The 56,207-nt window shown below is 69.6% G+C and carries 55 protein-coding genes and 1 pseudogene (2 of these 56 cut by a window edge); 21 read left to right on the top strand and 35 right to left on the bottom strand.

The features are described 5' to 3' along the window. The 3 genes in view from G554_RS0111420 to G554_RS0111410 are tightly spaced (at most 40 nt apart) and all read left to right on the top strand, a layout consistent with a single transcriptional unit that may run on beyond the window. Nucleotides 1–92 carry the end of an AAA family ATPase gene (locus tag G554_RS0111420; protein ID WP_245570042.1) on the top strand. It extends 829 nt beyond the left edge of the window, so the window shows 92 of its 921 coding nt (coding positions 830–921); its start codon lies off the left edge, out of view; the stop codon is at nt 90–92. A 40-nt stretch (nt 93–132) separates the two neighbouring features. After that, a complete protein-coding gene (locus tag G554_RS16085) occupies nt 133–1,356 on the top strand; it encodes a DUF58 domain-containing protein (RefSeq protein WP_161626495.1) in 1,224 nt (407 codons plus the stop codon). Continuing rightward, nucleotides 1,353–3,581 carry a transglutaminase TgpA family protein gene (locus tag G554_RS0111410; protein ID WP_051232962.1) on the top strand — a complete coding sequence of 743 codons (2,229 nt, stop codon included), beginning with the start codon at nt 1,353–1,355 and terminating at the stop codon, nt 3,579–3,581. Before G554_RS16085 ends, G554_RS0111410 begins: the two co-directional genes overlap by 4 nt. Before the next feature lie 4 nt (nt 3,582–3,585). On the opposite strand, the gene G554_RS0111405 is transcribed toward G554_RS0111410, so the two are convergent. Continuing rightward, nucleotides 3,586–3,906, bottom strand: a complete 321-nt coding sequence (locus tag G554_RS0111405; protein WP_211220468.1) for an excalibur calcium-binding domain-containing protein — start codon at nt 3,904–3,906, stop codon at nt 3,586–3,588. A gap of 41 nt (nt 3,907–3,947) precedes the next feature. Next, the gene (locus tag G554_RS0111400) at nt 3,948–4,364 is read right to left on the bottom strand and encodes a DUF3040 domain-containing protein (protein WP_027587989.1); all 417 of its coding nucleotides are present in this window, start codon (nt 4,362–4,364) and stop codon (nt 3,948–3,950) included. Between the two features lie 256 nt (nt 4,365–4,620). On the opposite strand from G554_RS0111400, the gene gcvT reads away from it, so the two are divergent. From gcvT to gcvP, 3 genes are read left to right on the top strand one after another with little or no spacing between them, the layout of a single operon-like run. Next, a complete protein-coding gene (gcvT, locus tag G554_RS0111395) occupies nt 4,621–5,739 on the top strand; it encodes a glycine cleavage system aminomethyltransferase GcvT (protein WP_027587988.1) in 1,119 nt (372 codons plus the stop codon). Between the two features lie 47 nt (nt 5,740–5,786). After that, nucleotides 5,787–6,161, top strand: a complete 375-nt coding sequence (gcvH, locus tag G554_RS0111390; protein WP_027587987.1) for a glycine cleavage system protein GcvH — start codon at nt 5,787–5,789, stop codon at nt 6,159–6,161. A gap of 44 nt (nt 6,162–6,205) precedes the next feature. Continuing rightward, the gene (gene gcvP / locus G554_RS0111385; RefSeq protein ID WP_051232961.1) at nt 6,206–9,166 is read left to right on the top strand and encodes an aminomethyl-transferring glycine dehydrogenase; all 2,961 of its coding nucleotides are present in this window, start codon (nt 6,206–6,208) and stop codon (nt 9,164–9,166) included. On the opposite strand, the gene G554_RS16080 is transcribed toward gcvP, so the two are convergent. From G554_RS16080 to clpS, 11 genes are all read right to left on the bottom strand, one after another. Further along, nucleotides 9,118–10,569, bottom strand: coding sequence for a DNA polymerase IV (locus G554_RS16080; protein WP_051232960.1), 1,452 nt, complete (start codon nt 10,567–10,569; stop codon nt 9,118–9,120). The genes gcvP and G554_RS16080 overlap by 49 nt on opposite strands. A 3-nt stretch (nt 10,570–10,572) precedes the next feature. Continuing rightward, nucleotides 10,573–11,070 (bottom strand): dihydrofolate reductase, encoded by a 498-nt coding sequence (locus tag G554_RS16075; RefSeq protein ID WP_036925409.1) that lies wholly within the window; start codon nt 11,068–11,070, stop codon nt 10,573–10,575. Between the two features lie 17 nt (nt 11,071–11,087). Beyond that, nucleotides 11,088–11,900 carry a thymidylate synthase gene (locus G554_RS0111370; protein WP_027587985.1) on the bottom strand — a complete coding sequence of 271 codons (813 nt, stop codon included), beginning with the start codon at nt 11,898–11,900 and terminating at the stop codon, nt 11,088–11,090. A gap of 1 nt (nt 11,901) precedes the next feature. Next, on the bottom strand, nt 11,902–12,528 hold the full coding sequence (gene rdgB, locus G554_RS0111365) for an RdgB/HAM1 family non-canonical purine NTP pyrophosphatase (protein ID WP_027587984.1): 627 nt from the start codon (nt 12,526–12,528) through the stop codon (nt 11,902–11,904). 23 nt (nt 12,529–12,551) lie between these two features. Next, entirely contained in the window at nt 12,552–13,325 is a 774-nt protein-coding gene (gene rph / locus G554_RS0111360; protein WP_027587983.1) for a ribonuclease PH, read from the bottom strand. Beyond that, on the bottom strand, nt 13,306–14,199 hold the full coding sequence (gene murI / locus G554_RS16070) for a glutamate racemase (RefSeq protein WP_051233016.1): 894 nt from the start codon (nt 14,197–14,199) through the stop codon (nt 13,306–13,308). Before murI ends, rph begins: the two co-directional genes overlap by 20 nt. Nucleotides 14,200–14,245: 46 nt before the next feature. Continuing rightward, nucleotides 14,246–14,569, bottom strand: coding sequence for a FeoC-like transcriptional regulator (locus tag G554_RS16065; RefSeq protein WP_161626494.1), 324 nt, complete (start codon nt 14,567–14,569; stop codon nt 14,246–14,248). Continuing rightward, nucleotides 14,566–16,656 carry a ferrous iron transport protein B gene (gene feoB / locus G554_RS0111345; protein ID WP_245570034.1) on the bottom strand — a complete coding sequence of 697 codons (2,091 nt, stop codon included), beginning with the start codon at nt 16,654–16,656 and terminating at the stop codon, nt 14,566–14,568. The genes G554_RS16065 and feoB overlap by 4 nt, the downstream gene beginning before the upstream one ends. Further along, nucleotides 16,653–17,027, bottom strand: a complete 375-nt coding sequence (locus tag G554_RS16060) for a FeoA family protein (RefSeq protein WP_036925406.1) — start codon at nt 17,025–17,027, stop codon at nt 16,653–16,655. Before G554_RS16060 ends, feoB begins: the two co-directional genes overlap by 4 nt. A 76-nt stretch (nt 17,028–17,103) precedes the next feature. Continuing rightward, nucleotides 17,104–17,688, bottom strand: a complete 585-nt coding sequence (locus G554_RS16845) for a DUF2017 family protein (RefSeq protein WP_051232958.1) — start codon at nt 17,686–17,688, stop codon at nt 17,104–17,106. A gap of 2 nt (nt 17,689–17,690) precedes the next feature. Next, on the bottom strand, nt 17,691–17,999 hold the full coding sequence (clpS, locus tag G554_RS0111330; RefSeq protein WP_051232957.1) for an ATP-dependent Clp protease adapter ClpS: 309 nt from the start codon (nt 17,997–17,999) through the stop codon (nt 17,691–17,693). Between the two features lie 80 nt (nt 18,000–18,079). Here clpS and G554_RS0111325 point away from each other — a divergent pair, with 80 nt between their 5' ends. Together G554_RS0111325 and G554_RS0111320 are read left to right on the top strand one after the other, a co-directional pair. Then, a complete protein-coding gene (locus G554_RS0111325) occupies nt 18,080–19,417 on the top strand; it encodes a nicotinate phosphoribosyltransferase (RefSeq protein WP_027587980.1) in 1,338 nt (445 codons plus the stop codon). Between the two features lie 261 nt (nt 19,418–19,678). Next, entirely contained in the window at nt 19,679–19,954 is a 276-nt protein-coding gene (locus G554_RS0111320; protein ID WP_027587979.1) for an HU family DNA-binding protein, read from the top strand. 84 nt (nt 19,955–20,038) lie between these two features. Here G554_RS0111320 and malQ read toward each other — a convergent pair whose 3' ends face one another. Together malQ and G554_RS17890 are read right to left on the bottom strand one after the other, a co-directional pair. Continuing rightward, nucleotides 20,039–22,153 carry a 4-alpha-glucanotransferase gene (gene malQ, locus G554_RS0111315; RefSeq protein WP_027587978.1) on the bottom strand — a complete coding sequence of 705 codons (2,115 nt, stop codon included), beginning with the start codon at nt 22,151–22,153 and terminating at the stop codon, nt 20,039–20,041. 25 nt (nt 22,154–22,178) lie between these two features. Then, complete coding sequence (locus G554_RS17890) at nt 22,179–23,108, bottom strand: RDD family protein (protein ID WP_036925626.1); 930 nt, start codon at nt 23,106–23,108, stop codon at nt 22,179–22,181. A 212-nt stretch (nt 23,109–23,320) separates the two neighbouring features. On the opposite strand from G554_RS17890, the gene G554_RS0111305 reads away from it, so the two are divergent. Then, complete coding sequence (locus tag G554_RS0111305; protein ID WP_027587976.1) at nt 23,321–23,578, top strand: DUF3039 domain-containing protein; 258 nt, start codon at nt 23,321–23,323, stop codon at nt 23,576–23,578. 94 nt (nt 23,579–23,672) lie between these two features. Here the strand turns inward: G554_RS0111305 and aroQ are convergent. The 5 genes and pseudogenes from aroQ to G554_RS0111280 all read right to left on the bottom strand — a co-directional run. Then, nucleotides 23,673–24,101: pseudogene (gene aroQ, locus G554_RS16050) on the bottom strand (type II 3-dehydroquinate dehydratase); the annotation flags it as partial. A 2-nt stretch (nt 24,102–24,103) separates the two neighbouring features. Continuing rightward, nucleotides 24,104–25,060 (bottom strand): cation diffusion facilitator family transporter, encoded by a 957-nt coding sequence (locus G554_RS16045; protein WP_036925403.1) that lies wholly within the window; start codon nt 25,058–25,060, stop codon nt 24,104–24,106. Beyond that, on the bottom strand, nt 25,057–26,124 hold the full coding sequence (locus tag G554_RS0111290; RefSeq protein ID WP_027587975.1) for an SIS domain-containing protein: 1,068 nt from the start codon (nt 26,122–26,124) through the stop codon (nt 25,057–25,059). Before G554_RS0111290 ends, G554_RS16045 begins: the two co-directional genes overlap by 4 nt. After that, on the bottom strand, nt 26,121–26,378 hold the full coding sequence (locus G554_RS16040; RefSeq protein ID WP_051232955.1) for a Trm112 family protein: 258 nt from the start codon (nt 26,376–26,378) through the stop codon (nt 26,121–26,123). Before G554_RS16040 ends, G554_RS0111290 begins: the two co-directional genes overlap by 4 nt. A gap of 131 nt (nt 26,379–26,509) precedes the next feature. Further along, nucleotides 26,510–26,923 carry a DUF3499 domain-containing protein gene (locus tag G554_RS0111280; RefSeq protein ID WP_084648494.1) on the bottom strand — a complete coding sequence of 138 codons (414 nt, stop codon included), beginning with the start codon at nt 26,921–26,923 and terminating at the stop codon, nt 26,510–26,512. 49 nt (nt 26,924–26,972) lie between these two features. Here G554_RS0111280 and G554_RS0111275 point away from each other — a divergent pair, with 49 nt between their 5' ends. After that, the gene (locus G554_RS0111275) at nt 26,973–27,398 is read left to right on the top strand and encodes a metallopeptidase family protein (RefSeq protein ID WP_027587973.1); all 426 of its coding nucleotides are present in this window, start codon (nt 26,973–26,975) and stop codon (nt 27,396–27,398) included. A 38-nt stretch (nt 27,399–27,436) separates the two neighbouring features. On the opposite strand, the gene G554_RS0111270 is transcribed toward G554_RS0111275, so the two are convergent. The 4 genes from G554_RS0111270 to G554_RS0111255 all read right to left on the bottom strand — a co-directional run bounded on the left by G554_RS0111270 (nt 27,437) and on the right by G554_RS0111255 (nt 33,848). Next, the gene (locus tag G554_RS0111270; RefSeq protein WP_027587972.1) at nt 27,437–28,909 is read right to left on the bottom strand and encodes a DUF5719 family protein; all 1,473 of its coding nucleotides are present in this window, start codon (nt 28,907–28,909) and stop codon (nt 27,437–27,439) included. Beyond that, nucleotides 28,906–32,166, bottom strand: coding sequence for a glycosyltransferase family 2 protein (locus G554_RS0111265; protein ID WP_154654273.1), 3,261 nt, complete (start codon nt 32,164–32,166; stop codon nt 28,906–28,908). Before G554_RS0111265 ends, G554_RS0111270 begins: the two co-directional genes overlap by 4 nt. A gap of 203 nt (nt 32,167–32,369) precedes the next feature. Further along, nucleotides 32,370–32,630 carry a WhiB family transcriptional regulator gene (locus tag G554_RS0111260; protein ID WP_027587970.1) on the bottom strand — a complete coding sequence of 87 codons (261 nt, stop codon included), beginning with the start codon at nt 32,628–32,630 and terminating at the stop codon, nt 32,370–32,372. Nucleotides 32,631–32,762: 132 nt separating this feature from the next. Continuing rightward, a complete protein-coding gene (locus G554_RS0111255; RefSeq protein ID WP_027587969.1) occupies nt 32,763–33,848 on the bottom strand; it encodes a mannose-1-phosphate guanylyltransferase in 1,086 nt (361 codons plus the stop codon). A 47-nt stretch (nt 33,849–33,895) separates the two neighbouring features. On the opposite strand from G554_RS0111255, the gene G554_RS0111250 reads away from it, so the two are divergent. Next, nucleotides 33,896–34,684, top strand: a complete 789-nt coding sequence (locus G554_RS0111250) for a TIGR03089 family protein (RefSeq protein ID WP_154654265.1) — start codon at nt 33,896–33,898, stop codon at nt 34,682–34,684. Nucleotides 34,685–34,709: 25 nt separating this feature from the next. Here the strand turns inward: G554_RS0111250 and G554_RS16035 are convergent, their stop codons facing one another. Continuing rightward, nucleotides 34,710–35,762 carry a glycosyltransferase family 2 protein gene (locus G554_RS16035; RefSeq protein ID WP_036925612.1) on the bottom strand — a complete coding sequence of 351 codons (1,053 nt, stop codon included), beginning with the start codon at nt 35,760–35,762 and terminating at the stop codon, nt 34,710–34,712. Between the two features lie 69 nt (nt 35,763–35,831). Between G554_RS16035 and G554_RS0111240 the strand changes: the two genes are divergently transcribed. Further along, nucleotides 35,832–37,088, top strand: a complete 1,257-nt coding sequence (locus G554_RS0111240; RefSeq protein WP_084648493.1) for an LCP family protein — start codon at nt 35,832–35,834, stop codon at nt 37,086–37,088. A 10-nt stretch (nt 37,089–37,098) separates the two neighbouring features. Here the strand turns inward: G554_RS0111240 and purE are convergent, their stop codons facing one another. From purE to G554_RS0111215, 5 genes are all read right to left on the bottom strand, one after another. After that, a complete protein-coding gene (purE, locus tag G554_RS0111235) occupies nt 37,099–37,677 on the bottom strand; it encodes a 5-(carboxyamino)imidazole ribonucleotide mutase (protein WP_027587966.1) in 579 nt (192 codons plus the stop codon). Further along, nucleotides 37,670–38,875: a 5-(carboxyamino)imidazole ribonucleotide synthase gene (locus tag G554_RS0111230; RefSeq protein WP_154654272.1), complete on the bottom strand. Its 1,206-nt coding sequence runs from the start codon at nt 38,873–38,875 to the stop codon at nt 37,670–37,672. The genes purE and G554_RS0111230 overlap by 8 nt, the downstream gene beginning before the upstream one ends. Nucleotides 38,876–38,973: 98 nt before the next feature. Then, the gene (locus G554_RS0111225) at nt 38,974–40,155 is read right to left on the bottom strand and encodes a multidrug effflux MFS transporter (protein ID WP_245570033.1); all 1,182 of its coding nucleotides are present in this window, start codon (nt 40,153–40,155) and stop codon (nt 38,974–38,976) included. Nucleotides 40,156–40,178: 23 nt separating this feature from the next. After that, nucleotides 40,179–40,895: a Type 1 glutamine amidotransferase-like domain-containing protein gene (locus tag G554_RS0111220; protein WP_027587963.1), complete on the bottom strand. Its 717-nt coding sequence runs from the start codon at nt 40,893–40,895 to the stop codon at nt 40,179–40,181. 37 nt (nt 40,896–40,932) lie between these two features. Then, nucleotides 40,933–41,706: a biotin--[acetyl-CoA-carboxylase] ligase gene (locus G554_RS0111215; protein WP_281167968.1), complete on the bottom strand. Its 774-nt coding sequence runs from the start codon at nt 41,704–41,706 to the stop codon at nt 40,933–40,935. A 215-nt stretch (nt 41,707–41,921) separates the two neighbouring features. Between G554_RS0111215 and G554_RS0111210 the strand changes: the two genes are divergently transcribed. From G554_RS0111210 to G554_RS0111200, 3 genes are read left to right on the top strand one after another with little or no spacing between them, the layout of a single operon-like run. Continuing rightward, entirely contained in the window at nt 41,922–43,496 is a 1,575-nt protein-coding gene (locus tag G554_RS0111210) for an acyl-CoA carboxylase subunit beta (RefSeq protein ID WP_027587961.1), read from the top strand. A gap of 41 nt (nt 43,497–43,537) precedes the next feature. Beyond that, entirely contained in the window at nt 43,538–43,741 is a 204-nt protein-coding gene (locus G554_RS0111205; protein ID WP_027587960.1) for an acyl-CoA carboxylase subunit epsilon, read from the top strand. A gap of 28 nt (nt 43,742–43,769) precedes the next feature. Continuing rightward, nucleotides 43,770–44,396 carry a Maf family protein gene (locus G554_RS0111200; protein WP_084648492.1) on the top strand — a complete coding sequence of 209 codons (627 nt, stop codon included), beginning with the start codon at nt 43,770–43,772 and terminating at the stop codon, nt 44,394–44,396. A 26-nt stretch (nt 44,397–44,422) separates the two neighbouring features. On the opposite strand, the gene G554_RS0111195 is transcribed toward G554_RS0111200, so the two are convergent. Both G554_RS0111195 and G554_RS0111190 read right to left on the bottom strand, forming a co-directional pair. Beyond that, entirely contained in the window at nt 44,423–44,878 is a 456-nt protein-coding gene (locus G554_RS0111195) for a hypothetical protein (RefSeq protein ID WP_036925399.1), read from the bottom strand. Continuing rightward, nucleotides 44,875–46,092, bottom strand: coding sequence for an arginine deiminase (locus G554_RS0111190; RefSeq protein WP_027587957.1), 1,218 nt, complete (start codon nt 46,090–46,092; stop codon nt 44,875–44,877). The genes G554_RS0111195 and G554_RS0111190 overlap by 4 nt, the downstream gene beginning before the upstream one ends. Before the next feature lie 66 nt (nt 46,093–46,158). Here G554_RS0111190 and G554_RS0111185 point away from each other — a divergent pair, with 66 nt between their 5' ends. Both G554_RS0111185 and G554_RS16030 read left to right on the top strand, forming a co-directional pair. Further along, nucleotides 46,159–46,863: an SDR family oxidoreductase gene (locus G554_RS0111185; RefSeq protein ID WP_027587956.1), complete on the top strand. Its 705-nt coding sequence runs from the start codon at nt 46,159–46,161 to the stop codon at nt 46,861–46,863. A 20-nt stretch (nt 46,864–46,883) separates the two neighbouring features. Beyond that, nucleotides 46,884–47,990 (top strand): winged helix DNA-binding domain-containing protein, encoded by a 1,107-nt coding sequence (locus G554_RS16030; protein ID WP_051232953.1) that lies wholly within the window; start codon nt 46,884–46,886, stop codon nt 47,988–47,990. On the opposite strand, the gene G554_RS0111175 is transcribed toward G554_RS16030, so the two are convergent. Beyond that, entirely contained in the window at nt 47,978–48,781 is an 804-nt protein-coding gene (locus G554_RS0111175) for a hydroxymethylpyrimidine/phosphomethylpyrimidine kinase (RefSeq protein ID WP_027587955.1), read from the bottom strand. The two genes, G554_RS16030 and G554_RS0111175, sit on opposite strands and share 13 nt — an antisense overlap. A gap of 93 nt (nt 48,782–48,874) precedes the next feature. Further along, complete coding sequence (locus G554_RS0111170) at nt 48,875–49,366, bottom strand: NUDIX hydrolase (RefSeq protein WP_027587954.1); 492 nt, start codon at nt 49,364–49,366, stop codon at nt 48,875–48,877. Nucleotides 49,367–49,478: 112 nt separating this feature from the next. Between G554_RS0111170 and G554_RS0111165 the strand changes: the two genes are divergently transcribed. From G554_RS0111165 to G554_RS0111150, 4 genes are all read left to right on the top strand, one after another. After that, nucleotides 49,479–51,254: an acetyl/propionyl/methylcrotonyl-CoA carboxylase subunit alpha gene (locus tag G554_RS0111165; protein WP_027587953.1), complete on the top strand. Its 1,776-nt coding sequence runs from the start codon at nt 49,479–49,481 to the stop codon at nt 51,252–51,254. 92 nt (nt 51,255–51,346) lie between these two features. Next, on the top strand, nt 51,347–52,090 hold the full coding sequence (locus tag G554_RS0111160; RefSeq protein WP_027587952.1) for a hypothetical protein: 744 nt from the start codon (nt 51,347–51,349) through the stop codon (nt 52,088–52,090). 37 nt (nt 52,091–52,127) lie between these two features. Continuing rightward, nucleotides 52,128–52,940, top strand: a complete 813-nt coding sequence (locus G554_RS0111155) for a purine-nucleoside phosphorylase (protein ID WP_027587951.1) — start codon at nt 52,128–52,130, stop codon at nt 52,938–52,940. A gap of 80 nt (nt 52,941–53,020) precedes the next feature. Further along, entirely contained in the window at nt 53,021–54,694 is a 1,674-nt protein-coding gene (locus G554_RS0111150; protein WP_169337794.1) for a phospho-sugar mutase, read from the top strand. 22 nt (nt 54,695–54,716) lie between these two features. Here G554_RS0111150 and G554_RS16025 read toward each other — a convergent pair whose 3' ends face one another. Then, a protein-coding gene (locus tag G554_RS16025; protein WP_036925395.1) for a class I adenylate-forming enzyme family protein crosses the window boundary here: on the bottom strand, nt 54,717–56,207 show its 3' portion. The gene runs 195 nt beyond the window's last position; only the last 1,491 of its 1,686 coding nucleotides appear in the window; its start codon lies off the right edge, out of view; its stop codon occupies nt 54,717–54,719.

Genomic DNA, 56,207 nt, shown 5'->3' with positions numbered 1-56,207 from the left:
TGCCCTCGGCGCACGCCCAGCTGGACGGCAGGGCGATGGCCGATGTCGTCACCGAGATCGTCGACGCCGCTCCACTGCCGGAGCGGGGCTGACCGGGTGCGGCTCTGGCGACACCTCACACTGCGCGGACGGGTGCTGCTCGTCTGCGGGGTGGTGCTCACCGTCGTGGCGCTGGGCTTCGGCGAGCATGACATGGCCTGGGTCGGACTGCTGCTGGTCCTCATTCCGGTGCTCGCGCTGGTGCTGGTCACCGCCACCGGGCTGCGAATGAGCTGCACCCGCACGGTGCGGCCCTCGCGCTGCACGCTGGGCGACCGGATGCAGGTCTCGACCAGCCTCGAGCGCACCGGTGGGCTCCCGATCGGAATCCTGCGTTTCGAGGAGACGGTGCCCAGGGCCCTGGGCCCGCGGCCGAGGTTCGCGGTGCACAGCCTGTCGGGTCGGTGGCGCCGCACCATCGGCTACACCCTGGAAGGCCGGGCCCGCGGCCGTTACCGGATCGGACCGATGCTGGTGCGGGCCTGCGACCCCTTCGGCACCGCGGTCTCCGACCACCAGTTCAGCACCACCACCGATGTCATGGTGACCCCGCACAGCTGGCCGCTGGCCGGCTTCAACCGGGCTTCCGGCGCGGGCCAGAGCGGTGAGACGACGCCCCAGCAGATCGGCTCCCAGGGCCAGGACGACATTCTCATCCGGGAGTACCGCCACGGCGACGACCTGAGTCGGGTGCACTGGCGCTCCACCGCCCACCAGGGCGACCTGATGGTCCGCCGCGAGGAGCAGGCCAGCGACCCTGCGATCACGGTGCTGCTGGACTCACGCGCCGGACGGCATGCCGGGCTGGGCCCCGCCAGCTCCTTCGAGTGGGCCGTCTCGGCAGCCGCCTCGGTGTGCGCCCACATGCTCCACAGTGGCTACCGGGTGCGGATGGCCGATGCCACCGGAATGACCATGAGTTCGCTGGATGTCGACACCACGGTGGCCCTGGAGAGGTCGATCCAGATCCTCACCGACCAGCGGATGGGTGATCAGCAGGATCTGGCCGACGCCGCCCGGGCCTGCTCCAGCGCCCAGGGTGCTGAGACCGTGGTGGCCATCCTCGGTCGCCTCACCGATGCCGATGTGCTGGCTCTGGATGCCACCCGGATCGGCCGCCCGGAGTCCCTGGCCCTGGTGCTGGACACCGACTCCTTCACAGCCCGCCGGTTCCGCGGCACTCCCGAGCAGGCCGACCAGCACGACCGGGCCGTGGAACACCTGCACGCCCACGGCTGGCGCGTCGTCACGGTGCGCGGTGGCGACTCGGTGCCATCGGCCTGGCAGCGTTTCAACCGGATCGGAGCGAGGCGATGAGCACCACCACCCGAGCTCCTCTGGCCATGGGTGTCGCGGTGGCCGTTGCGGTGATCCTGGCCACCCTGAGCCTCAGCCCGCTGACCGCCGACCGCAGTTACTGGCTGATCACCACTTTGGTCATTCTCGTCATCGAGGGCCTGTCGGTGGGTGGGCGACGGTTGCGGCTGGCGCCCTGGGTGATCCATCTCGTCCAGCTGCTGGTGATGCTGGCCGTCGGTCTGGGAGTGGGCCTGTCGGCGGCGCGCAGCCTCGGCCTGGACGGCTCGTGGGCCTCTCAGTTGTGGCAGCTCATCCTGGACTCCTCGGTGGTGGTGCAGACCCAGCCGGCTCCGCTGCCGGTGCACGCCGGAGTGCGCTGGCTCACCGTGATGCTGATCGGTGTGGTGACCATCCTGGCCGACATCCTGGCACTGAGCCTGGAGAGTCCGGTGTGGGTGATCGCCCCATTGCTGACCATCTATGTCATCCCGGCACTGGCCGCCGAGCGCAGCACCCCGTGGTGGAGTTTCGCGCTGATCGGCGTCGGTTACCTGGTGGTGCTGGTCACCGAGCAGTGGGTCAACAGTCGGCGTTGGACCCGCAATCTGGCCGCCGACACCGGCAGCAGTCGCGGCCCCGGCGACGCCTCGGGGGCGCTGGCCGGGCTGGGTGCGGCGCTGGCGGTGCCGATCGTGGTACTGGCCCTGCTGCTGGGCAGTGCCCTGCCGGGGTTCGGCAGCCTGTCCATCGACTCGGCACGCCCCCGCGGCTCCGGGCCGATGCAGCTCACCGATCCGACCATCGATCTGCAGCAGAGCCTGGCCGACCAGTCGGACGCCGTGCTGCTCACCTACCGCACCAGCAGCCGGACCGGGGACTACCTGAGACTGGCCTCACTGACCCGGGTCGACTCCTCCGGCTGGCACCTGGCCGCCACCAACCTCACCACCAGTGCCCCCACCGCGGTTCCCGGACTGTACAACTCCAGCGTGACCCGCACCGTGCAGATCAACATCCGCGACTTCGGGTCCGAGTTCCTGCCGGCCCCCTACGCCCCGGTGTCCACCACCGCCGGCGGGCAGTGGTCCTGGGACCCGCAGAACCTCACCATCATCAGCACCGCCGATGATCGCGATGACGCCACCCGGAATCTGTCCTACTCAGTGACCTCGCAGCTGCCCGATCCCGATGTGGACACCTTCGGGGCGTCGGCCGCCGGTGTCCCGGCCGACAAGACCACCACCACGGTCCCCGACGATGTGCCCCAGACGATCATCAATCTCGCCCACCAGATCACCGCCTCGGCCACCACACCGACCCAACGGGCGACCGCCATCCAGGACTACCTGCGCGACCCGCGCCGGTTCACCTACAGCACCACGGCACCCCCCGGTGACGGATTCGAGGTGCTGACGAACTTCCTCACCCGTAACCGCTCGGGCTACTGCATCCACTTCGCCGCGGCGATGGCCCTGATGGCCCGGATCGAGGGGATTCCCTCGCGGGTCTCGATCGGATTCCTGCCCGGGACTGAGCAGAACGGCGTCTGGCAGGTGCGCGGGACCAATATGCACGCCTGGCCGGAGCTGTACTTCCAGGGGTACGGCTGGGTGCGCTACGAACCCACCGCGGCAGTCGCGGAGTCCCCGGCGTGGAGCGTGGAGAACCCGAACTCGCAGCAGCAGACCACCGCCTCGGCCAGCGCATCGGCCGAGCCCAGCGTCGAACCCTCGGCCTCGGCGGCCCCCTCGACCAGCCGACCCAGCACCAACTCCTCGGTGTCGGCGGAGCCGGCCTCGCCGGCCGCCGGCAACCCCTTCCCTTGGCGCACCGTGCTGACCTGGGCGGGCATCGCCGTGCTCATCGTCGCGGTGATCTGCACGCCGATGCTGGTGAGGCTGGCTCGACGGCGGAGTCGACTCCGGGCCACCGACCCATCGGTGCTGGTCGCCGGGAGCTGGCGCGAGATCCACGACTCCTGGACCGACCATGGCCTGAGGTGGCCCGGCGGTAGCCCACGAGGTCAGTTCGAGGCGGCTGGGCAAGAGCTTCCCGACGACGCGAGAGCAGCTCTGCGGAGGCTCTCGATGGCCGAGGAGAGGGCCCGATATGCCCGCACCCTCGGTGAGGTCGGGGACGTCGTCGGTGACGTCGAGACGATCAGGGCGGCGCTGGCAGGTCAGGACACCCCTCGGCCCGACTGGTTGGCCACCTGGTTGCCGGCCTCACTGTGGCGCTCGTGAGGGATCACCGCTCGCAGGCTATGCCGTCCTTGTCGGCGTCCAGCCTCTTGTTGTACTTCATCGCCTGGCTGTAGAGCGCGTCGGAGCGCTTGAAGCTGGTGACAGGACGCTTCTTCGTCCTGCCCTGCACCCTGTCCCTGGCCTTCGCCTTGCCGACGCCGTGCGGGTACTTCTTGTTGACCGCGCTGCAGTTCTTGGTCCAGGAGGGAGCCTTGGCGGCCGCCGAGGCCGAGGTGGTGGAGATACCGGTGAAGGCGCCGATCAGCACCGCAGCCATCAGGACCGATGTCATGGTGCGGCCGCTACCGGCCGGGGAGGATGTCATGGCCGAAAGCTATCGCATCCTCGCCGTCGAGGAGGCTCGGATCAGCTCTGGCCGTCGCTGCGGCGACGCCAGCGCTCCTCCATCCGCTGGCTGAAGCTGCGCCCGGTGCCCGCCGGATGTGCGCGGTGCCTGCCGGGATCATCGGGCTTGACCGTTCCGCGGTGCTGCAGCCCGCTCATCAGGGCGACCGCACTGACCAGCATCACGACGAAGCCCAGAATGCTCACGACGATGTTGATGACCGCACCGAGCTCCATCCCGACCAGCAGCAGGACGAGCCCCGCGACGATGCCGAGAACCGACCAGATCGTCCGCACGGTCGGCCGGCGCCGACTCCCGCCGGCCTTGTTCGGCCGCGGTGCGTTCCGGGAGAAGGTGCGTGCGAAACCAGGATCCTCGGCTGACAGTGACTCCTCGAGTTCCGCGAGTCGCCGCTGCTCCTCTGCTGAGAGTGGCACGTCGCACCTCCTTCATCAGTCTGTCCCGGGCCACCATCGCGAAGCCAGGGTTGACGGACGTTGTCGTATGGGCCAAGTGTAGGTCGGTCAAGGTCCGCGACGAAACGGATCAGGCTCCCCGGGGAGACCCCGTCCGGCAGGCTCGGCGTCATTGCCGTCAACAGCTGTTCCCATCATAAACCAGAACCGGGATGACGGCTGGCCAACAGTGCCATACTTCCTCGTGAAACCCGCCTTGAGCCAGAGGGGCCCAGCCATGACCGATGAGAACTGTCAGCACTCACCGCTGGAGCCGGTGCACGAGGAGCTCGGGGCCACCTTCACCGACTTCGCAGGCTGGCGGATGCCGGTGCGCTACAGCTCGGAGCTCGACGAGCACCGGGCGGTGCGCAGCACTGCCGGGATCTTCGATCTGTCGCACATGGGAGAGATCCGGATTCGCGGGCCGCAGGCCGGTGCCGCCCTGGATCATGCGCTGTCGGGACGGTTCTCGGTGCTTCCATCGGGACGCGCCAGGTACACCCTGCTGCTCAATCGGGACGGCGGAATCATCGACGACCTGGTCGTCTACCACCTGCCGGGCGGGGATTTCCTGGCGGTGGTCAACGCCGCCAACACAGCGGTCGATCTGGCCGAGCTGACCGCACGGGCCCAGGGGTTCGACGCGGAGGTGATCGACGAGTCCGCACAGACCGCGCTCATCGCGGTCCAGGGCCCCGACGCGGCTGCCGTCGTCACAGCGACCCTGACTGCCGCCGACCTCGGCGCCGATGAGATCTCCTCGCTGGGCTACTACCGGTGCTGCAGCGGGACCTTCGAGGGGGAGCCGATCGGTGTCGCCCGGACCGGTTACACCGGGGAGGACGGCTTCGAGCTCTACATCCCTGCCAGCTCGGCGGCACGGCTGTGGCGGGCGCTGCGCCTGACCAGCGCCGTCCGGTTGACCCCCTGCGGGCTGGCCTGCCGTGACACCCTGCGGTTGGAGGCCGGGATGCCCCTCTACGGCCATGAGCTGACGGCCTCCACCAAGCCCTCCCAGGCGGGTCTGGGCCGCGTCGTCTCCTTCGCCGCAGCCGATGACTTCGTCGGGCGGGCCGCCCTGGAGGGTCGCGACGGTTCTGCCGATCCGGTGCTGGTCGGGCTGGCCGGCGAGGGGCGCCGCGCCGCCAGGGCCGGATACCGGGTGCTCGACGCCTCCGGGGTCCCGGTCGGCCAGATCACCTCGGGGGCGCTCTCCCCCACCCTCGGCCACCCGGTGGCGATGGCCTATCTCCAACCCGGATCGGCCGAACCCGGCACCCGGCTGGGCGTCGACGTCCGGGGCACCACCCTGCCGTTCACCGTCGTGACACTGCCCTTCTACGCTCGATCCTGAGCTCCGTCAGCAAGCTCCCACCCCTCAACCACGTCAGGAGACGCACCATGATCGTCGAGGACCTTCTCTACACCGCCGAGCACGAGTGGCTCGCCACCGATGACGCAGGAGTCGCCACGGTGGGAATCACCGACTTCGCCACCCAGGAACTGGGCGATGTCGTCTTCGTCCAACTGCCCGAGGTGGGATCGGAGCTGGCGGCCGGCGGTGTCGCCGGCGAGGTCGAGTCGACCAAGTCGGTCTCTGATCTGTTCTGCCCGGTGAGCGGCACGGTGACCGAGATCAATGAGGCGCTGGAGGACTCCCCGGAGCTGGTCAACACCGACCCCTTCGGCCAGGGATGGCTGTTCAGGATCAAGCCGGCACAGGATCCGACCGGTCTGCTCAGCCGCCAGCAGTACCTGGCTCTCATCGAGGACTGAACACCTCGACCGACGACCACCCGCCACCGCACCCTCCCGAAAGGATGTCCATGCCCAGCATCCGCCCGTCGGATCAGACCGGGACCTTCGCCGCCCGCCATCTGGGAACCGTCGACCAGGGCCGGGCCCGAATGCTCGCCAGCCTGGGAGCCGAGAGCCTCGATGAGCTGATCCGGCTGGCCGCCCCGGCCGACATCCTCACCAGGGTCCAGGTCCCGGATCTTCCACCGGCCGCCGATGAGGCGGCCGTCCGCCGGGAGCTGGCCGAGATCGCCGGCCGCAACCGGGTCAGCCATGCCCTGATCGGGCAGGGGTTCCACGGCACCCTCACCCCCGCGGTGATCCGGCGCAATGTCTTCGAGAACCCGTCCTGGTACACCGCCTACACCCCCTATCAACCGGAGATCTCCCAGGGCCGGTTGGAGGCACTGATCACCTTCCAGCAGATGGTGGAGGATCTCACCGGACTGCCGGTGGCCAACTCATCCCTGCTGGACGAGGCGAGCGCGGCCGCCGAGGGGATGCTGCTGGCGCGCCGGGCCTCACGGTCCAAGACCTCCCGGTTCCTCATCGCAAGGGCGGTGCTGCCCCAGGTCCGGGCTGTGGTGGCGGGCCGGGCCGAGGCCCTGGGGGTCGAGCTGGTGGAGGTCGACCCGATCGACCCGCAGTCATGGCGTCCGGCGGTCGAGGCCGGCTGTTTCGGCCTCTTGGTCGGGTACCCGGATGCCGAGGGGCGGGTCTGGGACCCCAGCGAGGTGTTCGCAGCCGTCCACGAGGTCGGCGGGATCGCGGTGGCGGACTGCGACATCCTGGCGCTGGCACTGCTCACGGCCCCAGCCGAGCTGGGGGCCGACGTCGCCGTCGGGTCGACCCAGCGGTTCGGCGTCCCGATGGGATACGGCGGCCCGCACGCCGGGTACATGTCGGTGCGCAAGGGCCTGGAGCGCCAGATCCCCGGCCGACTGGTCGGGATGTCGAGGGACGCCGACGGTGTGCCGGCCTACCGGCTGGCCCTGCAGACCCGCGAGCAGCACATCCGACGGGAGAGGGCGACCTCGAATATCTGCACCGCCCAGGTGCTGCTGGCGGTGATGGCGGCGATGTACGCCGTCTGGCACGGACCAGACGGGATCCGCCGGATCGCGGCCCGGGTGCACGACCAGACGGTGTCGCTGGCCGAGTCGCTGGCGGCGGTCGGCCTCGAGATGGCATCCGCGCCGTTCTTCGACACCCTGAGGATCCAGCTGCCCGGGCGTGCCCAGCAGGTCTGGGAGCGCGCCCGCCAGGCCGGTTACACGCTGGCCCTGCTGGACGCCGACACCCTCGGCTTGAGCCTGGACGAGACGGTCACCGATGCCGACGTCAGTCGGCTGGTCGAGCTGCTCGGCGGGCAGCAGGTGGAGTCCGGGGCCGGAGCGGACGCCGGCTGGGAGTGGCCGGCCGGGCTGATCCGCAGCAGCGGGTATCTCAGCCATCCGGTCTTCAACAGCTACCGCTCGGAGACCTCCTTCATGCGCTATCTCAACCGGCTGGCCACTCGTGACTACGGCCTGGACCGGGGCATGATCCCGCTGGGGTCGTGCACCATGAAGCTCAACGCGGCCGCCGAGATGGAGGCGGTGAGCTGGCCGGAGTTCGCCGATCTGCACCCCTTCGCTCCCGCCGAGGACGCCGCCGGAACGCTGTCGTTGATCCGCGACCTGGAGACCTGGCTGGCCGAGCTGACCGGATACGACACCGTCAGCCTGCAACCCAATGCCGGTTCCCAGGGGGAGTACGCCGGGCTGGCGGCGATCCGCGGCTACCACCACGACCGCGGTGAGGACCAGCGTCGGATCTGCCTGGTGCCGTCGTCTGCGCACGGCACCAATGCCGCCTCGGCGGCCCTGGCGGGACTGAAGGTCGTGGTGGTGGCCTCCGACGACCAGGGCAATATCGACCTGTCGGATCTGGCGGCCAGGATCGCCGCCAGCAGCGGGCAGCTGGCGGCTATCATGCTGACCTACCCCTCGACCCACGGGGTCTACGAGACGCAGGTGCGCCGGGTCTGTCGGATGGTCCATGACGCCGGCGGTCAGGTCTACATCGACGGGGCCAATCTCAACGCCCTGGTGGGGGTCGCCCGACCTGGCGAGATCGGTGGCGACATCTCCCACCTGAATCTGCACAAGACCTTCGCGATCCCGCACGGTGGTGGCGGTCCCGGGGTGGGGCCGGTGGCGGCCAAGGCGCATCTGGCGCGTTATCTTCCCGGCCACCCGCAGAGCCCGGTGGCCGAGCACCAGGTTCCCGGTGGTGGATCGGTGAGGCACTGCGGTGCTCCGGTGGCCGCAGCCCCCTTCGGTTCGGCCTCGGTACTGCCGATCTCCTGGGCCTACATCCGGATGATGGGCCTGGCGGGGCTGCGGGAGGCGACCGGACAGGCTGTGCTCAACGCCAACTACCTGGCCAGACGCCTGCAGGCCACCATCCCGGTGCTCTACACCGGTGCGAACGGGCTGGTCGCTCACGAGTGCGTGCTGGATCTGCGGCCGCTCAGTCATGAGACCGGGATCAGCGTGGACGATGTCGCCAAGAGACTCATCGACTACGGCTTCCACGCCCCGACGATGTCCTTCCCGGTGGCCGGGACCCTGATGGTGGAGCCGACCGAGTCGGAGGATCTGGCAGAGCTGGACCGGTTCGCCGACGCCATGCTGGCGATCGTCGCGGAGGCCCGCAGGGTCGCCGCCGGGGACTGGCCGGCCGACGACAATCCGCTGGTCAACGCTCCCCATCCGGCCTACCGGCTGGTGGCCGAGCGCTGGCAGCACTCGTACTCCCGCCGACTTGCCGGCTATCCGGCGACCGAGACCTCCGGTGCTGCGGCCACCGACCACCAGATGAACCCGGTGACCCGGATCCAGGCGAAGTACTGGCCGCCGGTGGGGCGGATCGACAACGCCTTCGGGGACCGTCACCTGGTGTGCTCCTGCCCTCCCCCGGAGGCCTTCGAGGAGAGCTGAGTGAGCTTCAGCGGCAGCGGCTCGGCCGGGCTGAGCGCCGGGTCATCGGTCGGCATCGAGCGGACCCGGCCGATCGGGGATCCCCGGTACTCGAAGCGGACCGTCACCACCCCGTGGCCCGAACCCCACACCCAGCCGCGTCCCCACCGGGAGTGCTCGACGTCGGCTCCTGGGCGCCACCGGCGTTCACCGGTCCGGTCGTCCATCGAGCTTCGCCGGCCGAAGGGCCCCTCGGCGGGCCCGCCGAGGACCTGGATCCCGGCGTCCTGCACCACCGGGGATCCCTGCCCATCTGTCACCAGCATCCCCTCCTCGTCGACCGCGAAGAGTTCCTCCTGGGCCGCGGTGGTGAAGTTCGCCAGTCCTAACCCGAGCAGCCGGACCCCCTCGCGCAGGTCGAGGCAGTCCAACAGCTGATGGGCCATCCGGCGCACCCGCTCCACCGAGTCGGTGGCACCGGTCGAGGTCACCGACCGCGACCAGATGGTGAAGTCGGCCATCTTGGCCTTGAGGGTCACGGTCCGGGCGAAATGTCCCGAGCGTCGCAGCCGGGCACACACCAGCTCGACGTCGCGGTCGATCACCTCGGCGCACTCGGCCCGATCGGTGAGGTCGTGCTCGAAGGTGTCCTCCACCGAGATCGACTTGGCCTGCCTGGCCGAGACCACCGGCCGGTCGTCCTGGGCTCTCGACAGGTCGGCCAGGCTGCTCCCCCAGGCCTGGCCCAGCTCACGCACCAGCTCCTGACGGGAGGCCCGACGGATGTCGATGACCCTTCTCATCCCCAGCTTGTCCAGCCGTGCAGCGGCGACCGGGCCGACTCCCGGGATCGCCCGCACCGGCAGCGGGCCGATCACATCGGCCTCCGAGCCGGGGGCCACCAGGACCACCTGGTCCTGGTGGCCCCGTCCGGGCTTGGCCATCTCGGAGGCGACCTTGGCCATGAACTTGCTCGAGCCGATTCCCACCGAGCAGCTGAGCCCCTCGGTGCGCTCGGCGATCTCGGCGCGCAGATCGCGTGCCAGGGCGGTGAGCCGAGCAGGATCGGCGACGTCGACCGAGGCGCATTCCAGGTCGACGAAGGCCTCGTCGAGGCTGAGCGGCTCGACCAGTCCGGAGATCTCGTGCAGTGCCGCCATCACCACCCGGCTGGACTCCCGGTAGGCGTCGAAACGGCCTGACAGGAAGGCGGCGTGGGGGGCCAGCTGACGGGCCTGGGCACTCGACATCGCCGAGTGCACCCCCAGCGCCCGCGCCTGGTAGGAGGCGGTGGAGACCACCCCGCGCCCGCCGGTGCCCCCCACGATCACCGCCTTGGTGGCCAGCGAGGGCTTGTCGCGCTGCTCCACCGAGGCGAAGAAGGCGTCCATGTCCAGGTGCAGCACCGAGGCCCGGGCCCTCATTCCTCAGCCCTCGCCGGTGCTCTCGGAGGGGCCAGCGACCGGCAGGTACGCCACGAAGTCGAAGCCCTGGCGAGGTTCCCGGGAGACCTCCCGCCAGCGCTCGGGGGAGATCTCGGGGAACCGGGCCGCACCCGCGGGGCGCAGATGGACCTCGGTGATGTCCAGCCCGGTGCACAGCTCCAGGGCCTGGGCGTAGATCTGCGCACCGCCGGCGATGAAGCAGATCTGCTCACCGGCCCGTCGCGCCATCCCGATGGCCTGGGGCACCGAGTGGGCGACCTCCACCCCTTCGGCCGACCAGGACCGGTCACGAGTGCACACGATGAGGCTGCGTCCCGGAAGCCTCCCGATCTGCTCGAAGGTCCTCCTCCCGAACACCAGGGTGTGGCCCATCGTGACCGCCTTGAACCGGCGGAAGTCCTCGGGAAGGTGCCACAGCATGTCCTGGCCCGACCCGATCGTGCGGTCCTCGGCCACCGCGGCGATGGCGATCACCTGCATTGCTGCCCCATTCGTCCTCACACCGCGATCGGGGCCTTGATGGCCGGATAGGGGTGGTAGTCCGCCACCGCGATGTCGGACAGCTCGACGGAGTCGATGGAGCCGATGTCGGGGTTCAGCACCAGCCTGGGCAGCGGCCGGGGAGTCCGCGACAGCTGCTCGTGCACCTGATCGAGATGGTTGAGGTAGATGTGCGCATCGCCCAGGGTGTGGACGAACTCCAGCGGTCTCAGCCCGGTGAGCTGGGCCACCAGATGGGTGAGCAGGGCGTAGGAGGCGATATTGAAGGGCACCCCCAGGAAGGTGTCGCCGCTGCGCTGGTAGAGCTGGCAGGACAGCCATTCCGGCTGCCCGGACTCCCCGGCGGTGACGTAGAACTGGAACATCGTGTGGCAGGGTGGCAGGGCCATCTGGTCGACCTCGGCCGGGTTCCAGGCGCTGACGATGTGACGCCGGGACCACGGGTTGGTCCGGATCTGCTCGATGACCCTGGCGATCTGGTCGATGGTGCCACCCTCGGGATCGGGCCAGGAGCGCCACTGGTGGCCGTAGATCGGCCCCAGGTCGCCCTTCTCATCGGCCCACTCGTCCCAGATGTGGATGTTGTTGTCGTGCAACCAGCCGATATTGGTGTCCCCGCGCAGGAACCACAGCAGCTCCCCGAAGACCGCCCGGGTGTAGATCCTCTTGGTGGTCACCAGGGGGAACCCCGCCCGCAGGTCGAAGCGCATCTGGTGGCCGAAGACGCTCAACGTGCCGGTGCCGGTGCGGTCCTGTCGCCGGGCCCCCTCATCGAGGATCCGGCGCAGCAGGTCCAGGTACTGCTGCATCTCAGCCCTCCTCCGCCTCGGCCCGGTCCCTGGCCTCCAGGTGACCGAGGATGGCCGGCACGATGGCCCGCACCGCCTTGCCGCGATGGCTGATGGCGTCCTTGGCCGCCGAACTCATCTCGGCGCTGGTGAGATCGCCGTCCTGCTCGCCGGGGACGAACATCGGGTCATAGCCGAACCCGTTGTCGCCACGGGCCTGGTGGATGATGTGGCCCTCCATGGTGGCGGTCTCGGTGATCTCGGTGCCATCGGAATCCACGAAGGCCATCGCGCAGACGAACCGGGCGGTGCTGCGCTCCTCCGACAGGTCGAAGGTCTGGTCCAGCAGCAGCTGCAGGTTGGCGGCGTCGGTGGCCGCCGGGCCAGACCAGCGGGCCGAACGGATGCCGGGCATCTTGTTGAGGGCGTCGACCTGGATCCCGGAGTCGTCGGCCAGGGCCGGCAGGCCGGTGCGCGCCGCGGCGGTGCGGGCCTTGATGAGAGCGTTCTCGACGAAGCTGCTGCCGGTCTCGGCCGGCGGCGGGTAGACCGCCACATCGGCCAGGGCCAGCACCTGCACATCGGAACCGGCCGCCTGGAAGGTGCGCCTCAGCTCGACGAGTTTGGCCTTGTTGTGGGAGGCCAGCACCACCTGGTCGCTGTGACGGGTGCTCACAGCTGGACCCCCAGCGCCTCCTGCTGAGCGGCCTTGAGCTCGGCGCATCCCTTGGTGCCCAGATCCAGCAGATCGCCGAGAAGCGCCCGATTGAAGGGCTGACCCTCGGCGGTGCCCTGGACCTCGATGAAGTCTCCCGAGCCCGACATCACGATGTTCATGTCGGTGTCGGCCCTGGAGTCCTCCTCGTAGGCCAGGTCCAGCATCGGGACCCCGCCGACCAGTCCGGCGCTGATCGCCTGCACCGAACCGGTGAGCGGCTCACCGGCCAGCGAGCCCCGCTCGCGGAGCCAGGCCACCGCATCCCACAGCGCCACGAAGGCGCCGGTGATCGACGCCGTGCGGGTGCCGCCGTCGGCCTGCAGGACGTCGCAGTCCAGCACGATGGTGTTCTCCCCCAGCGCCCGGTAGTCGACGACGGCCCTCAGCGACCGCCCGACCAGCCGGGAGATCTCATGGGTGCGCCCACCGATCCGGCCCTTGCGGGACTCCCGCTGGCTGCGGGTGTCGGTGGCCCGGGGCAGCATCTCGTACTCGGCGGTGACCCAGCCCAGACCCGATCCCTGGCGCCAGCGGGGCACCCCCTCGGTGACCGAGGCATTGCACAGCACGGTGGTGCGCCCGAAGCTCACCAGCACCGACCCCTCGGCCTGGGAGAGCCAGGAACGCTTGATGGTGACCGGGCGCAGCTGGTCCAGCTCACGACCGTCGACACGGGACTTGGATGAAGAATCACTCACCCGGCCAAGGTTAGCGGCAGTCACCGACAGTTCCGGAGGCCGACGACTCGTCGCGGACGAAGGCCCGGTCGCCCAGCGACGAGGGCGTCTCGTCGATCCCCACCCGGTGCACATCACGGACGAAACCCTGCATCAGCCGGCGCCCCAGCCGTTCGAACCGGTCGGCATTGCCGGTGGTGAGGAAGTACCGGCTGGAATCGCGCGGGCCGGTGTGCAGGATGCCCTTGCGGGTGAGCACCGCATAGGAGGCCCGGGCGCACTCCTCCGAGGAGGAGACCAGGGTCACCTGGTCTCCCAGGGTCATCGAGATCAGCCCGGCGAGCAGTGGGTAATGGGTGCAGCCCAGGATCACGGTGTCACAACCGGCTCGACGGATCGGTTCCAGATACTGCCGGGCCGCGGCCTCGAGTTCGGGGCCGCCGGTGATCCCGCGCTCCACGAAGTCGACGAAACGGGGACATGCCCGGGTGGTGAGCTGGACTCCTGGGACAGCGGCCAGGGCGTCCTCGTAGGACCGCGAGCGGGCGGTGGCCTCGGTGCAGATCACCCCGATCCGGCCGTTGCGGGTGGCCAGCGAGGCGCGCCGGGCGGCCGGCATGATGACGTCGATGACCGGCACCTGATACCGCTCCCGGGCATCCCGAAGGACTGCCGAGGAGGCGGTGTTGCAGGCGATCAGCAGGGCCTTGACGCCGTGGGACTCGAGCCGGTCGAGGCACTGCAGGGCGTACTCGCGCACCTCGGCGATGTGCTTCTCGCCGTAGGGGGCCCGGGCGGTGTCACCCAGATAGATGATGTCCTCGTTGGGCATCAGGTCGACCACCGCATGGGCCACCGTGAGTCCGCCGAAACCGGAGTCGAAGATCCCGATCGGCGCGTCGACGGGATCGTCCTCGCCGTCGATCGGTCCACTGCTCACGGTCGGCCAGCCTACGACGATCGGCCCGCTGCTAGGAAACGGGGCCACGCAGGCTCAGCTGCACCAGCACCGGCCCGCGACGGGTGGCCGAGGGGCCGGCGGACCCGCAACCCGGGGTGCCGTCGGCATGCGCCGAGGCGCAGCTGGCGCAGCCACCACCGGGGCATCCCATCGACAGCTCCTTGGCCTCGATGCGCCCCATCCTGATCAGATGAGCGACGCTGGTGCGCACGATGGTGCCCGGCAGCCCGGTCCGCTCGGCGATCTGGTCGAGACTGATGGCACCCTCCCGGAAGGCCGCCAGCACCTGGCTGAGCGGACGCGAGCCGGTGCGGGCCGCTGCCGCGGGAGTCACCACAGCAGGCTGCCGATCTGGAAGATCGCCAGCGCCCCGAGGTAGGCCACCGCGAGCTGCAGTCCCAGTCCGAACAGCGTCCAGCCCAACCCGATCTCGCGTTTCTGGGTGGCAAGGGTCGCCACGCAGGGGGTGTAGGAGAGCATGAAGAACAGGAAGGCCCACACCGCCGGATAGGTGTGTCCCCCGGAACTCTGCTCGAAGGACTCCACCACCTTGGCCTGCAGCGGCGTCTCATCGCCGGTCTCCTCGGGGTCGTCGACCGCATAGGTCTGGGCCCAGGAGGACAGCACGGCCTCCTTAGCGACGAATCCGACGACCAGCGCCGAGGAGGTCTGCCAGGAACCGAAACCGGTCGGCTCGAAGGCCGGTGCGACGGCCTGGGCCGCCACCCCGAAGGCCGAGTCCTCAGGGGCCACCTCGCCGAACCCGGCGTGCCCGGTGACCGGGATGGACTGCAGCAGCCAGACCGCCGCGACAGCCACCACGATGATCCCCGAGGCGGTGCGCAGGAACCCCTTGAGGCGCACCCAGGTGACCGAGGCGGTGAGCCGGGCGGTGGGCAACTGGTAGGGCGGCAGGTCGAGCACCAGGGCCTCGGAGCCCATCGTGCGCCACAGCGTCTTGCGCAGCGCCAGGCCGATCAGCACCACCAGCAGGATCGAGATGAGGTACATGATGAAACAGACCGTCCCGGCCATTCCCGGGAAGAAGGTGGTGGCCAGCATCACGTAGACGGTCAGTCGGGCGGTGCAGGAGGTGAAGGGCACCAGCAGCGAGGTGAGGATCCGCTGACGGGCCTGGGGCAGTGCCCGGGTCGCCGAGATGGCCGGCACATTGCACCCGAAGCCGACGATCAACGGGATGAAGGCCCGGCCGGGAAGGCCGATGGAGCGCATCATCCGGTCGGTGACCACGGCGGCCCGGGCCATGTACCCGGAATCCTCCAGGATGGCCAGCAGGATGAACATCAGCGCCATCAGCGGGGCGAAGGTGAGCACGGTCCCGACCCCGGCGATCAGCCCGTCGACGAGCAGGCCATTGACCCAGCTGTCGCCCAGCCCGATGGCCGCCAGACCGGAGTGGGACCACTCGGAGACCGGGCCGGAGAACAGCGAGTCCAGGCCGTCCTGGAAGGGGGCGGCCACCGTGGTGGTCACCTCGAAGACCACCCACATCACGACCGCGAAGATCAATGGCCCGAAGACCTTGTGGGTGACCCACCGGTCGATCCTGTCCGAGGTGGTCTTGCGGTTCTCCCCGGAGTCGGTGGTACCGCCGGCGACGGCGTCCTCGATGAAGGCGAAACGCTCGTCCTCGCGGGCCAGGTCATCGTCCTCGGCGGTACCGGGCTCCTCGGGTGCCAGGGCGATCTCACGAGGGCAGGGAGGAAGGTCGTCGAGCTCATTGCGGACGGCCATCGCCAGGGTCTGCTCGCCGCGGCGGCGGCGAGGATCCAGGGAGACCACCGGGACGCCGATCCTGTCCGACAGCGCCCAGGTGTCGACCTCGATACCTCGTTGCCGCGCGACGTCGACCATGGTGAGGGCCACCACCAGGCGCAGCGGCCGCTCACGCAGCTGGGCGACCAGGTAGAGGCTGCGTGACAGGTGGGCGGCGTCGGCGACCACGACCACCAGATCGGGGGCCTCGGCGGGCGGGCAGTCGACCAGCAGGGCCCGGGTGAGCGCCTCGTCGGGGCTCATCGGGTCGATGCTGTAGGCCCCCGGCAGATCGATGAGGGTGAGGTCGCGCTGATGGTCGGCCATGTGATGGCAGCTGCACTGGCCCTCGGGGCAGTCGCACTCGACCTTGACCGGGGCGCCGGGGGTGTGGCGGGTGCGCCAGACCCCCCGGGAGACCGTCACCGTGGTCCCCGGCCAGTTGCCCATGCTCACCCGGGCGCCGGTGAGCAGGTTGAACAGGGTGGACTTGCCGACATTGGGTGCGCCGGCCAGGGCGACGACGGGCGCCCCGGCAACCGTCTCGTCGGGGCCGTCGGCACAGCAGGCCTTGGCTGAGATCACCGACCGGTGCTTGCGCCCCGACAGATCCCTCATCGCGTCCTCGGCGATCTTGGGGCTCATGCCGCATCCTTTGAATCGGGATCCTTGGTATCGGTTCCGACCGGCCCCACGGTGAACAGCTCTGCCAGCATGCTGTGGTCCAGGGCGATCCGGGCGCCAGCCACCGAGACGATGCCGCCACCACCGGCGGTGCGCATCAGCAGGGTGAGCTGAGCTCCCCGGCGCAGCCCCAGGGCCGCCAATCTGCGCGCCATCTCCGGGCGGGCGCCGGTGGCCTGCAGGACCCGCGGGTCACCGGTACGGCAGGCCGACAACGGCTCGGCCCCCGATATCCCGGTGAAGGACTGCTCCAGGTGGCGACCCTGGCCCCGCACGGAGGTGGACGACACACCGGCGACCTCGCCGGTGCAGCAACCGATCGTTTCACTCATGGCGATGAGTGTAGGTGAGGGTAGCCGAACCTAACCCACCGGGGTCGCCATTTCGGACGGCGTCCCCGCGAAGCCCTCAGATCCGGCCCCAGGAGACCTCGATGAGGATCTCGATGAAGACTCCGAGCCACTCGTAGGCCGGGTGAACGATATCGGAGGGGTCCTGCTGGGCGCCCCGTTCAGCCTCCTCGGCGCTCACCTCGTCAACGATCCCCAGCCTGCTGGCCAGCACCAGGCGCAGAGCATTGGTCACCCGCAGCCAGGGGTCGAGATCATCGGCACCGATGGGCAGCGGGCCGGTCTCGAGCAGTTCGAGCCCCTTCCTCACCGTGGCGATGTCATCGAGCCGCTCCCGGCGTTGGCCCGAGAGAGTGAATCTCCGGAAATCGGCGCTGGCCGACGGATCGTCGGGGTAGGCATCGGGGAAGAGTCTCAGCAGTGCAGGATCCTCCTCCCGACGGTCGGCGTCGTCCCCGACGACGTCGGCCTCCCAGAAGGCGAAGGAGTCGGTCTCCCCGGGACCATCGGGCTGTGCGGCAGGCTCCTCCGGCTGCTCGTCATCGGGGTCGACCAGTGGCCGGTAGAAGTCGAGCAGGACGCCCAGCAGCCAGCTCTCCTCACCCTCCAGTTCCAGCATCCACGGGGGCTCACCGGCCGACATCCTCATTCGGCCGCCCTCCCCAGGGTCGCCCAGAGACCATAGGAGTGCATCGCGGCGACCGCGGTCTCCATCTCCTCGCGGGAACCGGTGGCAACGATCGCGCTGCCCTCGTTGTGGACCTGGATCATCAACTCGGTGGCCTTGGCGCGCGGATAGCCGAAGTAGCTGGCGAAGACCCTGGCGACATAGCTCATCAAGTTGACCGGGTCGTCCCAGACCACCGTCGTCCAGTCGGGGTCCTGCTGCTCGAGCCGCTCCACGACCGGTTCACCGGCCGGCAGCGAGCACACCGGCCCTGCAGGATGTGACATGCTCCCTATTCTGCCGCGGCCAGGCTCCTCGCGACCAGCTCCCGGACCCTCGATCCGCCGATAAGCCCTAGAGTGACCCCATGTCGACAGCACTGCTCACAGACCACTACGAGCTGACCATGGTGGAGGCCGCGATGAGGGCGGGCACCGCATGGCGGCGCTGCGTCTTCGAGCTCTTCCCCAGGCGGCTTCCCGAGGGCCGCCGTTTCGGCGTGGTGGCCGGCGTCGGGCGGATGCTGGACGCCGTGCAGGACTTCCACTTCGAACCCGAGGAGATCGACTTCCTGGTGAGCCACCAGGTGGTGAGCCCCCGGATGGCCGAATGGCTGTCGAGTTATCACTTCACCGGCTCGATCAGCGGCTATGCCGAGGGAGACCTCTACTTCCCCGGTTCCCCGCTGCTGACCGTGGAGAGCAGCTTCGCCGAGGCCTGTCTGCTGGAGACGCTGCTGCTGAGCATCTACAACCATGACTCCGCGGTGGCCTCGGCCGCCTCCCGGATGGTGCTGATGGCCGAGGGGCGGCCGATCATCGAGATGGGGTCGCGACGTACTCATGAGGAGGCGGCGGTGGCGGCAGCCCGGGCGTGCTGGATCGCCGGCTTCGGACCGACCTCCAATCTGGCCGCAGGGATCCGCTACGGAGTGCCGACATCGGGCACCGCGGCGCACTCCTTCACCCTGCTCAACGACTCCGAGCGGGAGGCCTTCCGCGCCCAGCTGGACACCTTCGGGAACCAGACCACTCTGCTGGTCGACACCTACGACATCGAGCAGGCGGTGCGCACCGGGGTCGAGCTCACCGATGGCAGGCTGGGAGCGGTACGGATCGACTCGGGCGACCTGGCGATCGTGGCCCGCCAGGTCCGCGACCTGCTCGACGACCTGGGCGCCACCAGCACCAGGATCATCGTCACCAGCGATCTGGACGAGTGGCAGATCGCTGCCCTGCGCGGCGTCCCCGTGGACGGCTACGGGGTGGGCACCTCGGTGGTGACCGGGTCGGGCGCACCGACCTGCAGTTTCGTCTACAAACTGGTCGCCCGGGCCGACTCCGAGGACCCGCAGGCACCGATGGTGCCGGTGGCCAAGAAGTCCTCCCACAAGTCGACGGTGGGGGGACGCAAGTTCGCGGTGCGCCGGATCGGCGCCGACGGGATCGCCGAGTCCGAGGTGGTCGGGATCGATCGACCGGCCCCTCACCATGACCGGGACCGCAATCTCATCGTGCCGCTCATCACCGATGGTGCGGTGGTCGGGCCCGAGCCGCTGGAAGCCGCCAGGAAGCGCCACCAGCGGGTGCTCGACGAGCTCCCCCAGTCGGGCCGGCGCATCTCGCGCGGAGAGCAGGCGATTCCCACCATCATGGTCGAGCCCGGCGATGACCTGCCCAACCGGATCATCGGCGAGGGGATCTGAGGGCGGACCGGGGGAGGTGCGAGGGTCCGACACCCCTTCCCCGATCCCTCGGACGGGCGTCAAATCCGCTGATTCTGCGGTTCAGACGGCGCTTCATGGCTTGACTGCGAGCCCAGAACGGTTAATGTCCTAGTTCAGAGAAGGTGCTCTGTGGCCCGGCTCAGCAGTCCGGTCAACTCACGCACCCTCCACGGAACGGCCAACTGGTCGTGCCAGTCCTGTAGTCAGATACAGCCCTGTAGCCAGATACAAGGAGACCCCATGACCAAGTCCGAGCTCGTCAAGGCCATCGCCAAGCAGGCCGATCTCACCGAGGCCCAGGCCAATGAAGCGGTGAAGGCCCTCACCGACGTCGTCACCGCCGCGCTGGCAGGTGGTGAGAAGGTTCAGCTGCCCGGCCTGCTCACCGCGGAGTCCGTCGAGCGCCCGGCCCGCAACGGCCGCAACCCCCGCACCGGTGAGTCGATGACCATTCCCGCTCACAAGGCGGTCAAGATCTCGGCCTCCAGCACCCTCAAGAAGGCTGTCTCGGAGTGAGCTGACCCTCCACCCGCAGCAGGGTCCCGGAATCTCACGATTCCGGGACCCTGCTGTCTGTGGACCTACGCGGCCGACCCTCGGCTAGCCATTCAGCACATCGGCGATCTCGGCAGCCAGCGGATTGGTGTAGACATCCTCCAACCAGATCGGGTGGCCGTCGGGTCCGCTCAGCGGCACACGCCAGTTCGGGTACTCGTCGGTGGTGCCGGGCATGTTCTGGGTGCGACGGTCCCCCACCGCATCGGTGAGCGAGGCATTGAGGACCCGCGAGGGGGTCTGGCGCAGCATCCGGTGCATCGCCACCACGATCTGCTCGTCGGAGGGATCCTGCCCGGTCAGCGCTCCACAGTCGCGCAGCGCCTGGACCCAGGACTGCCGTTCGGCGGCGGCGTGGGCACGTTCGGCCTCCACCGGCTCGGTGAGCATCCCGAGATCGTTGCGGGCATCGACGTGGGCGCCCGAGAGGTAGGAGACGGTCGGCGGCAGGTCGTGGGTGGTGACAGATGACAGCGCATACTCCCGCCAGGCCCACGGCGGAAGGGGATGACCGCTGTCGTCCATCTCGAACCACATCACCGAGGTGCCCAGCACGCCACGGTCCCGCAGGTAGTCGCGGACCCCCGGCTCGACCGTGCCGAGATCCTCCCCCACCACCAGTGCTCCGGCCCGGTGGGCCTCCAGTGCCAGGATGCCGACCATCGCCTGGTAGTCGTAGCGGATGTAGGTGCCGTTGCGCGGGCCGAGTCCCTGGGGCACCCACCACAGCCGGAAGAGGCCGAGGATGTGGTCAATCCGGACCCCGCCGGCGTGGCGCAGAGCGGCATAGACCATCTCCCGGAACGGCCGGTAGGCCATCTCGGCCAGCACGTCGGGACGCATCGGCGGCTGGCCCCAGTCCTGACCGGCCTGGTTGAACTGGTCGGGCGGGGCACCGACGCCGATCCCCTCGGCGTAGAGGCCGGGCATCATCCAGGTGTCGGCGCCGTGGCCGTTCACCCCGACCGCCAGATCGCAGATCAGCCCCAGTCTCATTCCGGCGTCGCGACCGGCACGGTGGGCGTCCGACAGCTGCTGGTCGGCCGTCCACTGCAGCCACTCGTAGAAATCGACCCGCTCGGCATGCCGGGCAGCGAACTCCGCGACCGCCTGGCTCTGCGGATGCTGCAGTGCCACCGGCCACTGCTTCCAGTCCGAGCCGTGCTCATCGGAGAGCGCGCACCAGATCGCGTAGTCGTGCAGCCGGAAGCCACGGATCCGCCGGAACGCGTCGAAGACCATCTGGCGGGCGGGTCCCAGCCCCAGTGCGTGGATCTGCTCGAGGACCGGCTTCTTGGCCCCCCAGGACACGTCGCGATCGATCCGGTCGGCCTGCTCCGGGCCATCGGCGGCGATCCGCTTCGACCGCGCCACGAGGTCGCGCGCGTCGTCGTCCAGGTCGTGGTACTCGGGGATCATCTCGGGGCGGATGTAGACCGGGTTGATGAACAGCCTGCTGCAGGGCAGATAGGGAGACGGTGCCATCGGCGGCACGACCTCTGCGGCGTGCACCGGGTTGATGAGCAGGTAGTCGGCCCCCTGGGTCGCCGACCAGGTGGCCAGGTCCGCCAGGTCGGTGAAGTCGCCGACTCCCCAGGAGTGGTGGGAACGCACCGAGTAGATCTGGGTGGCATATCCCCACGACGCCGTCGAGCCCATCCGGGCGGGCAGGCCCAACCATCCGGGGGCGACGATCAGGCTGGCAGTGGAGCGGTGCTCCGCGGTGGTGGCCACCACGGTGTGATAGCCCAGCGGCAGATCGCCGGGAACGGCGAAGGTCGCCTCGCCGACCCAGTGTCCGTCCACCTCCCGGTCGGGATTCCAGTTGTCGACCTGCCAGCAGTCCCGTCCCGAACCATCCTCCAGCTCGATGTGCACCGCCACCGACTCACCGGCCGGTAGGTGGACGTCGATGCGGCCCTCCTGACCCTCCTGCAGCACGGTGCACGGCGTCAGGGTCCGACGCCAGGGCCGGTCACGGACCTCGGCCAGGGCCTGCTCGGCCAACTCGTGGGTGGCGGCGTCGACCCCCAACCCGGCCAGCACGGCCCGCACCGTCTCCTCGGAGACCGAGGTCTGTCGGCCTTTCCAGTCCTGGAAGCTTCTGGCGATTCCGAAATGGTCGGCCAGTGCGATCAGGACAGGATCAGACAGCGACATTCGATGGCCTCTCAGATGGATGTGATCAGTCGCGAGACAGGCGAATCACCTGAGTACCGCCAACCAGGTCGTGAATGGTCTGACGTCGGCGTTGAAACAACGGCAGCAGATAACTCACCACGGTGAGCATACCGATGAAACTGTTGAGCACTGCGACCAACCCCCAGGCCGCCGCCCTCAGTCCCGCCCGCCATGGCTTCAGCCGCCGGTGCTGTCGACCATGGCCGACCTCGACCACCCGCAGGCCGCTGATCAGCTGACCCACCGAGGCCGAGAACAGCGCCAGCATGACGAACTGGTAGGCGGCTTGGAAGATGATGGCGGCGAACACCAGCGTGGACAATGCCTCGGTGAGCTCGGCGGAGACCACCGCATTCGGGTTGGTGCGGGCCACCTCGAGCAGCCTGGACACCGAGCCGTACTGGACCGCCAGCCTCTGGGCCGCCTCGAGGTAGGCGTTCAGCTGGCTGCGCAGCAGCACCGCGACGAGCGTCCAGACGATGGTCTGGTCGATGATCGTCGACAGCACCCGCCACCACCAGCCGGCCAGCGGGACGCCGTCACTGGTGGTGGTGTCGGTCCGCGAGGCGGCACGCTGCGGCTGCCGGTAGGCCTCGTAGGGGTTGCCGGACTGCGGCTGGATCTGGCCCGGATCCGGTTGTGAGGGCGTCCCACTGCCCCGGTAGGACCCGGAGTCGGCGGGCCCGGCCGGGTCGGAGGAGGCCGCCGGGTTCGAGGACCCTGCCGAGTGGGCGGAGCGGCGTTGGACGACCTTGCGCCGCGGCTCCTCCGCCGAGTGGCGTCTCCTGATCGGTTCCAGGGACTCCGGCAGTCCGTTCTGATGAGACCTGTGCGATCTCGGCGGCTCGGGTGGGTTACGCAGATTCCGGGTCCATCGCGATCCGTCCCAGTAGCGCTCCTTCGCGCTTCCGGCGGGATCGGGATACCAGCCCATCGGGGGCAGCTGTGCGCTGGGCTGTCCGTCCACCTGTCGAGTCTGCTGACGATCCGGGTCTTGACTGCTCACCCGTCAACTATCCCACGCCCCCACAAGCTAGACGCCCATCGCTCCCGCCCAGCCGCCTCGACCGGCCCCGTCGCCGGCCGTGATTCGCTGACAGCCGATCATCTCAGGAGGGATTCCGGCTCGCGCCTAGAATCCCACCCATGAGTACTCAGGCTGCCCCCGGTTCCGAGACCGTCCTGGACGAACGGACCAGCCCGTCCTTCCAGGACGGAGATGCTGAGCGGTTCTCCCACTACGTCCCCAAGGCCAAGCTCACCGACGCGATGGTCAACGGCACCCCGGTGGTCGCACTGTGCGGCAAGGTCTGGGTGCCGACCCGCAACCCCGATCGCTTCCCGGTCTGCCCCGAGTGCAAGGAGATCTGGGAGTCGCTCAATCCTGCGAATCCGAAGAAGTAGTGGGATCGCCGCGGCGCCGCCCGGTGATAGCGCCGTGCACCGATCCCGGGCGGATCTGCGGCGGGTCCGAGGGGCCCTCGGCCTCCTGGTCGATCAACGACGCCAGATGCGCCAGGGCGTAGTCGTAGCCGCTGGCTCCCAGCCCGATGATGGTGCCGGTGACATAGGCCGAGACCACGCTGTGGTGCCGGAACTCCTCGCGCTGGGCGATATTGGACAGGTGCACCTCGATGACCGGGGCCTCCAGCTGGGCGACGGCGTCCGCAATGGCGATCGAGTAGTGGCTCCACGCCGCCGGGTTGATCACCACCGGGATCCGGTTGTCGGCGGCCTCGTGCAGCCAGCTGATCATCTCGGCCTCGGCGTCGGTCTGGCGGACCTCGACGTCGAGCCCCAGGTCCCTGCCGGCCTCGGTCAGGTGGGCGCGCAGCCCGGCATGGGTGAGGGTGCCGTAGATCTGGGGTTCGCGGCGCCCCAGTCGGCCCAGGTTGGGTCCGTTGAGGACCAGCACATCGGTGCTCATGATCAGTTCTCCTTCTCGGCAGTGGTATCGCGCAGGACATCGGGTTCCAGGAAGCTGGGTCCCACGGTGGGTACCGCGCTGCGCACCCGCTGTTCGGCGGCGTCGATGATCCTGGCCACCTCGCCGGCCGACTCGTCGGGATCCACCGCGATCTTGGCGGCCAGCAGGATGGTCTCGGGGCCCAGATGGACGGTGCGCATGTGGATCACCTGCGCGACGCCGTCGGTGCCGGTCAGCGCGTCCCGAATGGCCTGCTGGTTCTCAGGGCTGGCGGACTCCCCCTCCAGCAGGGAGAGCATCTCGCGGGCCAGCACGATGGCGACCACCACCAGCAGCACCCCGATGAATCCGGAGCCCAGGGCGTCGAAGATGTCATTGCCGGTCAGCAGGGTCAACCCGATGCCCAGTAGTGCGAAGATCAGGCCCAGCACGGCGGCGCAGTCCTCGAGCATCACCACCGGCAGTTCGGGGGCCTTGGACTGGCGGATGAACTGGATCACCGAGAGATGGGCGCGCGCCTTGTGAGTCTCCTGGAGGGCGGTTCGCAGGCTCAGCGACTCGGCGATCAGCGAGATGAGGATCACCACCAGTGGCACCCACCACCAGGTGGAGTCCGACAGCTCGTCGTGTTCCCCGGCCCGCACCGCCACGATCTTCTGATAGCACTCGTAGAGAGCGAACAGGCCGCCCAGGCTGAACATCACGATGGCCACCATGAAGGCGGCCAGGTAGCGGGCGCGTCCGTATCCGAAGGGATGGCTCTCGTCGGCCTGCCGCTTCGCCGCCCGGCCACCGATCACCAGCAGCAGCTGATTGCCGGTGTCGGCGGTGGAGTGGATGGCCTCGGCCAGCATCGAGGAGGCCCCGGTCAGTCCCCAGGCCACGAACTTGGTGGCGGCGATCCCCAGGTTGGCGCAGGCCGCCGCCAGGATCGCCCTCCTGCTGCCCTCGGCGCTCACCGGTCGTCGCCGTCCCCGACGCCGAACCGTCCCAGTCCCAGGGCCAGGTAGGCGGCAGCGAACCGTCCCTCGAGCAGCAGGGTGACGTAGCGGTCGACCGGCCCGGCCTGATCCATCCCCAGGGGCAGCGAGATGCTGCGCACTGCCACGTCGTGCTGCCGGCAGGCGGCCTCCAACCGGGCCCGGCCTGCGGCGTCCGCTCCGTCGGCATCATCCATCACCACCAGCACCGGCCGGGTGGCCAGACCGTCGATATCGGGATCGGCGAACGGGTCGCGCACCGCGGTGCCGGTGATGACAGGCATCAGGGCATCGGCATCGGCCGACAGTGCTGCCCGGCCGCTGGCCCGGCGCAGCGCCTCGGCGCAGCGCCTGGCGGATCGGGCGGCCAACACCGAACCGCCCCACAGCAGGGGGTCGGCGTCGGCCAGTGCGCAGGCCATCTCCTTGGCCGGATTGGTGGCCAGGTCGTGGTGCGGGGAGGCGGACTCGGCGACCAGGTCGGCTGCCCGGGAGACCTGTTCCGGATCGACGTGGGGGCCGATGCCGATCTGGCCGAGCAGCGCCAGGACCACCACCGCCGCCGACATCGGGTCGGCACTGAGGACCGGCAGCCGGACCGCCGAGCGGCTTCCTGCGGCCCGCCATGCCGGGGAGTCCTCACGGCCGGCCAGCAGGATCCCGGCGCCTCGCCGTTGCGCCTCGGCCACCGATTCCAGGCAGGACTGGCCGGGTGCGGAGCTGAGCTGGTCGGTCTCGGTGTCCAGGGCCACCACCAGGTCCAGCGGGCCGACCCAGGCCGGGAGCCGGTCGAAGGGCCATGCCACCATCGGGACCGGGCAAACGGGTTCCAGCACCGAGCGGACCAGTCTGGCCTCCGATCCCACCACCAGGACTCCTCGGGGCCTCTCCAGCTCGGTGGCGGCACGGTCGGCCGAGGTGGCCAGCCCGGCCGCGTCCGAGCGGATCCGGGCGCCGGTGCTGGCCAGGTAGCGCAGCGCGGCCTCGGCGGGCCCGGGCAGCTCGGTGGGGTCCAGCCGGGAGTCCTCGAAGACCGGGCTCACTTCGCCACCTGGACGGTGGTCTCATCGGCCTCGGGATCGGGCTGGTGGGTGTTGGGATTGCGTGCTGCGTCGATCCTCAGGTCCGGGACGCCGTCACGCACCGGGAAGGCCAGCCCGCAGTCGGGATCGGAGCACTCCAGCTCGCCGCGGTCGTAGTCGAGGGCGAATTTTGCGTGGCACTGCGGACAGGCAGCGATCTCGAGGAAGACCGGCGACAGGTCGAGGGCCTCTGGTGTGACGGGAAGATCGGGCATACCGGTCGCAACTCCTCAGGATGGCGGGACCTGCTGACAGTGCGGCTCTGGTGGCTCGATCGGCGGCAGTGTCCCGAATGACATCAGAATATCCAGCTGTTCTGAATCTTCAGCTGTTGGGCGGTTCCAGCCTAGTGCGCTCCTCGACCGGCCTGCCGGCCAGAGACCTCGGGCTGCGCCGGTGAGTCGACGATGACGCTGAGGTGGCCTCGCTGGGCCACCACCCTCACCCCTGCCGCATCGGGCTCGCGGTGGGCCTGCGAGGGGACCTCCTCGTCCAGCATCCCGGCCTCGCGGACCGCTCTGGCCAGAGCCATCAGGTCGTCGTCGGCCGTCACCGCTGGAGCCTCCTCGACTCCGGGCAGCCGGATCACCTCCCAGCCCCGAGGAGCCGACAGGGCCCGGTAGTGCTCCCGGCACAGGTCGTAGCTTCCGGGCTCCCGGGCGGGACCGAGCGGACCCACCACCGCCGTCGACTCGGCGTAGACGTAGGTCAACGTCGCCACCGCCGGTCTGGGGCAGCCCGATCGCGAACACTCTCTCACCCGCGGGACACTACGCCGCGACCGTCGCGGGTACCACTACCGTGGAAGCATGTCGTCACGTCGTGATCGCCATGGCCGCGGGATACGTGGACCACTGATCGTGCCCCGGGAGCTGGGGGGTGTGGTACCCGCCCCCCGGCCCTCCCGTTCCGAGTTCTTCGCAGACGCCGTCCAGGCCTCGCTGGATCGCATCTCCCAGACCTGCCCGGCCGTCCTGGACCGGCTGGTGGTCGGGATCGAGGACGTCCCGGAACGGCAGTCCTTCGTGGCCGACCATGTTCCACTCACCTCCGCCCAGGACGGCGATGAGCACAACCCGGCCAGGGTGGTGCTGTTCCGTCGCCCCCTGGAGATCCGGGCGGCGACCCCGCAGGGGCTGGTGATCCTGGTGCATCGCACTCTGGTGGAACAGCTCAGTGCCCTCACCGGCTTCCCGATCGACGTCATCGATCCGGGCGCCGACCAGGACACCTAGCCGGATCCGCGCCAGCAACGGGCTGCCGGCTCCCTCGGCTATGACAGTTGTGGATCCACCGACAGCCGGACGACTCTGCCGGCGCCGCTGACCACCGACATCGGCACCGAGGACAGACCGGCCCCGGTGTACCAGACCCCGCCGATGATGGCGTGATCGGAGCTGACCAGCAGGTGACCGCCGGTGCCGCCGAGGTCCTTGGTCCACGTGCTGCTGGCTGGCAGCGATGCTGTGAAACTCGTCGTCGCGCCACTCGCGGTCCGGTAGGAGCCGGTGACCTGTGCGACCTGGTTGGTGGGGTTCGACAGCGACACCGTGCCACCTCTCGGCAGGGCCGACTGGAGGCTGGTGGCGGCCGCCGCCGGGGTCGCCATCGTGATGTCCTTGCCCTTGGTCACCCTCACCTGGGCACCGACCGCGACATTGGCGTTGACCGACAGGCCCACCGCCTCCCCGGCCAGGGCCTTGCCCAGGTCGACAGTGATCGTCGAGTAGGGTTCCACCTCGATCTCGTCGGCTCCCTCGGGGACGAAGGCGCCACCGGCTGCCATCGCGGTGACCTTCACGGTGGCGCGGCTCGAGCTCGGGTTGGTCACCAACAGTTCGGATGCCGACACCTGGGAGGGCACTGCCGGGATCCACAGGTTCTGAGCAGCGGAGCTCATCGGGAAGGCCTGGGAGCCGTTGGGTCCGCTGGTGCGGGCCACCGCCACCACCCGGCTGGTGTCGGTGCTCAGGGTCGCGGCCACCGGTGATCTCCCGGAGACCCAGACCGACAGCGGAAGGACCCGGCTGGATCTGGCGGGCACCGTGAGGCCCCTCGTACCAGTGGCATTGATGACCCCTTTCGCACCGCTGAGGGTGACGTCGACCGAGGCCTCATCGGCCTCCGGGTTGGTCACCACGATGTCGGAGATGCTGGGATCCTCCACGATCAGAGTCCCACCGGTGGAGGCTGTCGAGCAGTTGGTCCAGGAACTGGTGGCCCCGGCCCCGCTGCCCACCACGCTCATCGTGGTGGCGGCGGGCCGACCCTGACCGCTGACCGATCTCACCACCGCGGCGGACTTCGCCACCGACTCGGAAGCGGGCACCGGCACCTCGCGATCACTGCCGCCCAGCGCCCCGATTCTCAGCGTTCGGCTGGTGGAGGCGGCAGTCACCGCGGCGTTCTGCAGGGAGGGCGAGCAGACCAGGGTCTGTCCGGGAACCACCGCGGAGGCCCCGGTCGTGCTGGCCTGCTGGCCGGGGATCAGGGCGGAGCCGATCCCGACCGCCAGCGCCAGCACCGCGAAACCCACCGCCCGCAGTGCGCCGACCCGTGCTGCCGAGCGGACCGGATGGACCTGGTCCGGGGCCGCCTCGGTCTGCTCAGGCTCCTCGGCGCGGCGGGCCGGCGGAGCCTTCTCCACGGGCGATGAGGGATCGCTGAGATCCTCGGTGCGGGGGGCCTGGTCGGCCCGCAGGCCTCGCCTGGCCCTGCGCGGACCCTCGTCTGGGATGGGAGTCATGAGGTCACCTCCAGGACCCGGCGCGGCGCGCGGGAGCCCCCCGATGCGTTGGGCCCGGCGATGATCAGCAGCACGAGAATGGTGCCCAGCTCCACCGCCGCCGCCCAGCCCTGGGTGGGCATCCGCCACTCCAGCGGGCCCCGGGCGTTGCCGAGGCGATAGCTCTGGCCGATCCCGCCGGCGGGCCGGCCCTGCTGCTGGAGCGGGGTGCCGGAGACGTCCACCTGCCAGCGATGGTCCCTCGGCTCGGCGATGACGATCGCGCGGGATGCGCTGCCCGAGGGCACCGTCCCGTTCAGCGGGACCGAGGTCCGGCCCTCCACCAGCCATGCCCGGGAAGGACCACCCTCCACGGTCCACACCGTGCTGGTGGCGTCGGCGGTCGCCGATGTCAGACCCGAGGCGTTGCTCACCTGGGAGACGGTGTCATCGCTGGCCCCTCTCATCCAGACATTGCCGATGCCCAGAGTGGCCAGCTGACTGGCCAGATTCTCCCCGACGTCACCGGATGCGATGGACTGTGCCAGCTCCGTGACCGCGGCACGAATGGCCGGATCGGTGGAGATGGCCGGCCGCTCCCCCGAACCCCAGCCCGGGTTGCGCGAGTCGACCAGGTTCCAGCTGGTGCGGGGATCCTGGACCAGGATCATCAGGGTCCGGGTGCGCCGCGGCGACTCCTCCACCGCGGTGACATAGGCCGGCAACTTGGAGGAGACCCGGTGCACAGGCTGGCCGATGCCGCCGGCCACCCACCACAGGCCGGTCGCCACCAGCCCGACCATCAAGGCCATCGGCAGCACCTTGCGACTCCACCTGGCCATCAACTGACCCAGGCTGGGCGAGTCGCCCAGCTCCTCGGTGGTCTCGTCGGCCTGAGCCTTCAGCAGGACCCCCTGCCAGGCCATGTTGATGAGAATGAGGAGACAGCCGAACCCCAGCAGCTGCCAGGTCTCGATCTCGGGGTGGACCTGGCTTCCCCACAGCCGGACCAGACGCCGACAGCTCACCGCGGCGGCCCCGAAGCAGATCAGGCAGAGGACTGCGACCCCGGCGACCAGTCCACGGTTTCCGCGGTAGACGCCGGTCAGGGTGCGGTTGCGGAACAGCCAGGTGAGGGCCCACAGCGCTGCGAACCACACCGGCAGGATGCCCACCAGCATCAGCCACAGCGGCGCCACGCCATCGCTCAACCCGCCGCCCACCAGCACCAGCAGGCCACCCGGATGGACCCCCTGGCCGGTCAGCAGCGGATCAGCGCCGGTGATGAGGCGAGCCGGACTGTGCACCACCCGGATCAGCCACGGGCTGAGGGCCACCAGCGGGGCGGTCACCACCAGCAGGGCCTGACGCCACAGGGACCGATCCCTCGCGCAGCAGCCGACCAGGCAGACCAGCACCACCAGCCAGCAGGCCGGCACGAAGGAGGCCGCCAGAGTCGTCCAGAATGCCAGCGCGCCGGCAGTTCGCCAGAGATCGACGGTGTGCCCCCCGGCACCCCACAGCTCGTCGACGTCAATGGTCTCCGGTGACAGCAGCCGCCACAGATGAAGGACCAGTGGGGGCACGATGATGCCCATCGCGATCCCGGTGACCGATCCGCGGGCGTAGCAGCCGGTCAGTACCGGTATCAGCGCCCAGCTGGCGGCCAGCAGCACGGCCGGCAGTCCCAGTCCCAGGATCCGCCTGCTCACCCGGTGGGCCGAGACCGCCGTCAGCAGCGGACCCATGATGAGTCCGGCCCGGACCAGGATCTCCGGCTGGCCCAGGGTGAGCACCGATCCCAGAGCCGCCACTCCCAGCCAGGGCGCGTTGGCACCGGGCTGCCCCGCGGTGGCCCCCAACCACGCCGACCAGGCCCCGTGCAGGCCGTCGGGTGCCGGTGCCAGCCATGCGGACACGACATTGCCGGAGCCGAACAGACGGCGTCCGGCAATCAGGCCGAGCAGCGCCATCACGACGAGCATCGTGGTGTAGGGGTTGATGACGGTGTGGTGTTCGCGCGCCTCGTAGTCCTCACCGGTCAGCTCGTCGAGCGAGGTTCCCAGGTCGGCATCACGATCGGGGTGCAGGCGGTCGCTCATGTCCCCGGCGAACTGGTCGGCGATCCTGGCCCAGACCCGACGCCGGGTGGGCAGCAGTCGTGCCGTGGCAGCGATGTCATCGGGATCGCAACCCTGGCGGAAGTCGGCGATCCGCCCAGCCATCTCGGCGGTGAGCGAGCGGCTGCGCCACAATCGATGCCCGGCCCTCAGGGAGTCCAGGGCCCTGCCGGGGGCCTTGCCGAGCAGCAGCAGAAGAGCCCGGCCCAGGCAGACCAGGTACAACCAGGCAGCGGTGCGGCCCGGATGAGGCGAGCGCGCCGCCACCACTCTCATCCCCGCCAGGGAGTCGGCGAGGTCGGGACGCCGTGCCAGGGTCGAGTCCCGTCGCCAGTCACGTCCGACCTGCCGATGGTGGAGAGCGCAGCTGGGCGCGGTGCGCACCACCATGCCCGCCTCGTTGGCCCGCCAGCCGAGATCCACTCCGTCGCGGAACAACGGCACCGCCGGATCGAGGCCGCCCAGCGAGTCCCAGGCGGCCCGGGAGATGAACATCCCGGCGGTCGACCCGCCGAGCACCCGGACCGGATCCGACTGGTGCTGGTCGATGTCTCCCTTGTCAACCATCGGCAGCACCCGGGAACCGGTGGAAGTCAGGGTCTGGCCCTGCTCGACGATCAGCTCGGGGTAGTTGCGCCTGGCCGGACGCAGCAGGGTGGGCAGGCAGAGGTCCGCGATCGGCGGACGCGAGGCCTCCACCAGCATCTGGTGAAGGCTGGCCGGTTCCACCTCGAGATCGTCGTGCAGAATCCAGATGTGGCTGATGTCATCGGGCAGGGTCGCCACGGCCCGGGCGATGCCCTGTCCCGGCGTCTCGGAGGCCGGCGCCTCCAGGACATCCTCCAGGAACCCGTCGCGATGGGCCGAGGCGAGCAGCTCGGCGGAGCCGTCGGTCGATCCCATGTCGACGGCGACCGTCACCCCCGGTCGATCGGCCAGTTCCGCCAGATGGACCAGGGTGCTGGGCAGCCACTCGACAGCCTGGTGGACGATGAGGATCGCCGCCACCTGATCCGCGGAGATCGCGGTGACCGGCTCGGGTTGCGGCTTCCAGGCCCACTCCCAGTCCTCCTCATTGACCGGCAACGAGGGCACCACCGGAATCGTCCAGTCGGTCAGTCCCTCATCGGTGCGCGGGGGTTCAGCCGGCGACGACATCGGATTGTCGTCTCCCGGGTCTGCGTCCTGCTCACTCACGATGGTGGCCCACCCTTGCCCTTCGATCACTGACGGGAATCTCGACGTCACAGACAGCCAGGAGGTCATCTCGGCCTCGGCCGTAGGTGGGAAGTCTAGTAGGCGAATGGGTGGATCCCGAGCTGAACGGCGTCAGAGATGGGGACCTGGGCCCGGTGACAGGTTCAGGCCCGGCGCCTGATCCGACGCCTCTCCATCTCCGAGAGGCCCCCCCAGATCCCGAACCGTTCGTCATTGGCCAGGGCGTAGTCGAGGCACTCGGCCCGCACCTCGCAGTGCTCGCAGATCCGCTTCGCCTCGCGGGTGGAGCCCCCCTTCTCGGGGAAGAAGGCCTCCGGATCGGTCTGGGCGCACAGGGCTCTGGCCTGCCACGAGTCGACTCCGTCGACGACGGCTCCGAACAATGACGAAACAGGATCGTCCATATGCACTCCTCGAGCGGACCGGCACCTTTCACGAGGACGCCCCGGATCTCCGGGACATTTCCCCCACACTGGCGCATGTGCTGCGCGGTCACAAAGTTACACGGCTGTCGTTCCGTGTGCGAGCCCGCCGGCTCAGGCGAACTCGCCACCCTGTTCGGCGGCGACCTTGGCCACCAGGGCCTTGACCTTCTGGGAATCCGACAGCGGCACCACCAGGGTGGCCCGGTCGGTGGCGACCACTGCCATCCGGTGCAATCCGGCGACCGCCATCACGGCGTGCGGGCGCTGATTCATCAGGAGGTTCCCGTCGGCATCCAGGCAGACCGTCATGCCGGTGTGCCAGTTACCCTCCCCGTCGCCGGGCAGATGAGGTGCCAGGCTCTCGAAGGACCCGACGTCGTACCACTGGATGTCCAGCGGCACCGCCACCACATGCGCCGGCGCCTCGCCTCTGGAGACCGGTTCCATCACCGAGAAGTCCACCGAGATCTTCTCCAGCTGCGGGTAGATCGTCGCGAGCCGTGCCGGTTCGGAGACCAGCTGGGCGACGCCGTGGCGCAGCTGGGGTCGCAGCACCTCCAGGACGTCCAGCAGGGTCTGGGCCCGCCACACGAACATCCCGGAGTTCCACCAGTACTCCCCCGAGCTGAGATAGCCACGGGCGGTGTCGGCATCGGGCTTCTCCGCGAACTCCCGCACCTCGCAGGCCCCCGGCAGCTCGACGCCGGTGGCCAGGGCACGGCCACGCCGCAGGTATCCGTATCCGGTGTTGGCCTCTGTCGGTACGACACCGAAGGTCACCAGGGCAGTGGGGTCCGTCTCGGCCAGTCCGAAGGCCGCCTCGAGGGAGGCGCGGAAGTCGGAGACCGGCCGGATGATGTGGTCGGCGGTGACGGTGGCGACAGTCGCCTCAGGGTCCCTGGCGGCCAGGACGGCGGCCGGCCAGGCCACTGCGGCCAAGGAGTCACGACCGACCGGCTCGCCGAGGATGTTGTCGGCGGGGATCTCCGGAAGTTGGCCGGCGACCGCGTCGGCGTAGTCGGCTCCGGTGCAGACCAGGATGTTCTCATCCGGTACCAGCCCCTGGATCCGCTCGTAGGACATTCGCAACAGGCTGAGCCCATCGATGAGTTCCAGCAGCTGCTTGGGCTCACCCTGCCGGGACAGCGGCCACAGCCGGGTGCCCGACCCACCTGCGATGATGAGGACGTGGCGCATGACCTCAGCCTAGCGGCAAGCAGGCCCCCCGCGGCACAATTCAGGCCATGGTGCAGCTCTCCCCCACTCCGGGGCCCCGACCCTCATACCCATCACCCCGCCCCGCCTCGGTCGCGGCTGATCCGGTGGCCCGGCTGGCAGAGCGACTGGAGGTCTCCGGGGCCGACCCATTGCTGACCTGGTACCACGACCGGGCCAGAGTCGAGCTCTCGGGCCGCACGGTGGGTTCCTGGCTGGCCAAGACCGTCCATCTGATGGCCGAGGAGGGCATCGGGGCCGGAGATCTGGTGTATCTGCCGGTACTGGCCGACAGACCCCTGCACTGGGTGAGCTGTTGCTGGCTGCTGGCCTGCTGGTGGTCGGGGGCCCGTCCCTCTGTGCGACCCGAGGATGCCGCCACCGCGGCTGTGGCGGTCAGCGGCCCGGACGCCTCGGGCACCGATCCGGCAGTTCCCCTGGTGCAGTGCTCGCTGGAACCGCTGGCCGGACCGTGCCGCCAGGCTGTTCCAGGCGCGATCGACTTCACCGAGGCGCTGGCGATGCCCGACGAGATGCCCGCCCCCACCCCTGCCCCGGCAACGGGGATCTGGTTGTGCGACCAGGTACCTCTGACCGGACAGCAGCTGGCGGAGCAGTCCCGAATCGACGAGGCCGTGATGGTCGATGCCGAGGGACTGGTCAGTGCCGGAGCGAGCCTGCGGACCCCCGCCGCCCGGATCGCTGAGCTGCTGGCCGGATGTCTGCTCGGGGCCGGATCGCTGGTGCTGGTGGAATCGCCTCCCGATGGCCTGAGCCTGGCCGGGTTGGCGGCTCAGGAGCACGCCCGGCCGGCATGAGGACTCGGGCCCGCGGCGGCCCGACTCACTCGATCAGCGGTGGCTGACCGGCGTCGTCGGCCTCCTGATGGTGCCTCTGCAGACCCCTCAGGAACCCCGCACCCCAGCAGATGTGCATGATCATCAGCACCAGGGGAAGCCGCCGGCGCACCTGGCGGGGCATCGGCCGGCGCATCGCGGCGCTGCCGACCACCATCGCCGACAGATATCCCAGCGGCAGTGCCCACCCACAGATCATCGAACGGCCCGGTCTGCCCTGGAGGATCCGGACCACGCCGAGAGTTCCGGCCGCGGTTCCCAGCACGCAGCCCACCACGGTCGACGGAGCTGCCAGATATCGAAGGCTCACCGAGTCGTGGTGCCGGCGCATCACCTCCCGACGCCACTGGCCGGTGCGGAAGAACTGACGAGACAGCTCCCCGACGGTGGAACGGGGGCGGTAGGTGACCTTGAGCCTGGGGCTGAACCAGATCTGACGGCCGGACTGGCGCAGCCGGTAGTTGAGCTCCCAGTCCTGGGCCCTGTCGAAGCTGACGTCGAATCCATCGACCGCCATCAGATCGGCTTTTCGGAAGACCCCGAGGAAGACGGTGTCCGCCGGCCCCTCGGGGGAGTCTCCCAGATGGAAGGAGGAGGAGCCGAGGCCGAGCCGGGAGGTGTAGGCCACCGCCACCGCCTGCTCGAAGGGGGTCTTGCCGCGGGCGTCCATCACTCCGCCGACATTGGCGGCCCCGGTGCGCTCCAGCAGCTCCACCGCGGTGGCGATGTACTCCGGCCCGAGCTCCCCGTGGGCATCGACCCGCACGATGATGTCGAACCGAGCTGCGGCCACCCCGATGTTGAGGGCCCTGGGTGTGGTGGACCACGGATTGGGCACCACCTTGACCCGGTCATCACTGGCCGCGATGGTCTCGGCGATGCGTTGGGTGGCGTCGCTGCTGGGGGCGACCACCAGGATGACCTCCATCTCACCTGGATAACCCTGGGCCAGGATTCCGTCGACCGAGGAGGCGAGGTATTTCTCCTCGTCGCGGACCGGCATGACGATGCTGACCGGTGGAGCGAACTGCGAGGGCATGGTGTCCATTCTGCCAGCATCGGCCCTGTGAGGCCGGGAGGCGCCGCCCGGGAGAACTACGGTTGGGCCATGGCCGATCCCCGAGACGAACAATCCCGCCAGAGTGACCTGGACTGGCTCTACGGCAGTGACCAGCCGAGCCCGGGCACCTCCGGCTCCTCACGAGCTGGGCAGTCGGCCTCCCAGCCTCCCCCGCCGGTGGATCCCGATGGCCATCCCCTCAGGCCGGTCAGCTACTCATACGACTCCGGGGTCCCGCCACGGTCCCAGCAGCGCGGATCCGCCCAGAAGATCTCCCCGAGGGCCGCCTCTCGCGGGGTGCCACCGCCGGCTGCGCCCCCTCGGGTCGCCAGGTCCGGCGGCCGCCGACCACGACGTCACCGAGCCTGGCGGCTGGTCCGCGCCCCGCTGATCGCCTGGCTGATCTGGCTGCTGGTCGTGCCAGCCATCGCGCTGGTGCGGTCCAGCACGGTCGACGCCACCCCGGAGGGTGACCGTCCAGCCTCCCAGCCGGGGACCGCCACCTTGATGATCGGCACCGACCAGCGTGACAACCTCACCCCCGAGGAGCAGAAGAAGCTCGGCACCGGGACCGAGGCCGGCGCACGCACCGACACCATGCTGATCCTATACACCCCGCCCAAGGGCGGCTCGGTGCTCATCTCACTGCCGCGCGACTCCTATGTCGCGATCCCCGGCCACGGCCACAACAAACTCAATGCCGCCTACGCGATCGGCGGCCCGAAGCTGCTGATGCAGACCGTCGAGCAGGCCACCGGACTGCGGATGGATGGATACATCGAGGTCGGCTTCGCCGGCTTCGTCGACATGGTGGACGCCGTCGGCGGGGTCCAGGTGTGCCTCGACAAGGCAATGGTCGACAAGGACTCCCACACCAATCTGCCGGCCGGTTGTCAGCGGCTCGACGGTATCCAGGCTCTGGGATACGTCCGGATGAGAAAGGCCGACCCGCTGGGAGACCTGGGCCGGGTCAAGCGCCAGCAACAGGTCACCGCCGCGGTCGCCAGGAAGGTGATGAGCCCCTGGACCGTCATCAACCCGATCCGTTACTGGCGGGTCAACATGGCGGCCGCCGAGTCCTTCACGCGGGGCACCGACACCTCGCTGTGGACTGCGGCCAGGACGATGATCGGCCTGCACCGGGCCACCGGCAGTGACGGCATCAGGATCACGGTGCCGATCGCACAGGCCAATGCCTCCACCGCGGCCGGCTCCTCGGTGCTGTGGGACAAGGCCAAGGCGCGAGCCCTCTTCGAGGCGCTCGCCGAGGGCGACACCTCGGTGGCCGAGCAGTACGCCCGCTGAGGTCGGGGCCTCAGCCCTGGCCGAACTGGCGGACCCTCTCCCCCTTGGCCTGGGCGCCCGCCCGCAGATCCTCCTGGAAGGCCAGCATCCTCTCGGTGAGAGCCGGATCACCGGCTGCCAGGATGCGCACCGCCAGCAGTCCGGCGTTCCTGGCATTGCCGATGCCCACGGTGGCCACCGGAACCCCGCCTGGCATCTGGACGATCGACAGCAGCGAGTCCATCCCCTCCAGGTGTGCCAGCGGCACCGGCACCCCGATCACCGGCAGCGGGGTCAGCGCCGCCAGCATGCCGGGCAGGTGGGCGGCACCGCCGGCGCCGGCGATGATCACCTGGATCCCCCGCTCGTGGGCGGCCCGGCCGAACTCCACCATCTGCTCAGGCATCCGGTGGGCCGAGACGACGTCGGCCTCGAAGACCACGCCGAAATCCTTGAGCACCGCCGCCGCGGGCTCCATCGTCGGCCAGTCGGAATCCGAACCCATCACGATCGAGACCCGGGGCGTCACGACCTGCTCGTCGGCCACCCGACGAGCCCTGGTACGCGGCTCGGACTTGGTGCGCCGGGGCGACTTCTTGGTGTCAGGCATTGTCTCTTCCCATCAGGTATCCGGCGGCATCGCGGGCACGTCGCTGCACATCGGCGACATCGGAGCCCAGGCAGGTGACATGGCCCACCTTTCGCCCCGGCCGCACCTGCTTGCCGTAGAGCTCCACATGGAGGCTGCGGTCCCTGGCGAAGCAATGCTGCAGGGCGCCGGTGAGATCCTGCACCGAACCGCCCAGCACATTGTCCATCACCACCACCGGAGCGGTCAGTGAGGGATCTCCCAACGGCAGGTCCAGGACGGCACGAATATGGTTGGCGAACTGGCTGGTCCGCGAGCCGTGGATCGTCCAGTGCCCGGTGTTGTGGGGGCGCATCGCCAACTCGTTGATGACCACCGACCCGTCGGCCCGCTCCATCAGCTCCACCGCCATCACGCCCACCACTCCCAGCCGGCCGGCGATGTCCAGAGCCATCTGCTGGATCTCGCACTGACGCTCGTCACTCATCCCCGGTGCCGGGGTGGTGGTCTCCACGCAGATGCCGTCGCGCTGGATCGTCTCGGAGACCGGGTAGGCCACCGCCTGGCCCGAGGGCGAGCGCACCACGATGGCCGACAGCTCACGGGTGAAGTCGACGAACTCCTCGGCGAGGATCTGGATCGGCTGGTCGCCGTCGGCCAGCCCTCCCATCGCATCGAAGGGTTCGGCGACCTCGTCGGGGCCGTTGACCTTCCAGACCCCCTTGCCGTCGTACCCTCCCCGGGAGGTCTTGGCGATCACCGGCCAGCCGTGCCTGTTGCCGAAGGCGACCAGCTTCTCGGGGCCGCCGCAGATCTCCCAGGCCGGGCAGGGCTGCCCGTCGGCTGCCGCCCTGGCCCGCATCACCGCCTTGTCCTGGGCGTGCACCAGGGCCTCGGCGCCAGGGCGCACCGCGATCCCCTCGGCCTCCATCTCGCGCAGGAAATCGGTGGGCACGTGCTCATGGTCGAAGGTGACCACATCGCAGTCCCGGCCGAAGGCCAGCACGGCGTCATGATCCAGGTGGGAGCCGATCTGTACATCGCCCATCACCTGAGCGGCCGACTCGTCGGGTGCATCGGCCAGCAGCCGGACGTCGACCCCCAGCGAGATGGCCGCCTGGTGCATCATCCGGGCCAACTGGCCACCGCCGATGATCCCCACCCTGTACTGACCCCGCGGATCGGCGCTGCGAGGCCTCTGGACGGACGTCGGGGCCAATGGCCTCGAGGCGACCGGGTTCGCAGGTTGACGCGGGGCACTGTCTGGGGTTGGGCTCACGGGGGCAATCTTATGGTCAACCCGCGACCGGGGCACCCTCAGCCGAGTCCGTGCCGGCCGGCCCCGGCGAGTCCGTAGTGGCAGAGGTTCGCTCCCACTGCGCAGGCCAGCATCACCACCGCCATCGAGACGGCGGCATCCGCCCCCAGCCCGACCAGCGGGGAGACGATCCCCGCGACCAGGAACTGCGCGGCACCCATCACCGCCGATCCGGCGCCGGCGGCGTGCGGAACCTGTGCGGCACCCAGTGCGGTGGTGTTGCCCAGTACCAGCCCCACCCCGAAGACCGAGAAGGCCAGCAGCCCCAGGGTGGGCCACAGTCGCGGTCCGGCGATCCCGTTGAGCAGCAGGCCGAGCGATCCGCAGACCGTCATCGCCATCCCCGACCGGGCGATCCGGACCAGCTCGTGGTTGCGGATCAGCCGGGAGTTGAGCAGCGAGGCCAGGATGACCATCACGGCATTGCCGGCGAAGGCCAACGAATAGGTCGAGGACCTCAGCCCGAGCTGCTTCTCCAGAACGAAGGGGGAGGCCGAGATGTAGCCGAACATCACTCCGAAGGTGATCGCCATCGACAGTGCATGACCCACGAAGACCCGGTCTCCGAGCACCTGGGCGAAGGAGGGCGCCAGCCTGGCCAGACCGGGCTCGGCGCGCCGCTCGGCGGGCAATGACTCGGGCACCAGGAGGACCGCGACCAGCACCATCGCCAGGTTGAATCCGGCCAGCACGACAAAGATCCCCCGCCAGCCGATCGGGCCGGCCAGCTGACCGCCGAGGATCGGTGCGACCACCGGCGCCAGGCCCTGGATGGCCATCATCACCGAGAAGGCGCGGGCGGCCTCACGGCCTCTGGCCAGGTCGGCGATGATCGCCCGCGACACCACCGGGCCGGTCCCCCCGGCGAATCCCATCGCCACCCGCAGCCCGATCAGCAGCCACACGGAGTCGACGAAGGCGGCCGCCAGGGAGGACAGCAGGAAGACCACCGAACCGCCGATCATCAGCCTTCTGCGGCCGTGCACATCCGACACCGGCCCGATCACCAGCTGACCGATCGCCATCCCGACCATGAAGGCGCTCAGGGTGAACTGGGCCAGCGAGGAGCTGGTGTGGAGCTCCCTGGTCATCCCCACCAGGGAGGGCAGGTACATGTCGGTGGCCAGCGAGCCCGCCGCCGACATCAGGGCCAGGCCCATCAGCAGACCGGCGGTCAGCACCGGGACCGGTCCCGCTGTGCGGATCAGAGCACCTCGACATCGAGCTGGTCGCGCAGCACCCCGGCGGCGGTGGGCGAGTTGCTGCTGGTGAACCGGCTCACCTGGGCGCCCTCACGCTCGCTGACGGCCTGGTCGAAGCGACCGTCGATGAAATGCACCGCGGCACCGTCATCGACGGCGTACCCGCTCGGCAGCACCCCCGAGGCGATGGCCTGGGCGTAGGCCGGCGGCCGGTCCGGTTCACCGTCGAAATGCGGGCAGAAGGAGCCCGGCAGCAGGCCCAGCCCGCCGCGCCAGGCCCTCAGGTCCCCGAAGGCGTCGGTGAGCGATCCGGCGAACCAGCAGGCGGCGCCGGCCGAGACCCCGGCCAGCACCACATCGGAGCCCCGGTTGACCATCTGCTTGATGACATGGTCGACGCCATGAGCCCGCCACAACGCCATCAGGTTCGCCGTCGACCCGCCGCCCGAGAGCACCACATCGGCCTGGCCCAGCCGGTCCACCGACTCGGCCGCGCCCTGCCACAGCGTCAGCACCATGGTCCGCACCCCCAGTGCGGAGTAGGCGGCCAGGAAACGGTTGATGTACACCGGGTCGTCGGCGGCTGCCGTGGGGGCGAAGCACACCAGGGGGGAGGACTTTCCCGACAGATCCAGGATGTAACGATCAAGTGCCGTCGGGGCGCCGCGGGTCGACATCGAGAAACCGCCGCCGCCCATGGCGAGGATATGGCTGGTCATGGGGTCAGTCTAGGGTCGATGCCCCTCGAGGTCCCGGTCAGCCGAGAGTTGGGGCCGGGCGCAGGTGCTGCACATCGGCGGCCGAGAAGGATCGGCGTCGTCCCTGCTCGTCGACCACGATCGAACCGTCCAGGTCGATGTCGGCCCCGATCCCGTCGACATGGGCCGGTCCACCGGCGGCCCGAGCCGGATCGAAGGTGAGACGCACCGGCGTCCCGATGGTGTCGCAGCGCTCCCGGTAGATGCCACGCACCGTCCCGGTCGCCAGCCAGACGCCGATCAGGCGGTCCAGCGCCAGCACCAGCTCGGCGGCCAGCCTCTCACGGTCGTCCGGCAGCCCGCACAGTGACATCGAGGTGGCCGTGGGCACCGGCAGCTGATCGGCGGCCATCCTCACATTGAGGCCCATCCCGATCACCGCGTGGGCGCCGGCAGGGCTGTCCACCCGCTCGGAGAGGATCCCGCACAGCTTCCCGCCGTGGTCGGTGTCGAGATCCAGCAGGACGTCATTGGGCCATTTGAGGGTGACCCGGTCACGCCCGATACCGGCCAGCCGTTCCACCGCCTCGGTGACCGCCAGTCCGGCGGCCATCGACAACCAGCCCCAGTCGCCGGCCAGTCGGGAGGCCGACACCGGCACCAGCACCGACATCAGCAGGGAGGTGCCGGCCGGGGCCTGCCAGGGCCGCGAGAATCGGCCGTGCCCGGCGTCCTGACGGTCGGCGATGAGCACCCGGTAACCGGTTCCGCCCTCCCGGACGTACCTCACCAGAGTGGCGTTGGTGGAGTCGGTCCGGGCGACACAGCTGATCCCTCCGGAACCGTGCCGGGTGAACCTGGTCTCGGCCCCGGTCAGAGCGGTGATCCGGGCGGCGTCAAGTGGGGGGGTGATGGGCACAGCCGGCAGCCTAGCCCGAGTGGAGCCCCGGCTCGGTGCCGTCCGCGGCGGCGATCCCGCAAAGCTGTGAGGTTCGTCACATGACACACCGACGCACACCGGTCGGCCGAACGGATAGTCTCCCCGGTATGGACATCGACATCCACACCACGGCCGGGAAGATCGCCGACCTGGGCCGTCGCATCGACGAGGCCGTCAACGCGGCCTCGCCCGCAGCCGTCGAGAAGCAGCACGCCGCCGGCAAGATGACCGCCCGGGAGCGAGTTCTGGCACTGCTGGACGAGGACTCCTTCTCCGAGCTCGATGAGTTCGCCCGGCATCGCTCGCACAACTTCGGGATGGATGGGCGCCGCCCCTACACCGACGGGGTCATCACGGGGATGGGTGCCATCCATGGCCGGCCGGTCTGCGTCTTCAGTCAGGACGTCACCATCTTCGGCGGATCCCTGGGCAAGGTCTACGGGGAGAAGATCTGCAAGATCATCGACTTCGCGGTCAAGACCGGCTGCCCGCTGATCGGGATCAACGAGGGCGGCGGGGCCCGGATCCAGGAGGGCGTCTCCTCGCTGGCGATGTACGGCGAGATCTTCCGGCGCAACACCCGGGCCTCCGGCGTCATCCCCCAGATCTCGGTCATCATGGGGGCCGCGGCCGGGGGGCACGTCTACTCCCCGGCGCTCACCGACTTCATCGTGATGGTCGACCAGACCTCCCAGATGTTCATCACCGGCCCGGCCGTGGTCCGGGAGGTCACCGGCGAGGACGTCTCCCTGGAGGAGCTGGGCGGGGCCCGCACCCACTCGGCGGTCTCGGGCAACTCCCACTACCTGGCCGCCGATGAGGCCGATGCCCTGGAATATGTCAGGGACCTCATCAGCTACCTGCCGCAGAACAATCTCGAGGACCCGCCGGTCTACGACGAGGGTGAGGTGGATCTCACCATCACCGACCACGACCGGGGCCTGGACACCCTGATCCCCGACTCACCGAACCAGCCCTATGACATGCACGAGGTGATCAACACCGTGCTGGACGAGGACACCTTCCTGGAGATCCACGAGCTCTTCGCACCCAATGTGCTGTGCGGTTTCGGCCGGATCGAGGGCCGGGCCATCGGGGTGGTCGCCAACCAGCCGCTGATCAATGCCGGCACCCTGGACATCAACGCCTCCGAGAAGGCGGCCCGGTTCGTGCGCACCTGCGACTCCTTCAACATCCCGGTGCTCACCTTCGTCGACACCCCGGGCTTCCTTCCCGGCGTCCAGCAGGAGCACCAGGGCATCATCCGGCACGGTGCCAAGCTGATCTACGCCTACGGTGAGGCCACCGTCCCGCTGCTGACCGTCATCACACGCAAGGCCTACGGCGGTGCCTACATCGTGATGGGCTCCAAGACCCTGGGCGCCGACATCAACCTGGCCTGGCCCACCGCCCAGGTCGCGGTGATGGGAGCCGACGGGGCGGTCAACATCCTGCACCGCAAGGACCTGGCCAATGCCGAGGACCCCGCCGCGATGCGCCACGAGCTGGTCGACGAGTACGAGACGACGATGTCGAACCCCTACGTGGCCGCCGAGTCGGGTTACATCGACCAGGTGATCCATCCTCACGAGACCCGCGGGACGGTGATCCGCACCCTGCGGCTGCTGAGATCCAAGCGTGAGGCACTGCCTCCCAAGAAGCACGGGAACATTCCGCTGTGAGCGCCGTCACGAGGCCCGGGGAGGAGCCGGACACCCAGACCATCCAGGTGACCCGGGGCCATCTGACCGATGAGGAGCTCGGCGCCCTGGTCGCCGTACTCGCCGTGGCCACCCGGCCCGGGCCCGCCCCCTACGTCCCCGAGGACCGGCCCGCGGCCTTCGGCTGGAAATCCTACTGGCGTCCTATCAGGGAGCCCTTCATGCCCGGGCACGCCGCCTGGCAGGGATCCCTGCGTCGGTACTGATCCGCCCACCACCGATGGGGAGGTTCTGATGGACTCACCGAGGGGCAGCAGTTACCGGTTCGTGCTGGCCTCCAGATCTCCGGCCCGGTTGGCCACCCTGCGGTCCGCCGGGATCGACCCGGAGGTCCGGGTCTCGGGAGCCGATGAGACCCGCAGACCCGGGGAGCCGGCCACCGAGCTCACCGCACGGCTGGCGCGACTGAAGGCCGACAGCGTGGTGGGGGCGCTGGAGATCACCGGACCGACCATCGTGGTGGCCTGCGACTCGGTGCTGGACCTGGATGGCCGGGTGCTCGGCAAACCCCACACCGCGGAGACGGCGATGCAGTGGTGGTACCGGCTACGTGGCCGCAGCGGGGTGATGGTCACCGGCCACCACATCCTTCTCATCGGGGGGTCCGGCAGCCAGCAGGCCACCCGGGTCGGCCAGACCACCGTGACCTTCGCCGACCTCACCGACCGCGAGGTGCGAAGCTATGCCGAGACCGGGGAGCCGCAGCGGGTCGCCGGAGCTTTCACCCTGGACGGCTTCGGCGGCGCCTTCATCACCCGGATCGATGGCGACCCGCACAATGTCAGCGGGATCTCGTTGCCGCTGGTCCGCCAGATGCTGCTGGACCTCGGGGTGGCCTGGGACAGCTTGTGGAGGGTGTGATCCGTTGTGCTCGGGATCAGTTGTGCTCAGGGTCTGCGCAGGGTGAGAGCTGCGACCTCCTGGGAGACGGTGAAGGCGCCCTGCCAGCCCTTGCCGGAGAACACCAGCGACTGGTTCGCGTCGTCACCGATGGTGTACCCGGCGGCCGGCAACCGGCGCCTGAGGAACTGGTAGGTCGATTCGCCCTGGAAGGAGTCGATCACCAGGGTGACGTTGTTGGGGTTGTCGACCTGCTCGGAGACGATGAGCCCCTCGGGGACCGGGAAGCCATCCGGCCCGTTCGCGATCCCGAGGGCCCGGAGGGTGACCGCGTCGGCAGCTGCTGAGGAGCCGGCCGGCACTGGGGCCGATGAGGCCGCGGTCGAGGACCCCGAGCTGACCGGGGACCCCGGGGCGCCGCACCCGGCCAGCGCACCGGTGGCCACCAGCACGACAGCAGCGGCCGCCACTCGCCCCGACCTGCCGGTGCCCCCGGAGCTCACTGAGCCACCGGCTCGCGCCAGATCGGACAGGACATGCAGCGCGGGCCGCCACGGCCCGAGCCGAGCTCGGAGCCGGGAATGGTGAGGACCTCGATGCCGGCATCCTCGAGATGGGCATTGGTGCGGGTGTTGCGGTCGTAGCCGATCACCAGGCGCCGGTCCAGGGCCAGCGTGTTGTTGCCGTCGTCCCACTGCTCGCGCTCTGCGGTCACCGGGTCCAGGGCGGTGTCGATGACCCTCAGCCGGTCGATCTCCATCGCCTCGGCAGCGGCCTTCACGAAGGGCTTCGGCTGGTCGACCCGGATCTCGTCGCCGTCGGGAGTCATCGCCAGGGCCTGCAGGGAGTCGGCCACCGGCGGGTACATCACCACCGCATCGGTGTCGACCATGGTGCAGATGGTGTCCAGGTGCATGGTGGCCCGTTGCTGGTTGATCGGCACGGCCAGCACCACCTTCGCCTCGCCCAGCTCGAAGGCCATCCGGGCCAGCCGCTGGGCCCCGGCGGGGGTGGTGCGCTCCCCCACTCCCACCGCCATCACCGAGTCGGCCAGATGCACCACGTCACCACCCTCCAGGTTCTCCTGACGCCAGCCGTAGCAGGGGGTGTGCGCAGCGAATCTGGGGTGCTGGTCGTAGATCAGCTCGGTGAGCGTGGTCTCTCGGCGCCTGGCAGGCATCGTCAGCGAGGTGACGGCCGGATGGCGGCCCACCCAGACACTCGAGTCGCGGGTGAACAGCAGATTCGGGATCGGTGCGATGACGAACTCCTCGGGGGCCAGCAGGGCGGTCACCAGGCTGCGCGGAGCGGCCGGCTCCAGGCGTGACAGCTCCCCATTGGACAGCCCGGCCATCAGCACCTCGGCCAGACCCTCGCTGGACAGCTCGGCCAACCGGACCCGCAGGTAGCCGCGCACCTCGTCGCCCAGTCGAAGGCTCGACAATGCGTCGTGGATCGCCCGGGAGCGGGCCGCCGGGTTCTCCAGCACCTCCTCCAGCAGGTCGCCCAGCAGCAGCACCTCGACCCCGTGGTCGACGAGCAGCTGGGCGAAGTAGTCGTGGTCGCGCTGCGCCTGGTCCACCCACGGCAGTCCGTCGAAGAGCAGGGCGTCGGAGTTGCGAGGGGTCAGACGTCGCAACTCGTTTCCAGGCCGATGAAGCATCACGGTGCGCAGTCGGCCGACCTCCGAGTTCACCTGACAGGGTGTGATGTCCATGCGCCGAGGTTATCGCCCTGGCGCCACGCGCCCTGCGGTCGCACCGTCCGCGGCTAGGGTGTCGGCATGTCCGAGACCCCACTGCCCCATGTCCTGATCACCGGCGGGTCGCGCGGGATCGGTCGGGCGATCGCCCGCGATCTGGGCCGCGACCACCACATCCTGGTCGGAGGCACCCGGGCCGAGACCGTCGACCCGGTGGTCGCCGAGCTGCCCTCGGCCCAGCCCTTCATCTGCGATCTGGCCGACCCGGCGGCGACCGCCGAGGCGGTTGCGGGGCTTGACCGCCTCGATGTACTGATCAACAGCGCCGGGGTCGGCTCCCGGGGGCCCAGCTCGATCGGTGAGGCACCGAGGGCCGAGTGGCGACGGGTGCTGGAGATCGATGTGGTGGCGGTGGCCGACCTCACCAGGATGGTGCTGCCTCTGCTGCGGGCCCGCCGGGGCGACGTCGTGATGATCAACTCCGGTTCGGGGCTCAACCGTCCCGGCCCCGGCGGCGGGATCTATGCGGCAGCCAAGTACGCCCTGAGGGCCCTCACCGATGCCCTGCGCGAGGAGGAGCGCGGCAGGGTCCGGGTGACGTCGATCCATCCCGGCCGGGTCGACACCGACATGCAGGTCGAGCTGCAGGCCGGCTCGGGTCGACGCTATGTGCCCAGTGAGCACCTGCGCCCCGAGTCGGTGGCAGCCGCCGTCCGACTGGCCCTGACGGCCTCCGAGGAGGCGATGGTCGAGGAGCTGTCGATCCGCCCCGTCCACAAGCTCTGACCCGGCCCCGCACGACGCCGATGAGACTCGACCTGTCGGACCCCGGCACCCTGTCGTTGGTGCGGATGGCCAGCCTGGGGCTGGCTCCCGAGCATCTCGACCCGGCCGGTGACGCCCCGACCCGGGCCCGGACGCTGACAGCCACCGTCTCGGCGATCGGCGCGCTGCAGTCCCAGGACTGGCCGGGAGCCCTGCACAGCCTGGCGATGCGGGTTCCCGGCCGCAGCCTCGAGATCGCCAGACAGGCCTTCAACGACGGCGGCCTGGTGCGGACATGGTCACTGCGTGGCACCCTCCACACGGTGGCGATCGCAGATCTGCCCTGGATGCTGGCCGCCACTGCATCCCGGACCGAGCATGCCGCGGCCCCCCGGCGGGCGGCTCTGGGGATCACCGGGGTGACGCTGGAGTCGGCCCTGGCAGTGACCCGGCAGCTGCTGGCACACCGGCCCACGACCCGTCGCGGTCTCTTCTCGGCCTGGCGTGACGAGGGACTCGTCGGCCAGATCCCCAACCAGGCCCCCCTCATCCTGATGACGTTGTGCCTTCGCGGCCACCTGGCACTGGGACCGATCGACGCCGACGGCAGCCAGCAGGTCGTCGGGATCAGCCTGCCCCCGCCCGTCGGGGACCCACTGGTCGACTACGTCCAGCGGTACTTCAGCGGGCACGGGCCGGCCACCGTCGAGGACCTGGCCAGGTGGGGCGGCCTGACCCGCACCTCGCTGCGGCCGGTCCTGCAACGAGCCGCCCGGCGCGCAGAGCTGGGCTGCACCGAGGTGAGCAGCCCACAGGGTGTGAGGGTGCTGTGGCACCGGCCCGACCTCGACCAGATCCCGGCCCCGGCCCTGCAGGCCTGCCGGGCCATGATGCTGCTGTCCGGCTTCGACGAGCTCATCCTGGGCTACCTGGACCGCTCCTGCACCGTGACACCCGACCAGCAGAAACTGGTGTGTCCCGGCGGCAATGGGGTCTTCAAGCACACCATCGTCGAGGACGCCCGGGTGGTCGGCACCTGGCGGCGAGGCCGCTCGGGAGATCCCGAGCCGACATTCTTCACCACCCCGACGGCACGGCGACTGCGCTCCTTCGAGGCGGCCGCCCAGCCGTGCACTCAGCCCCGGTAGTAGCCCTGGTAGGCGCAGTCGAAGGGGGCGTTGCCATGCATCCGGTGCTCGATGGCCGAGACCACCACATCCTTGGCGGTGCGACAGGCCTCCAGCGGGGTGGCTCCCTTGGCGAGCTCGGCGGTGACGGCGGCGGCCAGTGTGCACCCGGCCCCCGAGACCCGTTCCCTGCCGATCGCCGGCACCTCGAGCACCTCGAGGGTCTCGCCGTCGTAGAAGACGTCGAGGGCGGTTCCGGTGTCCAGCAGGGTGCCGGCCTTGGCCAGCACGGCGGGAACCCCCTGGGCGTGGATCCGCTTCGCGGCGTCCTTGAGGGCCGCCACCGAGGTGATCTCGTCGACTCCGGCCAGGATCTGGGTCTCGAAGAGGTTGGGGGTGGCGACATCCGCCAGCGGCAGCAGCTTCTCGCGCAGCGCATTGTCGGTGTCCAGTGCGGCGCCGGCCTCCTGGCCCTTGCAGATCAGCACCGGGTCCAGCACGACCTGCGGGAACCGGTACTTCCTGAGAGCCGTCTCGACGGCCTCGATGGTGGCCGGGGTGCCGAGCATCCCGATCTTGACGGCGTCGATGGTGCCGTGGACGCCGACCGCGGCCTCGATCTGGTCGGAGATCACCTGGGGGTCGATCGGCACGAAACGGTGCCCCCAGCCGTTCGCCGGATCGAAGGAGACGATGCAGCTCAGGGCCGTGCAGCCGAACACGCCCAACTGATGGAAGGTCTTGATATCGGTCTGGGCGCCGGCTCCGCCGGAGGCCTCGGAACCTGCAATGGCGAGTGCAATCTTGGTCACCCCGCCATCCTCCCCCGCCGGGAGCCGCCGGTCCTCCACCGGCCCACAAGGTGGACAGTCGGGCCAGCATCCGGACAGCCTGGGAATCCGCCCTCAGTGCTGGTCGTGCTCCATCACGACCTCGCCGGCCGGGGCCAGCGCCACCTCGATCCGCCGGGCATGCCGCGGATCCATCTCCGGCAGCCGGTCGACAGGGAAGAACCGGGCATCAGTGGACTCGTCGTCACCGACCCGGGGCTCCCCGGCGACCCACCGGCACAGGAAGTCGTGGTCGAGATAGCTGGTGCGATCCCCGTTGCCGTAGATGATCGGCCCCGAGACGCTCATCCTCACCAGCCGGACCACCTCGATGCTCACGCAGGCCTCCTCGGCGGCCTCCCGCACCACGGTCTGGGAGGGCAGCTCACCGGGCTCGACGATCCCGCAGACCGGCGTCCAGGAGCCGTCATCGGAACGCCTCACCAACAAGATCTCGGCAGGCCCGCCGGGCACATCGCGGACCACCGTGGCGGTGGCCCCCGACAACCACAGCTCCTGGTGGCCGATCCGTTCTCTCAACCGGAGGATGAAGTCAGGTGTGGGCACCCAGTGATGCTAGCTGCTGCTACCGCGAACGTGAGCTGTCTCACACTCGCGGCGATCTGCCTCTAGACTCCACTGGGAGCGCCCGGCAGGGCGCCTGACGAATGGAGCAATCGTGGGGCAGACCATCCACCGCGTCCTTGTCGCCAACCGTGGGGAGATCGCGGTTCGCGTCATCCGGGCCGCAGCCGACGCCGGGATCACCAGCATCGCCGTCTATGCCGACTCCGACGCCGATGGCCTGTTCGTCACCCTGGCCGACGAGGCCTACGCCCTCAACGGCACCACCCCGGCACAGACCTACCTCGACATCGACAAGCTCATCGATGTCGCCCGGCGGGCGCAGGTCGACGCCGTCCATCCCGGCTACGGCTTCCTGTCGGAGAATGCCGACTTCGCCCAGGCGGTCATCGACGCCGGGTTCATCTGGATCGGCCCGCCGCCCTCGGCGATCCGTTCCCTGGGTGACAAGGTCCAGGCCCGCCACATCGCCCAGAAGGTCGGCGCGCCACTGGTCCCCGGCACCCCCGACCCGGTCTCCGGGGCCGACGAGGTCGTCGACTTCGCCCGCACCCATGGTCTTCCGATCGCCATCAAGGCGGCCTTCGGGGGTGGTGGCCGGGGACTGAAGGTGGCCCGCAGGATGGATGAGGTGGCCGATCTCTACGAATCGGCTGTCCGTGAGGCGGTCACCGCCTTCGGACGAGGAGAGTGCTTCGTGGAGCGCTACCTCGACAAGCCCCGCCACGTCGAGACCCAGTGCCTGGCCGACCAGTACGGGGTCGTCCAGATCATCTCCACCCGCGACTGCTCGCTGCAGCGACGCCACCAGAAACTCGTCGAGGAGGCCCCAGCACCGTTCCTGTCCGAGGACCAGATCGGTCGGCTCTACTCGGCCTCCAAGGCCATCCTCAAGGAGGCCGGATATGTCGGCGCCGGGACCTGCGAGTTCCTGGTCGGCCAGGACGGCACGATCAGCTTCCTGGAGGTCAACACCCGGCTGCAGGTCGAGCACCCGGTCTCCGAGGAGGTCTCCGGTACCGACCTGGTCCGGCTGATGTTCCACGTCGCCCAGGGTGGTCATCTGGAGGACGCCGATCCGGTGCTGCGCGGCCACTCCTTCGAGTTCCGGATCAACGCCGAGGATCCCGGCCGAGGGTTCATGCCCGCCCCCGGCACCCTCACGGTGTGGGCACCTCCCTCGGGACCCGGGGTCCGCGTCGACGAGGGATACCACTCCGGGATGACGGTACCTGGGGCCTTCGACTCGCTGATCGGCAAGCTGGTGGTCACCGGATCCAGCCGGCAGGAGGCCCTGGAGAGGGCCCGGCGGGCTCTCGACGAGATGCGGATCGAGGGGATGCCCACCGTCATCCCCTTCGACCGGGTCGTCGTCCGAGATCCGGCGTTCACCGCCCAGGACGGCCATTTCGGGGTCTTCACCGACTGGATCGAGACCGAGTTCGACAACCAGATCGACGCCTACACCGGCGAGCTCGGCAATCCGGAGGAGACCGAGCCCCCGCAGACGGTGGTCGTGGAGGTCAACAACAAGCGGGTCGAGGTGCGCCTGCCGGCCTCCCTGCAGGCCTCCCACCCGATCCCGGGAACCCGACCCAAGCGCCCCACCAAGCGTTCCCGTGGCGGCCACCGGCCGGCCCAGCCCAGCGGCAACGCGCTGGCCTCGCCGATGCAGGGGACCATCGTCAAGGTCGAGGTCGTGGAGGGGGAGCAGGTCAGCGAGGGCGATCTCATCGTGGTCCTGGAGGCCATGAAGATGGAGCAGCCGCTGACCGCCCACCGCTCCGGGGTGATCCGCAACCTGATCGCCGAGCCCGGCTCGACGGTGGCCTCCGGTGAGGTCGTCTGCGAGATCGTCGATCCCGACTGAGCCAGCGCGAATCTGTGGAGCCACTGTGAGGTAGGCTCCGCTGTCCGCGCGATGTCTTGAGCCCCGGCTACCGGGGCGGCATGCTTGGGGTCATGGGAAACCTCTTGCTGTTCACCGTCTTTCTGGTCGGCATGATCGCCACCATGGCGGCGATGTCACGGGCCCGGCACCAGGCTCGCGAGCTCGAGCAGCAGAGGGCCCGGGCGATCGAGTCCCGGGTCAGCCAGATGCGCCGCGACACCGAGGCCGATGTCACCGCCTTCGGTGAGAGTCTGCGCGATCTCGACCTGGAGGTCGGCACCGAGGACCTCACCGCGGATGCCCGCACCGACTGGACCCGGGCGCTGGACTGCTACGACCGGGCGAAGGATCTCATGCTGTCGGATCGCGGCACCGGCAATATCAGCCTGGTCACCGAGGCCCTGGAGGAGGGACGCCACGCGATCGCCTGCGTCAGGGCCCGCGAGAAGGGCGAGCCGGTTCCCGAGCAGCGTCCGCCGTGCTTCTTCGACCCCTCCCACGGACCCTCCACCACTGAGGTGATGTGGGCCCCCGACGGCGGGGTGGCCCGCAAGGTGCCGGCCTGCCAGGCAGATGCCCAGCGCATCAAGCAGGGTCACTCGCCGTGGATCCGCACCGTCGCCACCGACAACGGAACCCGGGTGCCCTACTGGCAGGCCGGCCAGGACTACGCCCCCTGGCTCAACGGCTACTACCAGCGCTACACCCACAACCCGGTGGCCTCCGGGATGGCGATCGGCGGTATCGGGCTGCTCGGCTTCGGGCTGTTCTCGGCCCTCTTCGACGAGGGCCAGATGGGTGACGGCCCACGCTGAGGCGAGCCCGGCGTCCAGAACCTCTAGAGTGGCTGCCATGAGCTCATCGCAGACCAGCAACCCCGGCGCCGTGGCCGTCCAGGCCGCCGAGTCCATCCGGACGACTCTCGGTATCGACGGTGCCGACATCGGGCTGGTGCTGGGATCGGGCTGGTCGGCCGGTGCCGATCACCTCGGTGCGGAGATCGGCCGGATGCCGCTGGCCTCGATCCCCGGTTTCAGAGCACCGGTGGTCGCGGGGCACGGCGGGGATCTCATCGCCGCCCGTACCGCCGCCGGCAAGGTCGCGATCGTGCTGACCGGGCGGACCCACTTCTACGAGGGCAGAGGGGTCGACGCGGTGGTCCACGGGGTCCGCACCATCGCCTCGCTGGGGGCCTCCACCCTGGTGCTCACCAATGGCTGCGGCGGAATCCGCCGCGAGTGGGCACCGGGAACCGTGGTGGCGATCAGCGACCACATCAATCTCACCGGTGCCACTCCGCTTCACGGAGCGACCTTCATCGACATGACGACGACCTGGACACCCGCCCTGATCGACCTGGTGCGCTCGGTCGACCCCAGCATCCCGACCGGCGTCTACGCCCAGTTCCACGGCCCCCAGTACGAGACCCCGGCCGAGGTGCGAATGGCTGCGGCGATCGGCGCCGACCTGGTCGGGATGTCGACCGCGCTGGAGGCGATCGCCGCCCGCGAGGCCGGCCTGGACCTGCTGGGGCTGTCCTTGGTGACCAACCCGGCCGCCGGCGTCTCCCCCGAGCCACTGGACCACCAGGAGGTGGTGGCCGCCGGCCGGGCGGCGGCGCCCCGACTGGCCGACCTGCTCGCCCAGCTCGTGACGAAGCTGTGAGCCGCCGGCTCCGCGCCTCCTGCTCGACCGCCGGCAACCTCCTGCTCCCCCGCTCCATGACCACCTCGAGGTGACTCTCCGTGCCCACACTGTCCGCCCAACGCCGAGCCGAGGTCGACTCCTGGATCGCCCAGGACCCCGACCGGGCCACCCACGACCAGCTCACCTCGCTGCGTGATCGAGCGCTGTCGGGGGACCCGGCGGCGATCGCCGAGATCGAGGCCGAGTTCGCCGGCCCACTGGCCTTCGGCACCGCCGGTCTGAGGGCCGCCCTGGGGCCCGGGCCGGCCCGGATGAACCGGGTGGTCGTCCAGCGCGCAGCAGCCGGGTTCGCGGCATGGCTGCACGCCCACGGTCACGACTCGGGGTCGGTGATGATCGGATTCGATGCCCGTCACAACTCCGACGTCTTCGCCCGCGACACCGCGGCGATCATGGCCGGTGCGGGATTCCACGCCCTGCTGGCCGCCTCCCCCATCCCGACCCCGGTCACCGCCTTCGGGATCGGCCACTTCGGTGCGATCGCCGCAGTGATGGTGACCGCCTCCCACAACCCGCCGGCCGACAACGGGTACAAGGTCTACCTGGGCGACGGCTCCCAGATCATCCCCCCCACCGACACCGAGATCTCCGCGGAGATCGCCAGGGTCTCGGCCGCCCCGGTCGACCGGATTCCGCGCGGCGACGATATCGAGCTGGTCGGCGACTCCCTCATCGACGCCTACGTGGCCCGGGCGGCCTCCCTCATCCCCGACCGGACCGCACGTCAGCTGCGCTGGGTGTACACCGCGATGCACGGGGTCGGCACGAAGGTGGTGCAGCGGCTGGTCAGGGCCGCACATCTGCCGGCCATGATCGGCGTCCCCGAGCAGCTGGAGCCCGACCCCGACTTCCCCACCGTGCCCTTCCCCAATCCCGAGGAGCCCGGCGCCCTCGACCTGGCGATCGCGCTGGCCCGCCGCAAGGACGCCGACCTGGTGATCGCCTCCGACCCCGACGCCGACCGATGCGCGGTGGCAGCGGTGGTCGACGGGAGCTGGCGGATGCTCACCGGCGACGAGCTGGGCATCCTGATCGGCGCCGAACTGCTGCGCCGCGGGGTCACCGGGGTCTACGCCAACTCGGTGGTCTCCTCGACCTGCCTGTCGAGGATGGCCGCCGCCGCCGGCCAGCCGCACGCCACCACCCTCACCGGGTTCAAGTGGATCGGCAGGGTCCCCGGCATGGTCTTCGGCTACGAGGAGGCCATCGGCTACTGCTGCGACCCCTCGCATGTCCCCGACAAGGACGGCATCACCGCGCTCGCGGTGATCTGGCGGATCGCCGCCGAACTGCGCGAGGAGGGCATCACCATCGGCGAGCGCCTCGACGAGATCTGGCGCGACTTCGGGCTGTACCGCACCAGCCAGCTGGCCGTGCGGGTCACCGACCGGGGACTCATCACCGCGGCGATGGACCGGCTGCGGGTGTCCCCTCCGCAGACCCTGCTGGGAGAGCCGGTGGTCGTCCGCGACCTCGACGACCCGCAGGCCGAGACCGGGCTGCCCCGCCAGAACGCCATCGAGCTGACCGGCGAGCGGCTGCACGTGGTGGCCCGTCCCTCCGGAACCGAGCCGAAGCTCAAGTGCTACCTCGAGGTGCACCTGGATGCCGGCACCACCGGGGCCGATCTGCCGGGGGCCAAGCAGCGGCTGGACGCCGATCTGGCCAGCCTCCGGGCGCAGATGGCGACGAGCCTCGGGCTGGGAGCCTGATCCGGCGCCCCCGGCCGATCTGCTAGCGGGCGGCCTTGTTCCTGCCCGGCCTGATGAACCGGCCCCGGGCGAGGTCCTCGGCGGCGCTCTGGGCGGCCCCGACGTGCTTCTTCTTGCCGGTGGCGGTCATCGGCAGGGAGTCGACGAAGCGGTAGGCCCGCGGCCGCTTGTATCGGGCCAGGTCCTCGCTGGCCAGGCAGTGCGCCTCCAGGTCGTCGGCGGTCAGGTCAGGATCGGCAGCCACCACATAGGCGACCACCAGCTGGCCCCACTTCACATCGGGAGCGCCCACCACCATCGCCTGGCGGACCCCTGGATGGTTCTCCAGGACCGCCTCCACCTGAACCGGGAAGACGTTCTCCCCGCCGCTGATGATCATCTCGTCCTTGCGCCCGACGATCGACACGAAGCCCTCCTCGTCCCAGGTGGCCAGATCACCGGGGTAGAACCAGCCGTGATGGAACTTGGGGTCCTCGGCGCCGTGCTCACCCGAGTAGGCCCAGGAGCACTTCGGGCTGCGCATCGCGACCTCGCCGACCTCGACATTGTCCTTGGCGGCCAGCTCATCGGCCTCGGCCATCCGCTCCGGCAGCACCTTGACCACGATGACGTCGTCGTCGGTGCAGGGCCGGCCCGCCGAGCCGGCCATCCGGGGCAGATCGCTGGGGCGCAGGAAGGTGTTCCAGAAGGTCTCGGTGGTGCCGTAGCCGTTGAAGATATTGGGGGTGAGCAGGGACATGTAGCGCTCGGCGGCGTAGGCGTCCAGTGGGGCGCCCATCGTGACGATCCCCTTCAGCCCCGACAGGTCGCGGTGCTCCTTCTGCTGGGCCAGGGCCAGCCCCTCCAGGGTGGTCGGGGCCCCGATCAGGAAGTTGATGTTGTACTGGGTGATCCAGTCCAGCACCCGCTCCACATCGAAGTCGCGCAACGGGACCACCGAGCCACCGACGTAGAACACCGGGCAGGGGCCGCCGGAGTGGATGCCGCCGCGATGGAACCAGGGAGTCATGTTGAGGGTGCGGTCCCCGGAGGCCAGCGGGAAGTGCATGATGACGTCGTGAGCGCTCATCACGTCGACGATCGAGGGGATCGGCACTCCCTTGGGCATTCCTGTGGTGCCCGAGGTGTAGAGCCTCATGACCTCCTCGAAGCTGCTGAAGTCGGCCGGCAGGGCCGGTGCGGTGCCGGTGGCCGCGGCCACCACGGCGTCGAAGTCCGCCACCCCGTCGGGCAGCTCCGGATCGGTCTCGGCGGGGGCGACCTGGAACAGGTGAGGGACCGCTCCCGGGGTCTCCTTGCGGACGATCCCGACGGCGTCCAGGGAGTTCTTGGCGATCTCGGCATCGAAGACGAAGACCTTGGCCTGGGCGTCGCGCAGGGCGTAGGCGATCTCGCCGGGGGCCAGCCGGAAGTTGATGACGGTGCCGATGGCCCCCAGCCGGTGCGCGGCCAGGTAGCAGATCACGAACTGCGGGGTGTTGAACAGCGCGTAGACGAACCGGTCCCCCCGGCC

Origin of the sequence: Acidipropionibacterium thoenii DSM 20276, assembly GCF_000423445.1 — a bacterium.
Lineage (GTDB): Bacteria > Actinomycetota > Actinomycetes > Propionibacteriales > Propionibacteriaceae > Acidipropionibacterium > Acidipropionibacterium thoenii.
The sequence above is the reverse complement of the archived record's forward strand: the minus strand, read 5'-3'. Positions and strand labels throughout refer to the sequence as shown.

Excerpts from the sequence above, each read along its gene's own strand:
- G554_RS0111275 (WP_027587973.1), top strand. The coding sequence starts at position 26,973 with ATGTCGTCACGTCGTGATCGCCATGGCCGCGGGATACGTGGACCACTG.
- feoB (WP_245570034.1), bottom strand. The coding sequence starts at position 16,656 with ATGAGCCCCAAGATCGCCGAGGACGCGATGAGGGATCTGTCGGGGCGC.
- purE (WP_027587966.1), bottom strand. The coding sequence starts at position 37,677 with ATGCCTGACACCAAGAAGTCGCCCCGGCGCACCAAGTCCGAGCCGCGT.
- G554_RS0111200 (WP_084648492.1), top strand. The coding sequence starts at position 43,770 with ATGGACTCACCGAGGGGCAGCAGTTACCGGTTCGTGCTGGCCTCCAGA.
- G554_RS0111325 (WP_027587980.1), top strand. The coding sequence starts at position 18,080 with ATGTCGACAGCACTGCTCACAGACCACTACGAGCTGACCATGGTGGAG.
- G554_RS0111190 (WP_027587957.1), bottom strand. The coding sequence starts at position 46,092 with ATGGACATCACACCCTGTCAGGTGAACTCGGAGGTCGGCCGACTGCGC.
- G554_RS0111265 (WP_154654273.1), bottom strand. The coding sequence starts at position 32,166 with ATGTCGTCGCCGGCTGAACCCCCGCGCACCGATGAGGGACTGACCGAC.
- G554_RS0111160 (WP_027587952.1), top strand. The coding sequence starts at position 51,347 with ATGGGAAACCTCTTGCTGTTCACCGTCTTTCTGGTCGGCATGATCGCC.
- G554_RS0111410 (WP_051232962.1), top strand. The coding sequence starts at position 1,353 with ATGAGCACCACCACCCGAGCTCCTCTGGCCATGGGTGTCGCGGTGGCC.
- G554_RS0111210 (WP_027587961.1), top strand. The coding sequence starts at position 41,922 with ATGGACATCGACATCCACACCACGGCCGGGAAGATCGCCGACCTGGGC.
- G554_RS0111320 (WP_027587979.1), top strand. The coding sequence starts at position 19,679 with ATGACCAAGTCCGAGCTCGTCAAGGCCATCGCCAAGCAGGCCGATCTC.
- G554_RS16030 (WP_051232953.1), top strand. The coding sequence starts at position 46,884 with ATGAGACTCGACCTGTCGGACCCCGGCACCCTGTCGTTGGTGCGGATG.
- malQ (WP_027587978.1), bottom strand. The coding sequence starts at position 22,153 with ATGTCGCTGTCTGATCCTGTCCTGATCGCACTGGCCGACCATTTCGGA.
- G554_RS16040 (WP_051232955.1), bottom strand. The coding sequence starts at position 26,378 with ATGCCCGATCTTCCCGTCACACCAGAGGCCCTCGACCTGTCGCCGGTC.
- G554_RS0111270 (WP_027587972.1), bottom strand. The coding sequence starts at position 28,909 with ATGACTCCCATCCCAGACGAGGGTCCGCGCAGGGCCAGGCGAGGCCTG.
- G554_RS0111185 (WP_027587956.1), top strand. The coding sequence starts at position 46,159 with ATGTCCGAGACCCCACTGCCCCATGTCCTGATCACCGGCGGGTCGCGC.
- G554_RS16060 (WP_036925406.1), bottom strand. The coding sequence starts at position 17,027 with ATGAGTGAAACGATCGGTTGCTGCACCGGCGAGGTCGCCGGTGTGTCG.
- gcvT (WP_027587988.1), top strand. The coding sequence starts at position 4,621 with ATGACCGATGAGAACTGTCAGCACTCACCGCTGGAGCCGGTGCACGAG.
- G554_RS16075 (WP_036925409.1), bottom strand. The coding sequence starts at position 11,070 with ATGCAGGTGATCGCCATCGCCGCGGTGGCCGAGGACCGCACGATCGGG.
- gcvH (WP_027587987.1), top strand. The coding sequence starts at position 5,787 with ATGATCGTCGAGGACCTTCTCTACACCGCCGAGCACGAGTGGCTCGCC.
- gcvP (WP_051232961.1), top strand. The coding sequence starts at position 6,206 with ATGTCCATGCCCAGCATCCGCCCGTCGGATCAGACCGGGACCTTCGCC.
- G554_RS0111305 (WP_027587976.1), top strand. The coding sequence starts at position 23,321 with ATGAGTACTCAGGCTGCCCCCGGTTCCGAGACCGTCCTGGACGAACGG.
- G554_RS0111240 (WP_084648493.1), top strand. The coding sequence starts at position 35,832 with ATGGCCGATCCCCGAGACGAACAATCCCGCCAGAGTGACCTGGACTGG.
- G554_RS0111220 (WP_027587963.1), bottom strand. The coding sequence starts at position 40,895 with ATGACCAGCCATATCCTCGCCATGGGCGGCGGCGGTTTCTCGATGTCG.
- G554_RS0111155 (WP_027587951.1), top strand. The coding sequence starts at position 52,128 with ATGAGCTCATCGCAGACCAGCAACCCCGGCGCCGTGGCCGTCCAGGCC.
- G554_RS16845 (WP_051232958.1), bottom strand. The coding sequence starts at position 17,688 with ATGTCGGCCGGTGAGCCCCCGTGGATGCTGGAACTGGAGGGTGAGGAG.
- G554_RS16035 (WP_036925612.1), bottom strand. The coding sequence starts at position 35,762 with ATGCCCTCGCAGTTCGCTCCACCGGTCAGCATCGTCATGCCGGTCCGC.
- G554_RS0111250 (WP_154654265.1), top strand. The coding sequence starts at position 33,896 with ATGGTGCAGCTCTCCCCCACTCCGGGGCCCCGACCCTCATACCCATCA.
- G554_RS16080 (WP_051232960.1), bottom strand. The coding sequence starts at position 10,569 with ATGAGGGCCCGGGCCTCGGTGCTGCACCTGGACATGGACGCCTTCTTC.
- clpS (WP_051232957.1), bottom strand. The coding sequence starts at position 17,999 with ATGTCACATCCTGCAGGGCCGGTGTGCTCGCTGCCGGCCGGTGAACCG.
- G554_RS0111255 (WP_027587969.1), bottom strand. The coding sequence starts at position 33,848 with ATGCGCCACGTCCTCATCATCGCAGGTGGGTCGGGCACCCGGCTGTGG.
- G554_RS17890 (WP_036925626.1), bottom strand. The coding sequence starts at position 23,108 with ATGGGCTGGTATCCCGATCCCGCCGGAAGCGCGAAGGAGCGCTACTGG.
- G554_RS0111405 (WP_211220468.1), bottom strand. The coding sequence starts at position 3,906 with ATGACATCCTCCCCGGCCGGTAGCGGCCGCACCATGACATCGGTCCTG.
- G554_RS0111260 (WP_027587970.1), bottom strand. The coding sequence starts at position 32,630 with ATGGACGATCCTGTTTCGTCATTGTTCGGAGCCGTCGTCGACGGAGTC.
- G554_RS0111370 (WP_027587985.1), bottom strand. The coding sequence starts at position 11,900 with ATGCAGCAGTACCTGGACCTGCTGCGCCGGATCCTCGATGAGGGGGCC.